Genomic DNA, 57671 nt, shown 5'->3' with positions numbered 1-57671 from the left:
CGCGGCCTCAAATTGCGTGTCACCAGCTACCAGAGCGGCGAAAACATGCTCCCCCGCATCTTGTCGACCGCCATCATCCTGCTGGCCGGCGGCGTTTTCTGGAGCCTCTGGCTGGTCCGCGACCTGATGCGCAAACGGACGCGCGCTGAAGAGGCCCTGCGCGGCGAACATGCCTTCCGGACCGCCATGGAAGACTCGCTGACCGTCGGCATGCGCGCCCGCGACCTCGACGGCAAGGTCATCTACGTCAACCCGGCCTTCTGCCGGATGACCGGTTTCGACAGCGACGAACTGGTCGGCACCACGCCACCGATGCCCTACTGGATTCCTGAGCAAATTGACGAAACATTCGCCATGCATCAGGCGGTCCTGGCCGGCATGGCGCCGCCCGACGGCTTTGAAATGACCTTCCAGCGCAAAAGCGGGGAACACTTTCACGCCCTCGTCTACGAAGCCAAGCTGATCGACGGCAACGGCAAACACACCGGCTGGATGGCCTCCGTGCTCGACATCACCGAACGCAAGCACGCCGAAGAGCTTGCCCGGCAGCAACAGGCCCAGCTGCAGTTCACCTCCCGTCTCGTCACCATGGGGGAAATGGCATCAACCCTGGCGCACGAAATCAACCAGCCACTGGCTGCAATCGCCAGCTACAACGCTGGCTGCCTCAATCTTCTGGCACGCCCCGGATGTGCCACCGACGACATCAAACCAGCCCTCGAGAAAATAGGCGCCCAAGCCCAGCGTGCCGGCAAGATCATCCGGCGGGTACATGACTTCGTCCGCAAGAGCGAACCCAAACGCGCGCCATGCTCACTGAAGGACGTGGTCGACGACTGCCTGGGATTCATCGAGGCCGACGCCCGCAAACATCGCATCCGGATCGAAACCCACATCCCCGACCTGCCGCCGATCCTCGCCGACCGACTGATGCTGGAGCAAGTGCTGCTCAATCTGATGCGTAACGGAATGGAGGCGATGTCGGGCAATGAAGAAGCCGACCGCCTGCTATCCGTGCGCGTTGAACAGGGCGCGCACGAACTGTCGGTCTGCGTTGTCGACCAAGGATGCGGCATTGCCCCCGAAAATCGCGACAAACTCTTTACCGCGTTTTTCACAACCAAACAGGACGGCATGGGAATCGGCTTGTCGATTTGTCGATCAATCGTCGAGTTTCACCGTGGCCGATTGTGGGCAGACAACAACACCAATTCGTACACCGGGCGAGGTACGATATTCACCTTTACCCTACCTCTGGAAACGTCATGAGTCATGCCCCCGCCCACTTGGTGGACGACGACGAAGCCATTCGCGACGCGCTCGCCTGGCTGCTCAAGTCGCGCGGCCTGCACAGCATCAGCTACTCATCCGCGGAGGAATTCCTCGACCAGTGGACGCCCGAGATGGCCGGCTGCATCGTCCTTGACATGCGCCTCGGCGGCATGACCGGCCTCGACTGCTTCGACCGGCTATGCGAACGCAATTCGACACTCCCGGTGATCTTCCTGACCGGCCACGGCGATGTGCCGATGGCCGTAGGCGCGCTGAAGAAAGGCGCATTCGACTTTTTCGAAAAGCCGGTCAACGACAACGACCTCGCCGACCGTATCGAACAGGCTCTGGCGCTGAACGCACAACAACGTGAGGCCACGGCAGCCGTCGACTCGGTTCGCTCGCGTGTGGCGCGACTGACGACCCGCGAAAAACAGATCATGGAACTAATTCTGGCCGGCAAGTTCAACAAGGTCATCGCCGACGAACTCAATATCAGCATGCGCACCGTCGAAGTTCACCGTGCCAACATCTTCGACAAGATGCAGGTCAAGACCGCCGTTGAACTGGCCAACCTGCTCAAGACCGGCGCCTAGACTAAACCACCCTCGAAAGAAGCGTACCGCATCGTCACGAATATTCCAGGACAACTCTCTTCCAGGCAGACTGCCAACGCTTCCCTAAGGCATTTTTTTTCGCTAGCATCACGCCAACTTTCCCGTCGCCCTTCGCTGGCGCCCCCCATCCCTACATTCCATCCCATGAGGAAACCATGAGCGAGCACATCCATTACGTCACCGACGACACCTTTGAAACCGAAGTGCTGCAGTCGCAGCAGCCGGTTCTCGTCGACTATTGGGCAGAATGGTGCGGCCCCTGCAAGATGATCGCTCCGATCCTCGACGAAGTCGCCAACGAATATGCCGGCAAGCTGAAGGTCGCCAAGGTCAACATCGACGACAACCAGGCTACCCCGGCCAAGTACGGCATCCGCGGCATCCCGACCCTGATGATCTTCAAGAACGGCAATATCGAGGCTACCAAGGTTGGCGCACTATCCAAGTCGCAACTCGCGGCCTTTATTGACAGCAACCTGTAATCTCCGTAGTCTCCCGCCCTGAAGGTGCGCCCTGCACCTTCAGGCAGACGCGACAGGCAAGCTGTCCGGCGTCATTCCCCTCTCCCAAGCTTCTGCAATCTGCGCCCCGACCTCGGGCTCTCGCCCGTTCCTTAACCGGCGCCACACACTCCCACATGCAACTTTCCGAACTCAAGACATTACACGTCAGCAAACTGCTGGATATGGCCACCGAACTCGGCATCGAAAATGCCAACCGGATGCGCAAGCAGGAGCTGATCTACGCCATCCTCAAGGCAAAAGCCAAGAACGGCGACACCATCTACGGTGATGGCACCCTTGAAGTCCTGCCCGATGGCTACGGCTTCCTCCGCTCGGCCGACACATCCTATCTGGCCAACCCGGATGACATTTACGTCTCTCCGTCACAAGTCCGCCGCTTCAACCTGCGGACCGGCGACACGGTCGAGGGCGAAATCCGCACACCGAAGGATGGTGAGCGCTACGTCGCGCTGACCAAGCTTGACCGCATCAACGGCTTCTCGCCCGAAGCCAACAAGAACAAGATCATGTTCGAGAACCTGACGCCGCTGCACCCGACGCGTCACCTCAAACTCGAACGCGACATCAAGTCAGAGGAAAACATCACCAGCCGCGTCATCGACATGATCGCCCCGATCGGCTGCGGGCAGCGCGGCCTGCTCGTCGCCCCGCCGAAGACCGGCAAGACCGTGATGCTGCAGAACATCGCCCACGCCATCACCGCCAACCATCCGGAAGTCGTACTCATCGTGCTGCTCATCGACGAGCGTCCGGAAGAAGTCACCGAAATGACCCGCACCGTCAAGGGCGAGGTCGTCGCCTCGACCTTCGACGAACCGGCCACCCGCCACGTCGCGGTCGCCGAAATGGTCATCGAGAAGGCCAAGCGCCTGGTAGAGCACAAAAAGGATGTGGTCATCCTGCTCGACTCGATCACCCGCCTCGCCCGCGCCTACAACACCGTACAGCCGGCCTCCGGCAAGGTGCTGACCGGCGGCGTCGACGCCAACGCGCTGCAGAAGCCGAAGCGCTTCTTCGGCGCCGCGCGCAACATCGAGGAAGGCGGCTCTCTGACCATCCTCGCCACTGCGCTGATCGACACCGGCTCGCGAATGGACGAAGTGATCTACGAAGAATTCAAGGGTACCGGCAACTCGGAAATCCACCTCGACCGCCGCATGGCCGAGAAGCGGATGTACCCGGCGGTCAACGTCAATCGCTCCGGCACCCGCCGTGAGGAACTGCTGCTCAAGCCGGACGTGCTGCAGAAGATGTGGGTGCTGCGCAAGCTGTGCTACCCGATGGACGACCTCGAGGCGATGGAATTCCTGCTCGACAAGGTCAAATCGACCAAGGGCAACGCGGAGTTTTTTGACGCCATGCGTCGCGGTTAAGCCGAATACTGAAGCCCACACCACGCAGCTTGCAAGCCCGCGATTTTTCGAGGATAATCGCGGGCTTCCCAGATCGGCCACATCCGCCGGTCGCTTGTTTAAAGGATAAGAGATGAAAGCCGATACCCACCCGAATTACAAAGAAGTCGCCGTGACCTGCTCCTGCGGCCACACCTTCACGACCAAGTCGACCATGGCCAAGGATGCCTTCCATGTTGAAGTCTGCTCCCTGTGCCACCCGTTCTACACCGGAAAGCAAAAGATCGTCGACACCGCCGGCCGCGTTGAGAAGTTCAACCAGAAGTTCGGCGCCATGCGCGGCAAGGCTGCCGCCTGATCGGCTTGATTTTCGCCGTCTCGAAAGGCAGCCTGTGGGCTGCCTTTTTCATTTCCGGACACCATGCCTGACTTCCTCGCCCTGATCCGTCGCGGCATCCGCTTGCCCCCATCGGGCTGGATGCTCGCCGGCATGCTGGCCTTCTACGTGCTGGCCGGCCTGTTCGGTCGCGACCCGTGGAAGGGCGAGGACGCTATCCATATCGGTGCCGCCTGGCACATGCTGCACTACAGCGATTGGCTGTCGCCCGACCTGGCCAACCGTGCCTTCAACGAGCCGCCGCTCTATTACTGGAGCGCTGCGCTGACCGGCAAGGCCCTCGGTTGGCTGCTACCCCTGCACGAGGCGATGCGGGTGGCCAGCGGCATCTGGGTCACGCTGGCCCTGATGGGCCTGTACTATGCCGGCCGTGAGCTGTACGGCCCGGAATCAGCGGCGGCCAGCCCGATGCTGCTTGCCGGTTGCGCCGGCCTGCTTTTCCACGCTCACGATGCGCAGCCGATGTTGATTGCACTGGCAGCCTACGGCGGCGGTCTCGGTGCCTTGGCCGCCATCGGCCGCAAACCCAGGCTCACCGGTATTTTCTACGGCCTCGCCGTCGCCGCCAGCCTGCTCGGTACCGGGATCGCCCCCACATTACCGCTGCTAGCCATCGCACCGGTTGCCTGGTGGCTATCGCCGGATCGCCCAAAAGCGCTACACACCCTGCTTATCGGCCTGGCTATCGCAACCATGCTGATCCTGCCCTGGCCACTACTTCTGCTCAGCCTGGAAGCAACCCGTTTCCACGGCTGGCTAGCCACCGAACTGGCACCTTTCAAGACACCGTTCTCGCTCGTCGGCCTTGGCCGCTTCTTCGGCATGCTCCCTTGGTTCGCTTTCCCGGCCATGCCGCTGGCGGCCTGGACACTGTGGATACGGCGCAAGAACCTGCAGTCCCCCAATCTATTGCTACCGCTGGCCTTTTTCGCCATCACCCTGTTGCTGCTCGCCTGGGCCTTCCGACCGCGAGAAATTCCGGCGCTACTCCTGCTGCCGCCACTCGCCCTGCTCGCCACGCCCGGCGCACTGGCCTTGCGCCGGGGCGCTGCCAGCGCCTTCGACTGGTTCGCAATGTCCACGTTCAGCCTGTTCGCCGTCGCCGTCTGGATCGGCTGGTCGGCGATGGCGCTGGGCTGGCCGACCAAACTGGCCGAGCGCGCCATCATCCTGCGCCCCGGCTTCGTCGGTCAGGTTCACTGGCTGGCGCTGCTTATCGGCATTGGCGCGACCGCTTGGTGGCTGTGGTTGATCGTCACCGCCCCGCGCTCGCCTTACCGCAGCCTGACGCACTGGACACTGGGTTTCACGACGCTATGGCTGCTGGCGACCAGTCTGATCCTGCCCTGGTTCGACTATGGCAAGACCTATCGCCCGGTCGCCCAGGCGATCGCCCAGGCGCTGCCCGACAATCATGGCTGCCTGGCCGAGCGCAACCTGAGCGACACGCAGTTGGCGTCAATGTCCTACTTCGTCGAGATCGAACCGGTAGCCGAAGACTCGAAGGCAGGAAAGGCCTGCGACTGGCTATTGGTCGTCGGCGATACGCGCCGCGAGCTGGCGCCACCGAATGGTCAATGGACCAAGGTATGGGAGGGCAATCGCCCGGGGGACCGCAAGGAAAAATTCCGCCTCTATCGCCGCTGAGACTGCGACCGCCGATCGGCGGTCGCAGTCGGCCCGAAAGGATCACCCTTTCAGGAAATGCTCCCGGTAGTACTTGAGTTCGTCGATGGACTCGTAGATATCAGCCAGCGCGGTGTGCTTGCTCTTCTTCTTGAAGCCCTTGTACACTTCCGGCTGCCAGCGCTTGCACAGCTCCTTCAGGGTGCTGACATCGAGGTTGCGGTAATGGAAGAAGGCTTCCAGGGTCGGCATGTAACGCGCCATGAAACGGCGATCCTGACCGATGGAGTTGCCGCACATCGGCGAATGGTTGGCCAGGGAATACTTCTTCAGGAACTCCAGCGCCGCCGCCTCAACGGCCGCCTCGTCCATGGTCGAGGCCTTGACCTTGTCGATCAGGCCGGAACGACCGTGGGTTTTCTGGTTCCAATCATCCATGGCAGCCAGCGTTTCGTCAGACTGGTGCACGACCCATGACGGGGACTCGGCGACCATTTCCAGTTCCGAATTGGTCACGACCATCGCCATCTCGATGATGCGATCACCATCCGGATTCAAACCCGTCATTTCCATGTCCAGCCAGACGAGGTTGTTTGCATTGCCTGCCATATAATTGCCCGACTCCTTGAAAAACCCGATTTTCGCACAGCTTGGCCTGACCTTCGTGACCCAGAATTTCACCCTGATCTTTCTTCTCTTCTTCGCGCTTACCCTGGCCATCCGCCTGTGGCTGAAGCTTCGCCATATAGGCTTCGTGACAGCCCATCGCGAGACGGTGCCCGCCGAATTCACCGAACGCGTGACGCTGGAAACACACCGCAAGGCGGCCGACTACACCGTCGACCGCAGCAAGGCAGCAGTGATCGGCACTTTCGTCGATGCCGGGCTGTTGCTGGCGCTGACGCTGGGCGGCGGACTGGCCACAGTGCACGGTTTCTGGGCTCCGCGTGTCGACGGCCTGCCTTACGGCCTGGCGATGATTTTCAGCGTGATGCTCATCTCCGGACTGGTCGACCTGCCGCTTTCCCTGTACAGCCAGTTCGTCGTCGAGGCCCGCCACGGCTTCAACCGTATGACCGTCGGCCTGTTCTTCGCCGACCTGGCCAAGCAAACTGCGCTCGGCGCCCTGATCGGCGCCCCGGTCATCCTTGCCGTACTGTGGCTGATGGGCGCCATGGGCGAACACTGGTGGCTCTACGTCTGGCTGTTCTGGTCGGCCTTCAACCTGCTGCTGATGTTCATCTACCCAACCTGGATTGCGCCACTGTTCAACAAGTTCTCACCGCTTGAAGACGGCGAGATGAAAGCGCGCGTCGAAGCCCTCCTCGCCCGCTGCGGCTTCCGCACCTCCGGCCTATTCGTCATGGACGGCTCGAAGCGCTCCAGCCATGGCAATGCCTACTTCACCGGTTTCGGCAACAACAAGCGCATCGTCTTTTTCGACACCCTGCTCACCCGCCTCGACCCACCCGAGGTCGAAGCCGTGCTCGCCCATGAACTGGGTCATTTCCGCAAGAAGCACGTGCTCAAACGGCTGGTGATGATGTTTGCCGGCTCGCTCGCCTTCCTGTGGCTGCTTGGCCAGCTGATTGATGCGCCGTGGTTCTACGCCGGCCTCGGGGTCGATACCGGCAACACGGCACTGGCACTGATCCTCTTCTTCCTGGTCATGCCGGTGTTCACCTTCCCGGTGACGCCGCTGATGAGCTGGCTGTCGCGCCGGCACGAATTCGAGGCCGATGCCTATGCAGCCGAGCACGCCGCCGCCGACGATCTCATCCATGCGCTGGTCAAGCTCTACCGCGACAACGCGTCCACACTGACCCCCGACCCGCTGCACTCGCTGTTCTACGACTCGCACCCCCCCGCCGCGCAACGCATCGCGCACCTGCAACTGCAGCCGGGCAAGGCTTGATGGACGGCCGTGTCATCGCTGCCCATGGCCGGCAATACGTGGTCGAACTGGCCGACGGAAGCCGACTGCCCTGCTTCCCGCGGGGCAAGAAAAGCGAGATCGCCTGCGGCGACCGCGTGGACATCCAGCGCACCTCCGATGATCAGGGAGTGGTCAAAGCAATACAGCCACGCAGCAGCCTGCTTTACCGCTCCAATGAAATCCGCCAGAAGCTGATCGCCGCCAATGTCGACCAGATCGTCATCGTCGTCGCCACCGAACCGGCCTTTTCGGACGAACTGGTCGCCCGCGCCCTGCTCGCCGCCGAGAGCGAGGAAATCGCCCCGCTCATCGTGCTCAACAAGTGCGATCTGGCCGACAAGCTGCCCGCCGCACGCGAACGCCTGGCAGTCCTGGCCGGGCTCGGCTACACCATCCTCGAATTGTCTGCTCGCGATCACGCCGAAGATCTGCGCCCCCATCTCGCCGGAAAGACCAGCGTGCTTGTCGGCCAATCCGGCATGGGCAAATCGACGCTGGTCAATGCGCTGATCCCCGAAGCGAAGGCCGCCACGCGCGAGATTTCGCTGGCGCTCGATTCCGGAAAGCACACCACAACACATGCCACGCTCTATCACCTGGATGCCGCCAGCGACCTGATCGACTCGCCCGGCCTGCAGGAATTCGGCCTGGGTCATCTCGACCGCCAGGAAATTGAAGTCGCGTTCCCGGAATTCCGTGAATATCTCGGCCAGTGTCGATTCCGTGATTGCCGGCATGACCGCGAACCCGGCTGCGCGCTGAACCTTGCAGTGGACAGCGGCAAGATCGACAGGAATCGTTTCGCAATCTATCACCGCATTGTTGGCAATTGATGCGACACCCCACCTGGGCAACTCTGGCGTTTAATAAAGATTAAAGCTGGCAATACCACTATAGTGATGTGATAATTCTTGCAAACTCGCCACCCACGGGCGATTGGACTTGCGCATGGATATCCGCCCACCAACCATACTGATCGTCGACGACACGCCCGAGAATCTTAGTGTTCTGGGCGAACTCCTGCAGCCGACTTATCGTGTCCGTGCCGCCAATTCGGGAAAACGCGCCATCCAGATCGCCATGGCCGACCCGACACCCGATCTCATCCTGCTCGATGTCATGATGCCGGAAATGGATGGCTTCGAAGTGCTTCAGGAACTGAAGGCATCCGGAACCACGCGCAATATTCCGGTGATCTTTGTCACGGCCATGGACGGCACCTCTGACGAAGAGCGCGGCCTCGATTTGGGCGCTGTCGACTACATTACCAAGCCAATCCGCCCGAGCATTGTCCTAGCCCGGGTACGAACCCAGCTCGAACTCAAGGCGGCCCGGGATTTTCTGAGCAACCAGAACGCCTTTCTCGAAAACGAGGTGTCTCGCCGAATGCATGAAAACCAGCTGATCCAGGAAGTCAGCATTCATGCCTTGGCCCGCCTGGCCGAGACCCGCGACCCGGAAACCGGCAAGCACCTGCGCCGGACGCAGGAATATATCCTGACCCTGGCCCGGCGTCTGTGCAAGCACCCACGTTTTGCCCATTACCTCGACCAGCGGACTATTGATGCCCTGGTCCAGTCGCCCCCCCTGCACGATATCGGCAAGGTAGGCATTCCCGATCACGTCCTGCTCAAACCCGGAAAGCTGACCCCGGACGAGTGGGAAATCATGAAGACTCATGCCGAGCTCGGCAGCAACGCCATTGCCCAGGCCGAAGCGGACGCCGAAAAACCGGTTGAATTTCTCGCCATCGCCAAGATGATTGCCCGCTCGCACCACGAAAAGTGGAACGGCAGCGGCTACCCGGATGGTCTGGCCGGTGACGACATCCCGATCGCCGCGCGTCTGATGGCCCTCGCCGACGTATTCGATGCCCTGACCTGCAAGCGTGTCTACAAACCGGCATTCTCCTTCGAGGATGCCTACCGGATCATATTGGACGGCAAGGGAATCCACTTTGACCCGGATATCGTCGAAGCCTTTGTCTGCGACTTCGAAACCTTCATCGCCATTGCCAAGGCCTACGCGGAGTAAGAGATGCCGCTTCGCTACCGTGCCTGGTCCCAAGCCACGGAAAACACGAGAGCATCGGTGAGAGTGTGGTTTTTCGGTCGAAACATCCACGCATTCCGGCATCCTGCAAGCTGACCAACCCATGCCCATCGCCCCCACATCGACCCTGGGCTCGATCATGAGCCTCGAAGTCCACACCTTGCCGCCAGAGGCCACGCTGCGACAAGCCGTGTGCAAGATGTCCGACGAGCAGATATCGTGCGTCATCGTCGTTGCCGAAGGGACCCCAGTCGGCATTCTGACCGAAAGCAACATCGTTCACGCCTTTCACGTTCATACGCCAAGCGACATGCGTATCGGCGCCATCATGTCCCAACCGCTGATCAGCGCACCAGTCGACCTCGATCTGGTCAGCGCCAGACGGCTGGCCGAGGAAAAGCGGATCCGCCACCTGGCCGTCCTCGACGAAACCGGCACCATAGCCGGGATCGTCAGCGACACCGACTTCCGCATGTACCTCGGCAGCGCGGCTTTCCGGCACGTGCGTACGCTGGAAGGGATCATGGATCACGAAGTGCCGCATCTACAGCCGGAAGCCCCGCTCGACGAGGCCATCGCCCGAATGATCGACAGGGGTGCCGACTATCTGATCGTCAACGAAGGTGACATGCCGATCGGCATCCTGACCGAGCGAGACATCCCGCGCTTGCTCGCGCAACACGATGCGCCCCATGCCTTGACCTTGCGCGAAACGATGAGCGCACCGTTGCGCAGCGTGCCGGTCGACATGTCGGTAACGGGCGCCATGGAAGCGATGACCCGCTTCCGGCTACGACACATGGTCGTGCTAAACGAGTCCGGTCAAATAGCCGGCGTGGTCAACCAGCGCCGCCTGCTTGAACAACTGGCGCTGGAGCGGATGGAGCATGCCCTGCAGCAGGCACAACAGGAACGCGATCGCCTTCGTCTCGAAGCCCACCTGCAGATGGCCCTCGATGGTGGAGGCGCCGGAAGCTGGGAATACCAGCACGATATCGACCGCTATCAGCTGAGCAGAGGCGTACTGCGCATCCTGGGGTGTACCGACAGCCCTGCCCCGAGGACACTCGCCGCCTGGATGGAGCGTGTTCATCCGGACGACAGGCCGTTGCTGGACGAGGCTTTCAGCTCAGCTGAACAAGGCGTGACCGAGGCCCAATACCTCGAATACCGCGTACGGCACGAAGATGGTCGGTGGCTGTGGATCGAGGACCGGCGTTGCGTCACCGAACGCCTGTCGGACGGTAGCCCGCGCCTGACAGCCGGGGTGATCAACGACATCACGGCCCGCCAGAACGACAAGAACAAGATCGAACGCCAGAATCGCGCCTTGCGCCTGATGAACGCCGTCTCCCAGGCGCTCGTCCGCCACCACGATCAGCCCGGGATGCTGGTCGACGTATGTACCATCATTGTCGAAACCGGCGGCTACAAGCTGGTCTGGGTTGGCGAAGCGATGCACGACCCGGACAAACGCATCCTTCCCCTCGCCTACTCTGGCAACAACGAAAGCTATCCGCTCAATCTGAACATCACCTGGGCCGACGCATGGAATGGGCAGGGAACCGCCAGCCGGGCCATCCGCCACGGCCGCCCCTTTGTCGCCCGCGACATCGACTCCGACCCGACTCTGACACGCTGGCGGGAGGTAGCCCGCGCGAATGGCTTCCGCTCATCGATCAGTCTGCCACTATGGATCGACGGCAAAGTATTCGGGAGCCTGAACCTCAATTCACCGGATACCGACACCTTCGATGACGATGAGGTTGCGCTGCTGGCGCACATTGCCAGCGAAGTCGAACTCGGCATCGCCATGCAGCGTTCGCGCCGCACCCTGGCGCACAGCGAAGCGATGCTGCAGGAAGCCCAGCGCTTGGCCCGGATCGGCCACTTTACCTTCGAGGCGGATCGGGATTTGTTGATCGGATCGCCAACGCACAACGAAATTCTCGGCATCACCCCGGGAGAAGCACTGGACACCCGCGGCTGGCTTGCGCTGATCCACCCGGATGACCGCGAACGCGTCGCCGAGTATTCGCGCGACCACGTCTTCCGCAATCGCCAGCCCTTCGACTCGGAATATCGAATCATCCGGCGCGACAGCGGCGAAGAGCGCTGGATACACACGGCCGGACAACTGCTGATCGGCACCGACGACCGAGTCAGCCGACTCTTCGGCACCAGCCAGGAGATCACCGAACGCAAGCAGTTCGAGCAACGACTGAGCCAGAACGAGGCGGCACTGCGCGAAGCGCAAGCCATCGCCCATCTCGGCAGCTGGACACTGGATATCGCAAATGACCGGCTGAGCTGGAGCGACGAGGTGTACCGGATATTCGGACTGACACAGGGTGCCTCGCTGAAGCTGGCAGATTTCCTCGATTGCATCCATGCCGACGACCGCGAACGCGTCCTCTCCGACTGGCAAAAAGCGCTGCGTGGAGAACTCTACGACAGTGAACACCGCATACTGGCGGGCAATTCAATCCGCTGGGTTCGCGAGCGCGCGCATATCCGATTTGATGAATCCGGAGCGGCCCAGTCGGCTGTCGGCACCGTTCAGGACATCACCGAACGGCACGAAGCGGAGGAGCAACTGCGCAAGCTCTCCCTGGCGATGGAGCAAAGCCCGCACAGCATCATCATCACCAATACGCAGGCCGAGATCGAATACGTCAACGAAGCGTTTGTCAGGAATACCGGCTACACGCGGGACGAAGTCGCCGGCAAAAACCCCAGCCTGCTGAATCCCGGCACGCCGGAGGCAGCACCGCCAGCCGACCTATGGACAACGCTACAGCGCGGCGAGGTGTGGCATGGCGAATTCATCAACCGGCGGAAAGACGGGTCTATTTTCGAGGAAATGGCGATCATTTCGCCGGTTCGTCAGCCAGATGGCCGGATAACGCACTACCTCGCCATCAAGGAAGACATCACCGAGAAAAAACGCATCCAGTCCGAACTGGAAACCTATCGCCAACACCTGGAGCAGTTGGTCGACGAACGAACAGAGGAGCTGGTGCGTGCCAAGAACGAGGCCGAGTCGGCCAGCCGCGCCAAGAGTACCTTCCTGGCCAACATGAGTCATGAAATCCGCACCCCGATGAACGCCATCATCGGCCTGACCTATCTTGCACAGCGCAACACCCATGACAAGGAGCAATACGAACGCCTGAGCAAGGTGGGCGATGCGGCCCAACACCTGTTGGCGATCATCAACGACATCCTCGACCTGTCGAAGATTGAAGCCGACAAGCTGATTCTCGAAGACACCGATTTCGCGCTCGACGATGTCTGCAACCGCACCTGCGAACTGGTGTCGACGCGTGCGGAAGCCAAGCACCTGGCTGTGATCCGCCACTTTGACCCGGCCATTCCCGCCGTCGTACGGGGTGACTCGATGCGGGTTCAGCAAATCCTGATCAACTTCCTGTCGAATGCCATCAAATTCACTGAGCGGGGAAGGATAGCGCTGCGTACCAGCCTTCTTGAGGAAGACACGGACGAAGTGTTGATCCGCTGCGAAGTCAGCGATACCGGCATCGGCATCGCAGCGGATCATTTAACCCGACTTTTTCAGCCCTTCGAACAAGGCGACACTTCAACCACCCGCCGCTACGGAGGAACGGGACTGGGCCTGGCCATCAGCAAACGGCTGGCGGCGGCCATGCACGGCGACATCGGCGTGGAGAGCGAACAAGGAAGCGGCAGCACCTTCTGGTTCACTGCGCGGCTGAAACGCGGCACAGAAGCCCGGCAAAGACAGCATATCGCAACGATGCCCCCTGCTCACCACCGGCAGGGTGCCCGGGTACTCCTGGCCGAAGACAACGTCATCAACGCTGAAGTGGCGTGCGACATGCTGAAAAGCGCCGGACTTGTCGTCGACCTGGCCCGCGACGGTGCCGAAGCCGTCGACTGTGCACTGCGTTGCACCTACGACCTGGTACTGATGGACATGCAAATGCCCGTCATGGATGGCCTCGAAGCCACCCGGCAGATACGCCTGCTCCCCGGCTGGCAACGGGTACCCATTCTGGCCATGACGGCCAACGCTTTCGATGAAGACCGCGACGTCTGCATGGCGGCCGGCATGAACGACCATATCGCCAAACCGGTCGCTCCCGACGTCCTTTACGCTACACTGGCCCGCTGGCTACCCATCCGCAAGCCAGCCTCTGCCGTTCAAGGAACGCCCGAACAGATTGCCGCCCTCGCCAGTATTCCCGGGCTGGACAGCAAGCTCGGCTTGCAGTCAGTGCGCGGCCGCGTGGACTCCTACATTCGCCTGCTCGGCAAATTCACCGAAACCCATGGCCAAGACTTCACCCGCATTCGCCAGCAACTGGCCGAAGGCAACCTCGACGAGGCAAGACGACTCGCCCACTCGCTGAAGGGGGTTTCCGCAACCCTCGGGGCGGTTCAGGTCAACCACGCCGCGCTGACACTCGAAATCGCCATCCGCGAAAGTCGCGACACACTTGAACTGCTATCCCTCGTCGAACGTACCGAAACTGCTTACCAGGCTCTGCAGGGGCAACTGTCGGCCCTGCACGACAATACTGGCATCACGGGACCGACGGTGGACGACGAGGCCATCCGCAAAGTGCTGGAACTCATCCGCCATGAACTTCAACAAGGTGAAATGAGCGTTCAGGACCGAGTGAGGCAAGAAGCGAATGTCCTCAAGCAAGCCTTCGGTGCCCACCATGCGCAATTCGAGAATCTGGTCTCGTCCTTCGATTTCGAGGCTGCGCTCGACTACCTTGATACGCACGGGCCGGCAGGCAAAGCGCCTTAAGAATCGCTAGCGCCCATGCCGCGAAGCCTCCTAGTAGCCAAGTGGACTGGCGAAGGCAGCACACCCAAAGTCCCAAAACGCTCAAGGCGTTTTGCTGGTGGTTTCAAATCCTGTCCTGCAACCAAGCCAGGATACCCCGGGCGGCAACCTGCCCGCTGGCGAAACAGGCGGTCAGCAGATAACCGCCGGTCGGCGCCTCCCAGTCGAGCATCTCGCCAGCGCAAAACACCCCGGGTATCCCGCGCAACATCAGGCCGGGGTCGAGCGCATCGAAGCTGACGCCGCCCGCGGTGCTGATCGCCTCGTCGAGAGGTCGCGTCGCCGTCACCGGCAACGGCAGCCCCTTGATTGCCGCCGCCAGTGCCGACGGTGACGCCAAGGCTTCGGGGGCACACAACTCGCGCAGCAGTGCCGCCTTGACGCCCTCGATCCCGGCCCGGCGGCGCAGATGGTTGGCCAGCGAATCACGACCACGCGGCCGGGCCAGGTCAGCTGTCAGCCGCTCCAGGTCACGCCCCGGTGCAAGATCGAGATGCAGCGCCGCCCGCCCGTCGCGCGCCAGCGCATCGCGCAAGTCGGCCGCCAGCGCATAGATCAAGCCGCCTTCGATGCCGCTGTCAGTGATATTGAACTCACCCTGCCGGGTGTGCTTGCCCACCGTCGCCACCACCGGCTTGACCGCTTGCCCGGCATGGCGCTCGCGGAAATACGGCGACCAATCGACATCGAAGCCACAGTTGGCCGGCTTGAGCGCCTCCACCGCAACCCCGGCCTCGCGCAGCACAGGTACCCAGGCACCATCCGAACCGAGCTTCGCCCAACTGCCGCCGCCGACGGCGAGGAGCACCGCATCCGCCGCCACCGCCAACTCGCCGGTCGGTGTGTCGAAGCGCAGTTGCCCATCGTGCCAGCCCAGCCAGCGATGACGCACATGAAACTGCACCCCCTGCCCGCGCAAGCGGTGCAGCCAGGCGCGCAGCAGCGGCGCCGCCTTCATCTCGGTGGGGAAGACCCGGCCGGAAGTACCGACAAAGGTAGCGATACCCAGGCCATGTATCCAGTCGCGCAAGGCCTGCGGACCGAAGGTATCGAGCCAGGAGGCGACCTGTCCGGCCCGTGCGCCGTAGCGACCGACGAAATCGGCCAGCGGTTCGGAATGGGTGATATTCATCCCCCCCTTGCCCGCCATCAGGAACTTGCGGCCGACCGAGGGCATGGCATCGTAGATATCGACCCGCAGGCCGCTGCCGGCCGACAGCACTTCGGCCGCCATCAGGCCGGCCGGCCCGCCGCCGACGATGGCGATGCGCCACGTCGTCATGCCCCGGCTCCCCGAGCCTCGACCGCTGCCGAGAGCACCTCGGGAATTTCCTTCTCGTCGGCAGGAAAAACGGTGACCGCGACCTCGGGCTCGGCGCCGCCGCCCCCCAGGATGATGCCGCGCAGCGGGGAAATGTCGGAAAAGTCCCGCCCGAAGGAGAGTGTGATGTACTCAGTGTCGGGCAGCAGGTTGTTCGTCGGATCGAAATCAACCCAGCCGTGCTCACTACCCGGCGCATAGACTGACACCCAGGCATGCGAAGCGTCGGCACCGATCAGGCGCGGCTTGCCGGGCGGTGGGCGAGTCAGCAGGTAGCCGCTGACGTAGCGGGCGGCCAGGCCCATCGCCCGCAGGCAGCCGATCATCAAGTGGGCGAAGTCCTGGCAGACGCCGCGCTTGTTTGCCAGCACTTCGAGCACCGGGGTGGATACCGTGGTTGCTTCCGGATCGAAGGTAAATTCACGGAAGATCTTATCCATCAAGGCCTGTACCGCGAGCAACAGTGGTCGTTCCGGCGGAAAGCAGTCGGCGGCGTAGGTGGCCAGTTCGTGCTTGACGCGAACGTGCGGGCTCTCGAACAGGAAACGCGCGGCATCCAGTGCCGCCGGCGCTGGCGCACTCGAATCGTAGGCAAGTTGATCGCGCACGGCTTCCCACGGCAGCGAGTCCGCCAGGTCCTGCGGCAGATGCGGCTCGACTGCAACGCTCATCACCGAACGGATGAGCAGGCTGTCGTGCGGCGCGTGGAAGGCGACCCAGGTCACCGGGTTGCCGAAAGCATCCAGGCCGTCGCGTCGCCAGCTCGGCTTCGGATCAATGTCGACGCATTGCTCCACGACCTGCTGCCAGGCGAGAATGCGCGGCGACAGATGCAATTGCTGTTGCGACAGCGACACCTGGCTACCGTAGTCGTAGCGGGTTTCGTGCAGGACGTGATAGCGGACGGCTGGCATGATTACAGTGCCATGATCTGCCGGCTGACATCGCCGACATGGGTGAAATAGCGCATGGCCAACCAATCCGAGAGCTGACCGGCGGCCGCATCAAGTTCGTGCAGCAGACCGGCGAGTTCGACACAGGCGACGCTGCGATGACTACGATTGAACGGCTGGTGCTCCAGCCTTCCGAGATCGAAGGCGCGCAGCCGTTCAAGCGCCCCGGCCAGCTCGCCGTCGAAATCAGCGGCCAGTTCGCGCCCCATCCGCTCAAGGTAGCGCATCAGCACGTTGGCCTGGAAGAGCACGCCGTGCGGGTTGCTGTCGTCGAAGACCAGTAGGTCGACAACCGGCAGCAATTCGGGAGCGCGGGAATAACGCGAACGATAGGTGATGATCGAATCCATCAGGTCGAGCAGCCACTCCATCGACTCCGGGCCTGCTGCGGATTCGAGCGTCAGGAAATGGGCGATAGACTGCGCCAGGAAGGAGAGACGCTCCAGGCGACGGCCGATAATCAGGAAGCGCCAGCCGTCGTCGCGCGTCATGTTGTCCATGGCGAACCCGGTCAACGACGACGAAACGCCAAGCACGCGGTCGAGGAAGGCGATGGCCTCGGTCAGCGTCGGATGCTTCTTCAGCACCGCCTGCTGGTCGCGCTGCAGACGGTTCAGCGAATGCCAGTGGTCGAGCGACAAGCGTTCGCGAACATGGGTCGCCGCCCACATCAGGCTGCGGATGTTACCGGCCAGACTGCCCGGCTGCTCCGGATCGTAGATCGCTTCGAGCAGCACGTGCTCGCTGCCATCCCTGACCGGACCATCCTTCTCCGGCTCGGGCAGGATGCCGACCCGACGGGCCAGCTCCATCGCGGCAACCACGGCCGGCGTCTTGCCGCCGTCGGCGATGACGACGCGTCCGAGGGCGACGCGCAACATGCGGGCGCTGTCATCGAAACGCTCGGAATAGCGGCCAAGCCAGAAGAGGTTCTCGACCACCCGCGACGACAGGTTGGCGCCGGCGCGAACCAGGTCGCGCACACCGACCGACGGCTTGAGTAGCGAAAAGTCGCTGACCGGCCCGTTGGTCTGCACCCAGGTATCCTTCGAAGCACCGCCGCGCTGCATCGAGAGGATGCGCGTGTCGCCGGCTGTGCCAACCCGCGTCAACCCGCCGGGCATCACCGAGTAGCCGTCCGGCGTCGTCACGGCGTAGGCCCGCAGTCCGACCGGCCGGGCCAGCAGGCGGCGCTCGTGGGTACGGCTCCAGGTTGGCGCCTGCGACAACTGAACCATTTCCTGCGCCACATAGGCATGCGGTCGGGCCTCGATGCGGAGCAGCATCTCGGCGCGTGCCTCGGCCTTCAACTCGTGGCCGAACACCGGCTCCATGCGCTGCGAGGGGTAGGCCGGCTTGATGACCAGATCGTCGAAATGCTCCCTGACGTACGCCAACGCGGTTTTTTCGCCACACCACCAAGTCGCCACCGAGGGCATCATCAGCTTCTCGCCCAACAAGCGCTCGCAAATAGCCGGCAGAAAGCCCATCAGGGCACCGGAACCGAGCAGGCCGCTGCCCAGCGCATTGGCGATGACTACCCGACCGGCGCGTGCCACGTTGAGCAAGCCGGGCACGCCAAGAGCCGATTCGCCGCGCAGCTCGAGCGGATCGCAATAGCTGTCGTCCTGCCGGCGCAGGATGACATGCACCCGCTTCAGGCCGCGCAGGGTTTTGAGGTAAACCGTATCGCCGCGCACCGTCAGATCCTGGCCTTCGACCAGCGGATAGCCGAGGTAGCGGGCCAGATAGGCGTGCTCGAAATAGGTTTCGTTGTATGGCCCCGGCGTCAACAGCACGATATGCGGCTGCTCGTCGCCCTCGACCGGGGCCAGCGCGGTCAGGCCCTCCTGTTGGTCGCGGAAGAAATCGGCAACGTGCTGGACACGCAAGTCGCGGAACATTTCCGGAAAAACCCGCGACACGACCAGGCGGTTTTCCAGCGCGTAGCCAGCGCCCGAGGGCGCCTGGGTACGGTCGGCGATAACCCACCAGCGGCCATTGGGCGAACGTGCCAGATCGACGGCGTAGTTGTGCAGCCAGACACCGCCCGCCGGCTTGATACCCTGGCAGGGCCACAGATAGCCGTGCTGACCATAGACCAGGGCCGGTGGCAGCAGGCCCTCGGCGAGCAAAGTCTGTTCGCCGTAAAGATCGGCCAGGATCGCATTGAGCAGTGCGGCGCGCTGCGCCACTGCCCCCGACACCTCGGCCCACTCTTCAGGCGGAATGATCAGCGGTAGCGGGTCGAGCGCCCACGGTCGGTCGGCGCCGTCCGGTGCAGCGTAGACGTTGTAGGTGACGCCGTTTTCGAGAATGCGGCGATCGGCGAATGCCAGGCGCTGGCGCATTTCGTCCGGCGCCACCGAATCGAGGTGGGTGAAAAACTGCCGCCAATGCGGACGCACGGCTCCGTCCGCCGCCAACATTTCGTCGTAGCGGTGGGTACTATGGGGGTAGATGGCGAGAAGCGTGCGGGCCATTGAGCCTTCTCCGGCACGATCGGGCCGGAAAAGTCGCTCCTCCGGCTCGAAAGTACGCCAGGGGCGATTCTTCCGGGTAAAAACGCCGCAAGTCTAGCGTAAACGGGGGTTCGGCGCAGGTCTCCGCCAGCTTCGCCCACACCGCTCCCGACGCACACCAAAAGCGGAAGATACTAATCAGGCGGCGGCATTCGGCCTCATGAGCATTGACCGCCAGTATTCTGAAACAGTGCCCCCGGATGGGCTGCATGGTACGGGCAAACCAGGAGAACGCGCGCCCCTCGGCACCGGGCTAGCAGTCGGTTTTGCGACATCCGGCCTTGTCGCCCCAAAGCAATTTTGTTGCAGTGCACAATTCTTCGGAAAAGTGCTCTATACTGGCGTCGATTTCATTCATTACTTATTCAGAGGATACCGTCATGACCATCAACGCCGAACAGTTCGCCGCTGCCAACAAAGCCACCGTGGACTCCCTGCTGGCCGTCGCCAACACTGCCCTCGCCTCCGCCGAGCGCATCGCCGCCTTGAACCTGAACACCGCCCGCAGCACTCTGGAAGACACCGCCGCCGGCGTGCAGACCGTGCTCGCCGCCAAGGATCCGCAAGCCGCTTTCGCCGCCCAGAAGTCGCTGGCCCAGCCGGCTGTCGACAAGGCTGTCGCCTACGGCAAGTCGGTTTACGAAATCACCACCGAGGCCCAACAGGAACTGGCCAAGATGGTCGAAGCCCAATTCGGCGAATTCCAGAAGTCGGTCACCAAGATGGTCGACCTGGCTGCCAAGTCCGCTCCGGCCGGCTCCGAAGGTGCCGTTGCCGCCATCCAGAGCGCCGTTGCAGCCGCCAACTCGGCTTTCGGCAACATGAACGCCGTGGCCAAGCAGTTCGCCGACGCCACCCAGGCCAACATCGCCGCCCTGTCCAAGCGCTAAGACCCGGTTCTTCAGCCGAAATAAAGGCCCTGCGTCACCCGCAGGGCTTTTTTTCTGGTAAAAAGCCGAGCCATTGAAATCCAGGGAGAGCAATGCATGTCTGACCGGGACATCGACCAAGAAGCCGAACGCATGCTGGAAGCCGCACTGGGCGGCATGACGCCGCACGAGGCCTTGCTGGAAGCATCGCGGGCTGAGAGCGCCAACGTCGATGCGCGCGCCGCCGCCGTCGCGAAGAACCGCGAGCGCGCGCTCAAATTGCTGGAAGCAATCGAGAAATCGCTGACCTGATCAACCCTCTGAAGTCAGGGCGACGAACCGTCGTCGTTTCCATCCCGCCGCTGTAGGTAGCGGCGGCAGGCCAGACGCAGAAAATCCATCTGCTCGCGAAAATTGCGGCAACCTCGGCACATCGCCAGGTGCATTTCAAGTTGCAGCTTCTCACCCACGCTCAATGGGCGATCCTGCGCTTCCGACATCAGCCGCGTTGCATCCTTGCAATTCAACATGCGCGCTCTCCGGGTGCGAACCAGCTTCCCTCCAGACAACGACGCAAGCCGTTGCGGGCACGATGCAGGATCACGTTGCAGTTGCTGACGGTGAGGCTCAACTCACGACAGACTTCGTCGGTATCGAATTCCAGAAACTCGCGCATCATGAACACACGGGCGGTTTTCTCCGGCAAGTGGTTGAGACAGGTTTCGAAGACTTCCCAGAAACGTTCCTCGCGCAGGGTCTCGGCAGGGTCGCCCCAGCCAAACGGACGCGCCTCCGGTCGCCAGTGCGCATTGTCCTTGAATAGCGCTTCAAAGGTGGCATCCATGCCAGCCTCGTCGTCCCCCAACGCAGATACGTTGGTCGTCCTGGACTGCGTACGGATCAAATCCACGATCTTGTTGCGCAGGATCGAGAATACCCAGGTTTTCAAGGCGGAGCGCCCGGAAAAGCGGCTTGCCCCGGCCAGGGCAGCGACCAGCGCCTCCTGCACGGCATCTTCCGCCAGCGCCGCATCGCGGAGCTGCAACTGGGCAAACTTCAGCATGTCGCGGCGCACTTCCGCGACGAATTCATCGTCGATAAGGGGTTTGTTGGACAAGACAGGTCGATGTATTCAGGGTGGTAGACGGTTTTTTCACTGCAATGCCGCCGAATCCAGACATCGATCGACAAGCCCCCGGAGCCGAGCAGGCGCAGTGGCAACAGCATACCAACGAACGGCGCCGGAAGCTTGAAATTACCCACATCGCCATTGGCAAAGCGCTCGTGCTGCGTCAGATCGCCGCAACGCCTCCCAGCCTCCGGCAGACGAATGCCCCGGACGATCTGCCAAATTGAATCAGGGTGGCAGGCCGGTCCATGGCAAACAACGTGATGACGCTCGTTGAAATGGCGCAAATTGGCTCCTTGTTGTCTCTCTTCCCGGGCCGCGCTCTACGGGCAGAACCGGCCGTCCTGTCAGCGCCTGCATCCCATCGCCCCGCCCGCATGCGCAACGCAGCCGAAGGCTGCGGCGCTTGGGGAAAGAGCGTGACGAGAAACCAGACTTTGCTTTTCCATGGCTTGCTCCGTGGTGCCGTTAAGATCGCGAGCGCCTTGCTCGCTCGCTTAAAGGATTGGTCGGCACAAGTCGGATTTTGTTACACCCTGGCGGTTTTTTTGAACGATTAAAAATCGATACCCCACCTTAGTAGGATTGACGTAGATCACGGCCAAGCCTAGCCTGACAAGAGTGACGCAAGCGAAAAAACCGGTTCGGCGGCACCATTTTTGGTCGCCCGCCAGGAGGAGCCAGCGTGAGCGGAAAACCGAAGGCAGAAGGACGGCACGACAGCAATGAGAAGGCTACGGCAGCGTGCGCTGCGGCGCATGTCCATGCCGCCGTTCAGCCGCGCCACGTCTCGCTGCGTACCAGCCTGCTCGTCCTTGTCCTCATCTGCGTGCTGCCCGGCGCCGCGCTCTGCGCCTATCTGGTATTGGCCAACTACCAACTGGAAAAGCGCCGCGTCGCCAGCGAGACGGAGCGCCTGGCCGGCCAGATTCTCGTCGAGCTCGACCGCGAACTGGCCGCGATGGAATCCGGCTTGCGCGTGCTGGCTACCGCCGAGCCGCTGAAAAGTGGCGAACTGTACCGTTTTCATGAAATCGCCCGTGCCGCCATCAAATCACAGACTGCCTACGCCTACGTCCTGATCGATCCGCAGGGAAGGCAGATTCTCAACACCCTGCGCCCCTACGGTGCATCGCTGCCGACCAGCGGAAACCCGACGCAACTGGCCGAGATTTTCGAATCCGGCAAGACTATTCTCACCGATCTGTTCGTCACCCCCCTTGCGGGAAAACAGGTCATTGCCCTGGGTGTGCCGGTCTATGGGCGGGACGGCACGATCATTTACACCTTGGTCCTCGGGCTCTTGCCCGAGCAATTGAACCAATTGCTCAACCGCCAGCCGATTCCGAACGGCTGGCTGGCCGCCATCATCGATGGTTCGGGAACAGTGGTCGCCTTCTCTCGCGATGGCGAACAATTCGTCGGCCGGAAAGCGCTACCCGATTTGCGCAAGCGCCTGCAGGACGAAATGCACGGCTCCATGTCGACGACGACCGAGGATGGCACAACGGTGACCACTGCATACGCCCGTTCGGCACGCTGGAACTGGAGTGTTGCCACCGGTGCCCCGAAGGCGCTGATCGAGACCGGGATGTTCCGCCTGTTCACCGGCATCGGCCTCATCGCGCTGTTCTTCATCATCGCCGGCAGCTGGCTGGCTGCCGTGATCACCCGCCGCGTGCTGTCGTCCGTCGCCTATCTCAACGATGCCGCGCTTGCCCTGCGCGAAGGCAAGCCGCTCGCCCCGCCCCGCATACAGCTCTACGAAGCCGAAGCGGTCGGCGAGGCCATCGTGCAAGCTTCGCACCTGATGGCGGAAGTGCATCACCGCGCCTACCACGACCCATTGACCGAACTGGCCAACCGCGCCCTTTTCTACGAACTGCTCCAGCACCAGCTGGCCGTGGCCGAGCGCGAAAATGGCCAGCTGGCCGAGCTCGCCATCGACCTGGACAATTTCAAGGTGGTCAATGACGAGGAAGGGCACCCGGCTGGCGACCATCTTCTCGAAGCTGTTGCCCGCCGCATCGAGTCGACCATCCGGGCCTCGGATGCAGCGGCCCGCATGGGTGGCGATGAGTTTTCCATCCTCCTCGTCGATGCCGACCGCGACAGCGCCGAGGAAACCGCCCAACGCCTCGTCACGCGACTGGCCGAACCCTACGACGGCATACGCAGCCCGGTCAGCGCCAGCATCGGTATTGCCATCTACCCGACGAACGGCAAAGATATCTGCGAATTGCTGGAAAACGCCGACCGCGCCTTGTACGTCGCCAAGCATGGCGGTCGCAACGCCTTTCGATTGGCAATCGAGCGCGCACCTGCATCGGACGAGTGAGCGGCGCGGCGTCTGCCGATTGTTCGATCGGCGCGCCTCCGCTATTCTGCTGCCCGCAGCCCATCCCGAGGAAGAGTCGTGTTCTATATCGTCGAAAGCAGCAAGTCCTTCTACGAAGCCAACCTCGACCTGGGGCCGGTGATCGAGCGCCTGGGTTTCGTCATCCTGCATCGCCAGGACATCGGCGAACTCCTGCAGCGGCGAGGAATCGATTTTGACGAAGACTGCCAGGTGCATGAAGTCATCAACTACCGCCACGCAGCCGACCTGCTCAATATCGACATGCGCCTGAGCCTGGCGCTACCGTGGCGCATCTCGGTCTTCACTGAAAACGGCACCACCCGCATCGGCCTCGTCCGCCCGCCGGCACTGGCCGAAGCCTGCAGCAGCGACAGCGAAGCGGCACGCATCGTCGCCGACATCGAGGCCCGGCTGATCATGGTCGTGGACGAAACACGCTGACCCGCGCTCGCACCTCCTTTCATCCTTCCCCTTGTCCGCCCGATGATCGTTCGCCCCCACCTCCACTGGTTTCGCCTGCTGTTCGTCTGGCGCGGTTCGGTACTCCCGTATATTGCTACCCGCCTCTTGCTCGTCCTGGCGGTATCCGTCGCCAGCGTCCTCAGCCTGGACTGGTGGATGAGCGCCCATGCAGCCTCGGCGCTCTCCATCCCGCCCTTCACGCTGATGGGGGTCGCGCTGGCCATCTTCCTCGGCTTTCGCAACTCGGTCAGCTATGAGCGCTACTGGGAAGCCCGCAAGCAGTGGGGCGCCCTGCTCATCGCCGCCCGCTCGCTGACCCGCGAAATCGTCAGCTTCGCCCCCCATGAAATCGAGCTGCACCAGCGCGTCGCACGCACGCTGGCCGCCTTTGCCTACGCCCTCAAGCACCAGTTGCGGCGCACCGACCCGCGTGCCGACCTGGCCAACCGGCTCGATCCGGCGCTGGTCGAGCACGTTTGCGCTGCCCGCATTCCGCCTGCCGCCCTGCTCCTCATGCTGGGACGCGAACTCGCCGCCGCGCAACGCAATGGCGTGATCAGCGACTTGCAGTTGCTGGCCATGGACCGCAACCTCAACCTACTCACCGAGGCCTCCGGCGCCTGCGAGCGCATCGCCAACACGCCGATCCCCTATACCTACCGCGTGCTGATGAACCGGACGGTAATGGTCTATTGCCTGCTGCTGCCGATCGGCCTCAGTACCTCGATTGGCTGGCTGACCGCCGTCGTGGCGCCGTTCATCGCCTACACCTTCCTCGCCCTCGACGTCATCGGCGAACAGATCGAAGAGCCCTTCGGCACCGAACCGAACGACCTGGCCCTGGCCTCGATGTGCCACGGCATCGAAACATCGGTCTGTGAACTGGTCGGCGAAACGCCGCGTAGCGCGGCGCCGGAAGTAATCGACTACGTCGTGACCTGACGCCTCATCCGCGCGGCGCACAAAATGCAGCGAAGCCCCCCTGACTGGATGGGCTGACACCCGACAAGCTCAGGGACATTGGGTTGCGCGCATCTCAGCGCATCAATTTGCCGCCGGCACCAATGATCGTCAGTTCGACGAACTGGCTGCCCTCGTGATTCTGTGGCGAGAAATCGATGACATACCCGCCCAGTTCGAAGGGGGCGCCCTCCAGGGCCTTCACTAGTGCCTCGCGCGTCGCTTGCGGGCCGGCCCGCCTGAGCGCCTCGAGCAGCACCTTGCCGTAGATGTAGCCCTCGATGCCGGTCACCGTCGGCGGCACCCCGGGATGCTGCTTGCTCTGTGCCTTCTGGTATTCGCGCGCCAATGGCATCACCCCGGAAAACGGAAACGGGACGACCTGCACGATGCCAAGGCCGCGCGCCCGCTGGGCACCGATTCGTTCGACGATCTCACGATCGTTGTTGACCGACATCGCATAAAGTTGTGCAACGCCGCCACGTGCCCGGTATGCCTGGACAAAAGCGGCCGTAGCCTGCGTGTTCGAGGCCATGACGATCGCCTGCACGCCGGCAGCCTTGATCAGGGTATCGACCGCCGCCTCGACCTGCGTCGTATTCTTGGCATAGCCGCCACTCGCCACCAACGTCAGCTTGCGCTTGCCCAGCGCCTTGCGCGCCGACTCCAAGCCGTCGTGGCCGAAGGGATCATCCTGATAGAAGACTCCAAATTGGCGACTACCGATGGCGGAAGCCATTTCCACCAGCTTGTCCATCTCAGACTCATAGCTGGCGCGCAAGTGGAATACCAGGGGATGCCCCGGCTGGCGCAGATTGACGGCACCGGTGCGCACGCCGACGATGGGTACCCCCACCTCGTCTACGACGCCTTGCTTGAGCAACGCTGCCATGTTTCCGGTGCCGACCAGGCCGAGCAGCGCCACCGGCTTGTCCGGATGCTTTGCCAGTTCGCGCGCCAGGCGTACCGTTTCCTCCACCTTATAGCCGTCGTCCAACGATTCGAGCACAACCTTCTGGCCGTGCACGCCACCCCGCTCATTGGCTTCGCGGAACGCCAATTCGGCTCCCTGGCGCAGCAATTTGCCGGTATCGGCCAAGGGGCCGCTGAGCGGCGCGATCTGCACTACTTTGAAATCGGCCAGAGCTGCGCCCGACGAAAACAAAACCGCCAGTGCAACCAAGGCGGCACGCACACCAGCTGCCTGAAAATGACGCATTGCAACCCTTTCCGGAAAGATATTCAATGGCACCGCTCATTTCCATGCCAGCACCATATCTCATATGGCGGAATCTATCCGCGCATAATGAAACAGAGAATTGTGGCTAGTACGTAACGCCGCCAAGGCCGACGGCGCCGGGCGTTTCGTGCCGGTCGCGGGCAGCACGTATAATCGGCGCCTCCCGATTTCACTCGCCCCAACGCTCATGCCCGCTGTATTACGCGCCGTCCTCATCTTGTCCGTCACCTTGCTGGCCGCCTGCGGCGAGCCCGAGGACACCCGCCCCGGCCAGCCGGTCAAGCAACGCCAGCAGGCCTTCAAGGACATCATCAAGTCCTTCGAGCCCATGGGCGTGATGCTGCGCAAGGGGTCGTACGACGCCGAGCGTTTCGAAAAATTCACCGCCGAACTGGTTGCCAAGCGCGACTTGCCGTGGAGCCACTTCGGCCCCGACACCAATTACCCGCCGACCAAGGCGACGGCCGAAGTGTGGAGCCAGCCGGAAGCCTTTGCAAAGGAAAAGCAGGGCTTCCTGATAGCCACCGACAAGCTGCAGGCCGCCGTGGCCGGCAAGGACAAGGGGCAGATCAGCGCTGCGTACGAGACCGTGCACGACAGCTGCAAGTCCTGCCACAAGCAGTTCAAGGCGCGCTAAGGACTGCCCATGTTGCGTCTCACCGAACTGAAGCTGCCGCTCGACCATGCCACCGACGCCCTGCACCCGGCGATCTGCCAGCGCCTGGGCATTGCCGACGGCGATTTGCTGGACTTCAGCATCTTTCGGCGCGGCTACGACGCCCGCAAGAAATCGGCGATCTCGCTGATCTACACGCTCGACTGCACCCTGCGCGACGAAGCCGCCGTGTTCAAGCGCCTGAGCGGCGACCGCAACATCGGCCCGACGCCGGACATGGCCTACAAGGTCGTCGCCCGGGCGCCGGCCGGACTCAGCGAGCGCCCCATCGTCATCGGCATGGGCCCCTGCGGCTTCATGGCCGCGCTGCTGCTGGCCCAGATGGGCTTTCGCCCCATCGTGCTGGAGCGCGGCAAGATCGTCCGTGAGCGCACCAAGGACACCTGGGGCCTGTGGCGCAAGAACACGCTGAACCCCGAATCGAACGTCCAGTTCGGCGAAGGCGGCGCCGGCACCTTCTCGGACGGCAAGCTGTATAGCCAGATCAAGGACCCCAACTTCTACGGCCGCAAGGTACTGGAGGAGTTCGTCAAGGCCGGCGCCCCAGAGGAAATCATCTACGTCAGCAAGCCGCACGTCGGCACCTTCCGGCTGGTCAAGATGGTCGAGAATATCCGCCAGAACATCGTCGATCTGGACGGCGAAATCCGTTTCGAGGCGAAGGTGGACAAACTGCTGCGCGAGGACGGCCAGGTCGTCGGCGTCGAACTCGCCGGTGGCGAACGCCTGATGAGCCGCCACGTCGTGCTGGCCGTCGGCCACAGCGCCCGCGACACCTTCCAGATGCTCCACGACTGTGGCGTCTATGTCGAAGCCAAGCCCTTCGCCATCGGCTTCCGCGTCGAGCATCCGCAAACGCTGATCGACCACGCCCGGTTTGGTCCCAATGCCGGCAACGAAATCCTCGGTGCTGCCGACTACAAGCTGGTGCACCACTGCAAAAACGGCCGTGCCGCCTACAGTTTCTGCATGTGCCCCGGCGGCCAGGTGGTCGCCGCCACCTCGGAACCCGGGCGCGTCGTGACCAATGGCATGAGCCAGTATTCACGCGCCGAACGCAACGCCAACTCGGCTCTGGTCGTGAATATCGACCCCGAGGATTTCCCCGGCGACTTCAGGAAGAACCCGCTGCTCGGCATGGACTTCCAGCGCCATTGGGAATCGGCCGCCTTCGTCGCCGGCGGCGGCGACTACAGCGCCCCGGCGCAAAAGATCGGCGACTTCCTCGCCGGCCGGCCGTCCAAGGCCCAGGGCAATGTCGAACCGTCCTACCAACCAGGGGTACATTGGACCGACCTCGCCAGCTGCGTACCGTCCTACGTCACCGAGGCCCTGCGCGAGGCCATCCCGGCCTTCGACCGCCAGATCAAAGGCTTCGCCATGGCCGACGCGGTGCTCACCGGTGTCGAGACGCGCACCTCGTCGCCGATCCGCATCAAGCGCGGCCCCGACTTCCAGAGCATCAACACGCGCGGCCTCTACCCGGCCGGCGAAGGCGCCGGCTACGCGGGCGGCATCCTGTCGGCAGGCGTGGATGGCATCAAGGTCGCCGAAGCCGTCGCGCTCTCCATGCTCGACACCGCGATGAAGACTGCATGAGCATCGACCTCAACATTCCGCTCAACAACACCCTCTACGAACAAGCCCAGAAAAGCGCCGCCGAAACGCACCAGCCGGTCGAACAGGTTATCGCCTTCTGGGCCGAAATCGGCCGCCACGCCCTGGGCTCCCCCGACCTGACCGTACAGATACTCGAACTCATCCTGCGCAACGAACCCGAAATCGACAACGACACTCCGCCCCGCGAGGCAGTCGATCGGCTGTGGAAGGCGCTGCGGGACAGGGCGCGGGCGGGCGGTTAGCAGCCGCGCCACCGAGGCGCTTATTGACACACTTGCCCGAGGTAGATTGCTACGGGCTCTAAACACCGCATTGGGTAGACCACACCTCATGGTCCACCAGACCAGAATGATGTTCCCGCCAGACTCCCTCAATCCAGGAAAACAAAGACTCCAAGGAAGGGGGTAGCAGCACGAACTGATTTCGAGTAAACGACCGCCAAGCATCGTATTGCTCGGGTCGAATGGTCGTTAGCAGCGGGATTCCTGATGTCATCAGCAAAAAAAGTTCTGCGGCCACCCCTTTTCCTGCTGCCTCCGAGGACGAAAAACGATGGAAGATTGCCAGATCGGCACCATCGCGCACGATCTCCCGCATGTGGCCCGCTAACTCGGATTTTGCATCGAGCAATTCGGAAGCGCTTGAATCGGATTGGTAATTGATCTGTGTGTAGCTCTTGCATGAATCCAAGTCAATGAATGCAGGACATACATTCCCACTCGGTCTCCACGCCGTTGTTGACAAGATTCCACGCACCCACCACCCCCGCTCCCTGAGCGATAGCGCAAAGCTGGCCATGACATCCTCCACCGCTGGAACGCTGTGAGCAGCAATTGCGGCAACTGAGCAAGGCGACGAATTCGTTATATTCATATGTATACAGAAACCATGGTGGCATCCTAATTTTCAATCAGTTAAAACCAATTCAACTTAGATAACGCCCAAGTCGAAATATACTGATGTATATAGCGAACCAAAATACTCCTTTTGCCCTAGATCAAAGTGACTGAAGCTTGCTATCCTGACTTGGTCGTGGCGCCGCCCCAATACCCGACAGCTAAATCGAGAGAATTGGCACCGCTATCGCCAGCCGGCTACTCCAATACAAGCCCAGCCAACCACCGAGAAGCCGGGCTTTTCCCCCGGGAAAATCCGATAATAGCGGCCGTTTCGTTTTGAACCCTATTGGGAATCCCGCATGGAAATCAAGGTCAATTTTCTCGACAAGCTCCGCCAGGAAGCCAAGTTCGACGACTTCACCGTCATCGCCGATCAGTCGATCCGCTACAAGGGCGACGGCTCGGCGCCGGGGCCGTTCGATTACTTCCTGGCCTCGTCGGCCTTGTGCGCGGCCTATTTCGTCAAGCTCTACTGCGACACGCGCAACATCCCGACCGAGCACATCCGCCTGTCGCAGAACAACATCGTCGATCCGGAGAACCGCTACAAGCAGACCTTCAAGATCCAGGTCGAGCTGCCGCCGGATATTTCGGCCAAGGACCGACTGGGCATCCTGCGTTCCATCGACCGGTGTACCGTCAAGAAGGTGGTACAGACCGGGCCGGAGTTCATCATCGAGGAAGTCGAGAACCTCGATGCCGACGCACAGGCGCTGTTGACCACCAACCCCGATGCCGACACGCAAACCTACATCGCCGGCAAGGATCTGCCGCTGGAGCAGACCATCGCCAACATGTCCGGTTTTCTGGCCAGTCTGGGCATCAAGATCGAGATCGCCTCGTGGCGCAATCTGGTGCCCAACGTCTGGTCGCTGCACATCCGCGACGCGCATTCACCGATGTGCTTCACCAACGGCAAGGGTTCGACCAAGGAGAGCGCGCTCGCCTCGGCGCTGGGCGAATATATCGAGCGCCTGAACTGCAACCATTTCTACAACGACCAGTACTGGGGCGAGGAATTCGCCAACGCGGATTTCGTGCATTACCCGGAAGAACGCTGGTTCAAACCGGGCAAGAAAGATGCGCTGCCCAAGGGCCTGCTCGACGACTACACGCTCGAAATCTACAACCCGGACGGCGAACTGCGCGCCTCGCATCTGTTCGACACCAATTCCGGCAACACCGAGCGCGGCATCTGCGCCCTGCCCTACGTGCGCCAGTCGGACGGCGAAACGGTGTATTTCCCGACCAACCTGATCGACAACCTCTACCTCAGCAACGGCATGAGCGCCGGCAACACGCTGGCCGAAGCGCAGGTGCAGTGCCTGTCGGAAATCTTCGAGCGTGCCGTCAAGCGCGAAATCATCGAAGGCGAACTCGCCTTGCCCGATGTGCCGCCGGAAGTACTCGCGAAGTACCCCGGCATCCTGGCCGGCATCGCAGAACTGGAAAACCAGGGCTTCCCGGTGCTGGTCAAGGATGCGTCGCTGGGCGGCGAATTCCCGGTCATGTGCGTCACCTTGATGAACCCGCGCACCGGCGGCGTCTTCGCCTCCTTCGGCGCCCACCCGAGCATGGAAATCGCCATCGAACGCAGCCTGACCGAACTGCTCCAGGGCCGCAGTTTCGAAGGCCTGAACGACCTGCCGCGCCCGACCTTCGAGAGCAACGCCGTCACCGAGCCGAACAATTTCGTCGAACACTTCATCGACTCCAGCGGCGTCGTCTCCTGGCGCTTCTTCAGCGCCAAGGCGGATTACGACTTCGTCGAGTGGGATTTCTCCGGCCACGGCGAGAACTCCAACGCCGACGAAGCCGCCACGCTGTTCGGCATCCTCGCCGACCTCGGCAAGGAGGTCTACGTGGCCGTCTACGACCAGCTCGGCGCCACCGCCTGCCGCATCCTCGTACCCGGTTACTCGGAAATCTACCCGGTCGACGACCTGATTTGGGACAACACCAACAAGGCGCTGGCCTTCCGCAAAGACATCCTCAACCTGCACAGCCTCGATGATGCGGCGCTGGAAGCCCTGCTGGAACGCCTTGAAGACAGCGAACTCGACGACTACACCGACATCATCACGCTGATCGGCGTCGAATTCGACGAGAACACGGACTGGGGCCAACTGACCATTCTCGAACTGAAGCTGCTGATCAACCTTGCGTTGAAGGATTTCGAAGCGGCCAAGGAACAGGTCGAGGCCTACCTGCAGTACAACGAGAACACCGTCGAGCGCGGCCTGTTCTATCAGGCCGTGAACGCGGTGCTGGAAGTGCTGCTCGACGACGAGCTGGAACTAGCCGACTACGAGGCCAATTTCCGTCGCATGTTCGGTAATCCGCGCATGGATGCGGTGATCGGCTCGGTCGACGGCAGCGTGCGCTTCCACGGCTTGACGCCGACCAGCATGCAGCTGGAAGGGCTGGACCGGCACCAGCGCCTGATCGACAGCTACCGGAAAGTGCACGCGGCGCGGGCCAGGGCAGCGCAGCATACGCGCTCCTGAAGGCAAGCCGCGCCGCCCTGCTGCAGAACCGGCCCATCTGCATTCGGGCATGCCCCCGGCGGTGGCCGGTTGCTTGGCAAGCCCAGCCCCCCGTCAAACCGGATAGGCGGGTCCGGAAAACACCCGGGGTTCGCGCCCCAAGCTACTCAGCGAACATCCGGAGCAGATCGGACAGCGGCTTCAAGCACGGGCTTTTTGCGCCTGCACCGCCATGTGCGTATGCGCCATGCGCATGAGCGGCATGCCCAGCCCTTGCGCCTCTCCCCGGCGCGCCATGGCGCCGAGAATATGCTCGTGCTCCGTGCGCTGCCCGGATAGCAGGTCGCGCAACATGGAGGCGGTAAAAGGCGATCCCTCGGCCGTCAGCATGCCGAGCGCCTTGTCTCTTGCGGCCTGGGCAACCGGATGACCGAAAGCGCCGGCGACATCGCCGCACTCCCGGTACATTTCCTCGGTGATTCTCTTTCCGTAAGGCGTCGCCATGATCTCGCCCACCGAGCCCCGGCACAGCGTGGTCATTCCGGCAAGGGCGGCGAGAAACACCCATTTGTCCCAGAGCACCTGCTCGATATCATCGGCCAGCACGCTATCGAAAGGCGCCTGCCCGCACAACTCCATGAAGGTGCGCGCCAGTTTTTCATGCGCCTCGTGGCGGGCACCCACGGTCAGGCTGTGCATGTCGGTCAGCTGCCGGATCGCGCCTTCGTCGGTCAAGGTCGCCGCGATGTGGGCGACACCGCCCATCACCCGCTGACGCCCAAAACGGGCATCCAAGACATCCAGATGATCCAGGCCGTTGAGGAAAGGCAGGATGACGGCCTGGCCCAGGCCATTTTCCAGCGATTGGATGGCATCGTCCAAATCGTAGGACTTCGGCGCCAATACGATCAAATCGTAATCGGGGGTCAGCGCCTCCGCAGTCACCGTCTTGGCGGGTACCGCGAAATTTCCGCGCGGCGTTTCGACACATAGGCCTTTCGCATCGATCAAAGCCTTGCGCTTAGGGCGCACCAGAAAGGTCACATCCGCGCCGACACGAATCAAATGCGCGCCAAAGTAACCGCCAACACCGCCCGCACCCAGAATCAGTATTTTCATGCTTTGCTTTTCCTTGAATTGGTTTCCACAAAACCGCTTGAGCGACGCCTGTAACCTGCTTTCCCGTTCCACGAAGGAAAAATCGCAACGGCTATCCGGCGTTATACGGCAGGCAGGAGGAAGTTGCCAGTGCTCGAACAACGTAGCCCCCCCACCGGCGCGATCGCAATGCACAGTGGCCGCCCCTGCTCCCGAGTATCAGCCAGCCGATCCGGGTCGCCAGCCGTCGGGCTCCGGCCCCGGCAGCACCTTGCGGCAGCTGAGCCTGCACGACGCGCCGGCTGAAATCTGCTTGTAAGGCCCGCTTAACCGTCCTGAAATACCGGGCACCTACGCTGTCCCCCTTTCAACCCGACAGCCCATGCCATGAAAAGAAAACAGCTCGCCCTGGCCATCCTGGCCTCATTCACCATGACCAGCGCAATGGCCGATCAGGCTTTTCCCGCCACCCTGGCCGGCCACGCCGTACTACCGGCCAAGACCTTCATCGCGCCACCGAAGGATGCGCCGGATAGCCTCAAGGTTTCCGGCAAGTACACCGGCCCGGAGAGCAAGCGGGTCGATGCGGTGGATAGCCTGCCGGGCAACTCCTATCTGTCCGACAAGGCCGTGCCGCGCCCGACCAATGTCTCGCTGCCGTTCAAGGGCCAGCCGGTGCAAGGCTTTTCGGGCATCCAGAGCAACGGCGACGGCAGCTTCTGGGTGCTGCAGGACAACGGCTACGGCGCCAAGAACAACAGCGCCGATGCCATGCTGATTTTCCACCGCGTCCAGCCGGATTGGCACAAGGGTGGCGTCAAGCTGCAAAAAACCGCCTTCCTGCACGACCCGGACCGCAAGGTGCCTTTCCTGATCGTCAATGAAGGTACGAAGCAGCGCTACCTGACCGGTGCCGATTTCGATATCGAGTCGATCCAGGTGATCGGCGATACCGTGTGGTTCGGCGATGAACTCGGCCCCTACCTGATCAAGACCAATCACCACGGCAAGGTTCTGGCCGTCTTCGAAACCAAGGTCGACGGCAAGACGCTGAAATCGCCCGATCATTTCTCGGTGACCACCCCGTCCACCTCCGGCGCGTTCACCACGGTCGCCCGCCGCTCGCGGGGCTACGAGGGCATGGCGGCCTCGAAGGATGGCCAGTTCCTCTACCCGCTGCTCGAAGGCCCGCTGTGGAATGCCGACGACAAGAAGTGGGAGCAGAAGGATGGCCGCGAATACCTGCGCATCCTGGAATTCAGCGTCGCCAAGGGCGAATGGACCGGCCGCTCGTGGAAGTACCTGCTTGAGCAGAATGGCAACAACATCGGCGACTTCAACATGATCGACGCCGACACCGGCCTGATCATCGAGCGCGACAATGGCGAAGGCCTGCCCGAACACGCCTGCAACGGCCCGGCCCGCCCGGATTGCCAGAACGTGCCGGCGAAGTTCAAGCGCGTCTACAAGGTCAGCCTGAAGGACGCCGACAGCGAAGGCTTCGTCAGGAAGATCGGCCACATCGACCTGCTCGACATCGCCGATCCGAAGCACGTTGCCCGACGCGGCGGCAAGGACGGCAAATTCACCTTCCCCTTTGTCACCATCGAGGACGTGGATGTCGTCGATGCCGAGCACATCGTCGTCGCCAACGACAACAACCTGCCCTACTCGGCCGCTCGCCAGCCCAACCTGCAGGACGACAACGAATTCATCCTGCTGCACGTCCCCGAACTCCTGAAGGCCCGCTAAATGAAGCTCAACGCCCAAACCTTCAAGCACCTCTGGCTGGTGCTGGCCCTCGCCGCCGGCAGTGCGCTGGCCGATACGCCGGTGCTCGACATCTACCTCGCCCGCCACGGCCAGACCGACTGGAACCTGGAAAAGCGCCTGCAAGGCGGTACCGACAACCCGCTCAACGAAACGGGTCGCCAGCAGGCCAAACAGCTCGGCGACAAGCTGGCCGGCGTGCCGATCACCGCCGTCTATAGCAGCGGCCTGGTGCGCGCCAAGGAAACCGCCGCGCTGGCCCTGCCCGCCGTCAAGGCGACGCCGCTTGCTGCCCTCTCCGAGCGCAGCTTCGGCAAGTTCGAAGACATGTACGAGGACGGTCGCGATGCCGCGATGACCGCCGAGTTCAAGGCGCGCGGCAGCCAGCCGGACGATGCGCTGGATGGTGGCGAGTCACTGAACAGCCAGGCGCAGCGCGTCGCCAAGGCCATCGACCAAATCCGCAAAGCGCACGCCAAGGGCAGCGTGCTGGTCGTCAGCCACGGCGGCGTCACCCCGCTAATCCTCGGCCACCTGCTGAAATTGCCGGTAGCGGAGGCGGTCGCCCGCATCAAGCAATCGAACGACGAGGTCTATCTGGTGCGCCTGATCGGCCAGCAGCCGCCGCAAGTGTTCAAGCTGATCACCCGCGAAACGCTGGAGCAACTGTAAGCAGCACGCGCTGGTGAAATGGCATTCCTCCCGGGAGTCAGGCGCTCGGGAAGAATGCCCTGCAGTCTGATGCGTCGCATGAGGAAGATGCCTCGGCCTATTACTGGCGGCGGGTGCCAGTCGCTGCTTGAGCAGCGACAAGCGCCTGCACCGCCTGTCGGATGGCACGCCGATGGTGCTGACAGCGGCCCGACGCCGACCGGATTGGTCAGTATCAGCCCAAATACGTCTCCAGCTGGAGCAGCCTGAAAAACGCCACGGGGATATCCGTATCTCTTATGCCAAGCCGTTGGATGCCAGCATCGAAAACTAGCCCTGTAGAGATACGACCGTATTCCGGCACACCTCTGTCTTTACGTTCAACCCTGTCGGAAATCTATCCTTGTGGACTTTCTGGCGGCGTCCTATTCTTGGCCACGTTTTCCAACATTTATACAGGAGCAGAGGATGGCTGAGGTGCCCCCGGTTTTAGTGCCAAGGGCGTTTTAGTAAAAGTCCTTGGGTTGTACCGTTAAAGACATTCTTCGGCGGCTGGCTGGGCAGAGGTGGTTGCCCGATGCTCGGCCGCGAACTCTGCCGGGGTTTGATAATTCAATGCGCTGTGCGGCCGATGCTGGTTGTAGTCCCGGCGCCAGGCGGCGATCAGGATACGAGCCTGTGGCAAGCTCGTAAACCAATAGTCATTCAGGCACTCATCTCGGAAGCGTCCGTTGAAGCTCTCGATGAACGCGTTCTGCGTGGGTTTCCCGGCCTGGATCAGTTTGAGCTGAACGCCATGCTGGCAGGCCCACTGGTCGAGCGCTTTGCCGGTAAATTCTGGTCCCTGGTCAGTTCGAATGGCCTTGGGGTAGCCCCGGAAGCGAGCCGCCTGATCAAGAACACGCGTAACGTAATGGCCTGAAATGCCGAAGTCGACCGCGAGATCGATGGCCTCCTTGCTGAAATCATCGACGATGGTCAGCACCTTGATCCGGCGGCCATTGGCCAGCGCGTCACTGACAAAATCCATCGACCAAACTTGGTTGGGCTCGGTAGGGCGTTCCAGTGCCTGCCGCTCAACAGCCACACCATGTCGCTTTTTGCGGCGCCGAACTGACAGACCGGCATCACTGTAGAGCCGATAAATCCGTTTGTGATTGGCTCGAACGCCCTCTCGCCGAACCAGCGCATGCAAGCGGCGATAGCCGAACCGGCGGCGCTCGCCGGCCAGTTCGACCAGCCTGGCTTGCAACTGCTCGTTCTCCGGCTGCGCCTTCGATACGTAATGCAGGACCGTGCGTGACAAACCCACCAGCTGGCAGGCACGGCGTTGGGAAATTGCTGTCGCTTTCCGCATCACCATGACTGACTCACGCTTTTGCTGGGGGCTCAGCGCTTTCGGCCCAAGGCCGCTTTGAGAGCTTCGGCATCAAGGATCGATTCGGCCAGTAGGCGTTTGAGCTTGGCGTTCTCGGCTTCCAGTTCCTTCAGGCGCTTCGCATCCGGAACTGACATGCCGCCGAATTTCGCCCGCCAGTTGTAGAACGAGGCGTCACTGAAGCCGTGTTGCCGGCACAGTTCCTTGATCGCCACGCCGGCTTCCGCCTGCTGCAAAAAACCGATGATCTGCTCTTCTGAAAACCGCTTCTTCAAGTCCATTCTCCTTCTCGAAAACGGACTTTACTAAATTGCCGGTGGCACTGATTACGGGGGGCACCTCAGGACGCCGGCAACGGTGCAATCAATCTCATAGGCTCGCCTTGCCCTGACGACTGACTTCCGCATCGCCTTGGAGAACCCTCGCGGCTCCAGACTGAACAAGCGCCCATCGAGTCGCCGAGGCATGGCTTGTAGCACCGCCAGTGCTTCGCTATTGAGCGGAACGACGCGATCCTCGCCGTTCTTGGTATCGCTCAGGTAGGCAAGGCGCCGGCCCAGATCAATGTCCTGCCAGCGTAGGCGAATGATCTCGCCTCGCAGCATTCCGGTAGCCACCGCCAGATGCAGAAAGTCCGGTAGCTCTCGGGTCTTGCTGTGCTGAATGATGGCCTCAATCTCCGCCTGGCTGATACGTCGCTTGCGCTCTCGTCCAGCAGGAGGGCGCTTGATCTGGCTGACCGGGTTGCTGACCGGGATACCCCATTCACGCGCAGCGACCTTGTAGGCGGCGCTGATAATGTTCAGTTCATGCCTGGCTGTTGCATCGGATACGACCTGCAATCGCCGATCCCGGTAGTCGGCAACCAGCATCGGTGTCAAAGCCACCAAGCTGTATTTGGAGATCCGGTCGCGCAAGATGACGCCGATCTTCCAAAGCTCTTCCCGATGGCCTTTGTGCTGTGGCGACACCTCTTTCCCATATCGCTCCAAAAGCTCAGCAAGCGTCATGCGCTCCGCTTCCGTGCGATGGACATAGCAGCCCATATCCAACTCGCGCTCAATGGCTCTAGCCCACTTCTCGCCGTCTTGCCGGAGCTTGAATGTTTTCACCACATAGGGGTAGCCCTGACGCCGAACCCGAACCTGCCAACCACCTGAACGCTGCGTGAATGTAGCCACCTGATTCTCCCGGAGGAACACAGGAGGGACAAACAGACAAACGCGTCAAAGCTCGAAATTGGAAACCCTTACCGGATCAGCGTCTCCGGGCGGCGTCGTTCCCCTGGCCACCGGGCTGATGGGCTGGTTCCTAACGCGGCCCGCCGTACTCGTCGGCGAGGGCGTCGTAGTGCGCGTGGGCCTCGCTTTCGCGGATGCCGGCCGCGTACCACTCCTGCATGGCGGGATGGGCTCGCATGGCTTCGCTATAGGCAGCGGCAACCGGCGGCAAGGGAACGTTGTAGATGTGCAGGCGCCAGACCACCGGCGCGAACATGGCATCGGCCACCGAAAAGTCACCGAACAGGTAGGGGCCGTCGCCCGAGGCGAACTGCGCCCGCGCCTCCTGCCAGATTTCGATGACCCGGTCGATGTCGCGTTGAACCGCGGGCGTCGGCGTCTTGCCCTTGAGCTTGAGCTTGAGGTTCATCGGCATGGCGGTGCGCAGGCTGACGAAACCGGCATGCATTTCGGCTGAAATGCTGCGCGCCCTCGCCCGCGCTTTCGGATCGGCCGGCCACATCTGCGGATGCCGCTCGGCGAGGTATTCGGCGATGGCGATGCTATCCCATACCTGGAAACCGTCGTCGTGCAGGCAGGGGACGCGGGCGTTTCCGGCCAGCGGCTTGAGCGCGGCGTTGTAGTCGCGCCCGGCCACCGAGACCATGTGCTCGGCGAAAGGCAGCCCGAAATGCTTCATCAGCAGCCAGGGGCGCAGCGACCACGACGAGTAGTTCTTGTTGCCGATATAGAGATCGAACATCTGGGGCTCCTTGGTCAGTTCAGGCCGGTAAGGTGCTTGGCCGCTTCGCGGCGGCTCAGGGATGACAGTACGCGCCCCGGAGCGTTCAGAAAATCGAGCACCGCCTGTGGTTCGCAGCGCGCGAAGTCGCGCAGCGCCCAGCCGATGGCCTTGCGGATGAAGAAATCCTCTTCACCGGCCAGCGCTTCGGCATAGGCGAACAGGCGCCGGCGGTCGGTTTCGCCGCGCCAGCCGAGCTGGTGCAGCATGGCGACGCGGCGCACCCACAGGTTGCCGTCAGCCAGTGCAGAATCCATGCTCCGCTGCGCATCCGGATCGGTTCGCCGCGCCGCGCGGACGACATCGCCGACGACGCCGGCCAGGCCATCGACGCTATCCCACCACGAGCGCAAGCGGACCAGTTCGAGCAGGGTCGCCAGATCGCCCTCGCCCAACTGACGAACCTGACGGGCCAGCAGATCGACGGCGACGTACTGGCACTCCCGCTCCGGCATGGCCCACAGGGCGCGCGCGTTGGCCAGGAGTTCGGCCGCCGTCTGGCGCGGCTTGATCAGGCTGGACACGGCCTGTCGGCGCAGCGGCGTGGGAATGCCGAAAAACGGGAATTGGCCGCGCAGGTAGGCCTGCATGGCCGGTGCCCGCTGCGCATCGGCCACGGCAAGCAGCGCCTGACGCACCCGGTCGGGCCAGGAAACAGGGTTTCCGTCGCTCATTCCGACCGGTAGCTGTCGGCGACGATGCCATGGCGCGTCAGCTTGTCGTAGAGGGTTTTCTTCGGCGTCTGCAGGCATTCGGCGGTGCGCGCCACGTTGCCGGCACACTGGCGCAGTGCGGCCTCGATGATGCTCCGCTCCGCCCTATCGACCTGTTCGGCCAGCGAGATGGCTGTAGCCGCCGGCGTCGCGGCAGTTCCCAGCGCATCGGGCATGCCCAGCGCCCAGCGCTCGGCCACGTTCTTCAGTTCACGGACATTGCCGGGCCAGTCATGTGCCGACCAGCGCGCCAGGTCGGCCGGCGTCCACGTGGCGACTGGACGCTTGAAACGTTCCGCCGCCTCGTGCAGGAACTGCGCCATGAGCAGGGCAATATCCTCGCGGCGCTGGCGCAGCGGCGGCAGGTCAAGGCTGACGACGTTGAGACGGTAATAAAGATCGGCGCGGAACTGGCCGGCATCGGACAGCGCCTTGAGATCGGCCTTGCTGGCGGCAACCAGCCGGCAATCGACGGGAATAGCCGAATTGCTGCCCAGGCGCTCGACGCTGCGTTCCTGCAGCACGCGCAGCAGCTTGACCTGCAGATTGAGCGGCATCGATTCGATTTCGTCGAGAAACAGCGTGCCGCCTCCGGCATGCTCGATACGACCGATGCGCCGCTTGCCGGCGCCGGTGAAGGCGCCCGCCTCGTGGCCGAACAACTCGCTTTCGAACACCGTCTCCGGCAAGGCCCCGCAGTTGATCGCCACGAAGGCGCCGCGCCGGCCGCTGGCCTCGTGGATGGCACGGGCGACGACCTCCTTGCCGCTGCCGGTCTCGCCGTTGATCAGGATGTCGACGCCGGTCGGCGCCAGGGTGCCGACCAGTTGGCGCAGGCGCTGCATGGCCGGCGACTGGCCGACAATGCGCCCGGCGCCGCCCTCGCCCTGGCCGGCGATGCGCTCCTTGAGCAGCCGGTTCTCGACGATCAGCGCCCGTTTTTCCAGCCCGCTGCGGACAGCGGCAATCAGGCGCTCGGAGGGAAAGGGCTTTTCGATGAAGTCGTGCGCCCCTTCGCGCATGGCCTCGACAGCCATCGCCACGTCGCCATGACCGGTCATCAGCAGCACCGGCAGTTCGCGGTCGAAACGGCGGACCTCGCGCAGCACTTCCAGGCCATCCTTGCCTGGCAGGCGCACGTCGCTGACAACCAGCGCCGGGTGAGCGGCGGCCAGCGCGACGAGCATGGCTTCGCCGTTGGTAAAGCCGCGCACGGCAATGTCGGCGAGCGACAAGGCCTGCTCACACCCCTTGCGGACGGCCACGTCATCCTCGACCAGGAAGACGAGCGGCTCAGCCATGCAGCACCGCCTTGGCGTAGCTCGGCCGATGCAGTTCTGCCGTCTCGACGCTGAGCTGCACTTCACCGACCTTCTGGCCAGCGACGAGCGGCGTCAGCGCAGCGAGCAGGCTGTCGGCCAGCGCCTTGCGCTCCTCGTCGGTGCGACCGGACAGCATGGCCACCCGGACATGGACGAAGGCGCGTGGCGTATCGTGGACACCTACCTGAAAATCGTCCAGGCCCAGGGCGCGACTCTTGATGTCGGATTCGCCGAACAGGCCTGAATCGAACATCGCTTCATTGAGCGCCGCGAGGGCTTGCACCGGGTCGAAGTCGGCCAGGTTGCGGGTGTATTCAAGCGTTAGATGCGGCATGGTTTTCTCCTGCGGCGGGCAGACGGAGCACGAAAATGGCGCCGCCGTCCGGGGCGTTGTGCGCGCTCAGCGTGCCGCCGTAACTCTCGGCAATGGTAAGCGAAATGGCCAGCCCCAGCCCGAGTCCTTCACCGGCCGGCTTGGTGGTGTAGAAGGCCTCGAACAGGTGCGAGCGCGCCTCGTCGCTGAGGCCCGGCCCGTGGTCATGCACGGCGATGCAGACCTGGCTTCCCTCGATACTGGCGGATACGTCCAGCGTCGGTTCGTTCAGCCCGGCCATGGCATCCAGCCCGTTGCGCAGCAGGTTGACCAGGATCTGTTCGAGGCGCCCGGCTTCGGCCACGCAGCACAGATCGGTCGGCGGCGGGACGATGGCGATGCGCGCACCGATCTCGCGCCGGCGGGGCTCGACGATCAGTAAGGCATGTTCGATGGCGGCGGCAACACCGACCGCCTGCGGCGTCGCCGCCTCCTTGCGGGCGAAAGTCTTGAGCTGGCGGACGATGCGTCCGGTACGCCCGACCAAATCGGAAATCATCCGCAGGTTTTCGGCGACTTCCTCGGTACGGCCGCGCGCCAGCAAGGCGGAGGCATTGTCGGCAAAAGTCTGCAGTGCGGCGAGCGGCTGGTTGAGTTCGTGACTGATGCCGGCCGACATCTGGCCCAGGGTTGCCAGCTTGCCGGCCTGTACGGCAGCATCGCGGGTTTCGCGCAGGATGGCCTTGGTGCGCTCCAGCGCGGCCACCTGCTCCGTCAGGTCGGCCGTGCGCTCGGCGATACGTTGTTCCAGCTCCGCGTAGACACGCCGCAACTCCTCCCGGCGCTGGCGGCGATGCCGGAAGTGGGCGGCCAGGCCGATCAGGAAGGCGGCGGCGAAGGCGACGGCAATCCCGCCGCCGAGCGCCACGGCACGCGCCTCGCCGGTATCGACGAACTGGACGATCTGCCAACCCAGGCTGCCGACCGGCCGGGCGTGGATCATCCGCTCGCGCGCCATCTCGCCCGGCAAAGCGATGCGGCGCAGTTCGCCGCCGTCGATTTCGATGGCTCTGTCGGCAAGCAGTTGCACCGGCTGGCTGCCGTATTGCTGCGTTTCCGCGAGCCGCGCCTTGACTGCCTCGTTCAGCGGCGCGAGGGCACGGTAACGCCACATGCGCTCGGATGCCAGGAAGACGACACCATCGCTGTCAGCCAGCAGCCGGGTGTCACCAACGCCGGACAGCGCCTGCTCCATGCTCTCCAGGCCGACCTTAAGGACGATGACGCCGAGCACCCGGCCCTGCTCGCGCACCGATGCCGCCAGGAAATACCCCGGCTCGCCGGTGGTGACACCGACACCATAGAAACGGCCGAATCCGCCTTCCAGCGCATCGCGAAAATAGGGGCGGAAGGCGTAGTTGTGGCCGACAAAGCTGCGCGGAAGGCGCCAGTTGCTGGCGGCCAGCGTCTTGCCCCGTGCGTCGATCAGGAAGGCCACGGCAACCGACGCCCCCTGCTGCGCAGCCTCGAGATAGGCATTGGCGGCAGCTTGCCGCCGGGGATCGTTCGGCTCGCGGAGCAGCGCGGCCAATGCGGGATCGAGCGCGAGCAGGCCGGGCAGCGACTCGTGCCGGGCCAGCGTAGCTTCGATCGACAAGGCGAAGGCATCGAGGCGCTGCGCCGCCAGATGCCGCTCGCTGTCCAGATGACTGTTCAGCAGCAGGCGGTAGGCCAGCCAGCCGAGCAGCACGCAGACAAGCAAGGCGGCCAGGGATAGCCACAGGGTACGGTGGGGGCGAATGACGGCGTCCGAGTTATTCACGCCGCCATCCTACCGGTTTGCGTACCGCTCAGTCGACGGCCTCCCGCGTCATCCCGGCGGCGGCACATGGCGCCGATCACGCTTGCCCCTGCCGGCCGTGTCGTGGACAACTCGGAGACCCGCATCAACAGCGAACCGCCGGCCTGTTCGTTGTGCGACTCAGGCCTCGGCACGAAAGAGCCAACAGGACGGGGAAATTTCGATCCTTTCGTTTCGATCCCTTTCGTCATGCCCTCCGGGTTTTCCGGAGGGCATGACGCCCCGGTTAAGACAGGGCGCCTGGAGCACGAATTACGGGCGTCGAGCCGTTCCGGCATCTTTGTCGAAACGATCCAGTTCCATGACCTTGGCCCAAACCTTGACGAAGTCCTTGGCAAACTTCTCCTTGGCGTCGTCGCCGGCGTAGTATTCGGCCACTGCCCGCAGTTCCGAGTTGGAGCCGAATACCAGATCGACCGGGGTCGCGGTCCACTTGACCTTGCCGCTCTTGCGGTCATGCCCTTCGTACAGACCTTCTGACGACGCCTTGGACCAGACGGTGGACATGTCCAGCAGATTGACGAAGAAGTCGTTAGTCAGCGTTCCGGGATTAGCGGTAAAGACCCCGTGCTTGACCCCGCCGGCGTTGGCGTCGAGGGCACGCAATCCGCCGACCAGGACGGTCATTTCCGGGACACTGAGCTTGAGCAGGTTGGCCTTTTCGACCAGCATCTCCGCCGGAGACAGGCGCGCTTCCTTGCTGTAGTAATTGCGGAAGCCATCGGCCTTGGGTTCAAGCACTGCAAACGAATTGACATCGGTGCTTTCCTGCGAGGCGTCCATACGTCCCGGCGAGAACGGCACCTTGACGTTGTGACCGGACTTCTTGGCCGCCGATTCGATTGCCGCCGATCCACCCAACACGATGACGTCGGCCAGCGAAACCTTCTTGCCGCCCTTGAGACCCGCATTGAAGTCTTTCTGGATGCTTTCCAGCTTGCCTAGTACCTTGCTCAACTCTTCAGGCGTGTTGGCCGCCCAGTCTTTTTGGGGCGACAGGCGAACGCGCGCGCCATTCGCTCCGCCACGCATATCCGAACCGCGGAAGGAAGCGGCCGATGCCCAGGCAGTACGGATCAGTTCCGCGTTGCCGAGCCCCGAGGCAAGAATGCGCGACTTCAGGGTCTCCGCATCTCGCCCATCGATCAGTTTGTGGTTAAGCGCTGGAACCGGGTCTTGCCAGGAGAGCGCCTCCTTGGGCACATCGGCACCAAGATAACGGGAACGCGGGCCGAGGTCACGGTGCGTCAGCTTGAACCAGGCCTTGGCAAATGCCAGTTCGAACTCTTTCGGATTCTCCATGAAGCGTCGCGAAATCTTCTCGTAGGCCGGGTCGAAACGCAGCGACATGTCTGTGGTAAACATGATCGGCGCGTGACGCTTGTCCTTGATATGCGCGTCGGGAACCAGCGCTGCCGCCGCGGGGTCGGACGGAATCCATTGGATGGCGCCCGCCGGGCTCTTTGAACGAACCCAGTTCCATGAAAAGAGATTGGACAGGTACTGGGTCGTGAATGCCGTCGGACTGGAGGTCCAGGCCCCTTCCAGACCGCTAGTGATCGTATCCTCGGCATTCCCCTTGCCGCATCTGTTCTTCCAACCCAAGCCCTGATCTTCGAGCGGGGCACCTGTCGGGTCCGCGCCAAGGCACTTCTCCGGGTCATGCGCCCCGTGCGCCTTGCCAAACGTGTGGCCACCAGCGATCAGGGCCACCGTTTCCTCGTCGTTCATCCCCATGCGACCGAAGGTATCGCGAATGTCCTTGGCGGCGGCAAGCGGATCTGGGTTTCCGTTGGGGCCTTCCGGATTGACATAAATCAGGCCCATCTGCACGGCGGCAAGCGGTGTTTCGAGCTTGCGGTCGCCGTGATAGCGTTCGTCGCCAAGCCACTTCGATTCCGGCCCCCAATAGACGAGGTCTGGCTCCCAGTCGTCGGCCCGGCCACCCGCAAAGCCGTAGGTTTTCATGCCCATCGACTCCATGGCTACGGTACTCGCCAGCACCATCAGGTCTCCCCAGGAAATCTTCGCTCCGTATTTTTGCTTGACCGGCCACAACAGGCGCCGCGCCTTGTCGAGACTGACGTTGTCCGGCCAGTTATTGAGCGGATCGAAACGCTGCTGGCCGCCATCCGAACCGCCGCGACCATCCAGCGTGCGATAGGTGCCGGCACTGTGCCAGGCCATGCGAATGAAGAACGGGCCGTAGTTGCCATAGTCAGCCGGCCACCAGTCCTGCGAAGTGGTCAGGGTCGCCTTGATGTCGTTCTTTACCGCATTCAGATCCAGCGTCTTGAACGCCTTGGCATAGTCAAAACCCTCTTCCATCGGATTTGAAGAGGCGTTGTGCTGGCGCAGCGGCGAAAGATCGAGTCGATTGGGCCACCAATCCTTGTTGGTCAATGGCGCCTTGTTCGCCATGGTATTGGCTGCTTGTAGCGGCGGCGTAGCGACAAGCAATACGGCGGACAGCCCGGCACAACTGAGCAAACGCCGTGTGAAAAAGGGAATATGTTCCATGAATCGCTCCTTTGGGATTGTTGTGAGGTGTTGCCCATTCAGGCTAGCGACCATGGGTATGACAGGGAAATTGAAAACTGCAATTTTCGCGATAGCCAATTTTCATGACAGGAAGATTCAGATTTTTCGTCACGGCGACCGCGGTACTCCGGTATTCGCTGGAAAGAGCGCCTCCGGGATAGGCTGCCCAGCTGCGCAGGCCGGACGAAGGTCGCCCCCCCAAGCGCGCCGTCACAAGCGAAAGACATCAATCAAAACGACAAAGGCCGGAGCCCGTCAAAAACCTTGCTTTGACAGGCTCCGGCAAACGGGCTTGGGCTTCTCGTTGGTCTGGGCGAAACAGCCCCCACTTCGTTTTACCCACAGCCCGCCGTCATCCGGCTTGCTTGTGCTGGACTCAGTCGACGGCCGCCATTTTCATTTCATCATTGGCATGACGCTGCTGCTCCTCCATGACCAGCCTGCCGAGTTCGCGCTTGAGGTCGTTGAAGGCGGCCGACGACGGGTCGCGCGGTCGTGGCATGGCCACCCGCTGGTCGCGCTTGACCGTGCCCGGCCGGTAGGTCATGACCACGATGCGGTCGGCCAGGTAGATCGATTCCTCGATCGAGTGCGTCACGAACAGGATGGTCTTGCCCAGCTTTTCCCAGATGCGCAGCAGTTCGTCCTGCAGGTTGCGCCGGGTCAGCGCATCGAGCGCGCCGAAGGGTTCGTCCATCAGCATGATCGGTGAGTCGAGGGCGAGTACGCGGGCAATGGCGACGCGCTGGCGCATGCCGCCGGAGAGGTCTTTCGGGAAGCGGTCGCGGAAGTCCTTGAGGTGCAGCAGGTCGAGTAGTTGGTTTACGACCAGGTCGATTTCGGCTTTGTCCTTTTTCTGGACTTCCAGTCCGAAGGCGATGTTCTGGCCGACGGTCATCCACGGGAAGAGCGCGTATTCCTGGAAGACCATGCCGCGGTCCGGGCCGGGTGACAGGATTTTCCGGCCGTCGATGGTGATCTCGCCGGCCGAGGGGGGCTGGAAGCCGGCGACGGCGTTGAGCAGGGTGGATTTGCCGCAGCCCGAGGGGCCGAGCAGGCAGACGAATTCGCCGGGCTGGATGGTGAGGTTGATGTCTTTTAGCGCGACGACGTCCTTGCCCGGGGTCTTGAAGATTTTCTGTACGTTGTTGATCAGGATGGGGCTGCTCATGCTTAGTGCTCCAGGCCGCGGTGCCAGCGCAGCAGGTGGTTGTTGAGGCGGCTGACGGCGGTGTCGATGAAGAGGCCGAGCAGGCCGATGGTGATCATGCCGGCGATGATCTTGTCGGACCACATGAATTCGCGGGCTTCGAGGATGCGGAAGCCGAGTCCGTCGTTGACGGCGATCATTTCGGAGACGATGACGACGATGAAGGCGGTGCCGATGCCGATGCGTACGCCAGCCAGGATGTAGGGGGTGGCGGCGGGCAGGATGACGCGGGTGAACATGGTCCATTGGCCAACGCCGAGGTTGCGTGCCGCGCGCAGGTAGATGCCGTCGACCTGACGCACGCCGGCGATGGTGTTCATCAGGACCGGGAAGAAGGCGCCGATGGCGATCAGGAAGAAGGAGGGCGGGTTGCCCAGGCCGAACCACAGGATGGCGAGCGGGATGTAGGCGATGGGCGGGATCGGCCGCAGGATTTGCATCAGCGGGTTGAACAGGGCGTAGATGCGGTTGCTGGCGCCCATCAGGAGACCGATCGGCAGGGCCAGACCGGCGCCGATGAGGAAGCCGGCGATGACGCGGTAGAGGCTGGAGTAGGCGTCGTGCAGCAGTTCGCCGGAGAACAGCCAGGCGAGCCAGGATTGGCCGATTTCCTGTTCTTGCGCCGGGAGCAGGTAGGCCCACCATTTGGCGGCGACCGCCGTGGGGGCCGGCATCACGACGGCCGAGAACAGGCCGGCTCGCGAGCAAGCTTCCCACAGGATGAGTACCAGTACCGGAACCAGCGCGCCTTGGGCGAAGTCTTTCAGTTTCTGCATCGCCGTCTCACTTCACTTTCAGGTCGGCCTTGGCCTTTTGCAGCAGGTCAAGCTTCACCCATTCCGACGCCTTGGGCGGTTTGCCCATCTTGCCGGCACCGTACTTCGCCATGTAACCGGTAATCACGTCGACATGGTCCAAGGTCACATCGTAGGTGTATTGCGCATTCTCCATCGCATCCTTGAAGTCCTGCGACGTCAGCTGCCCCTTGAACAGTTGTTCGCGCACGTACTTTTCGGCCAATCCCATGTCCTTGTTGAACTGGACCGTCGCATCGACAAAGCAGCTAATGACGCGCTGCGCCACGTCGGGCTTTTCCTTGTACATCTTCTCGGTCATGACCAGCAGGCGCGACGGGCTGCCCATCGGCGAGTTGTAGGGTTTGGTGATCTCGATGCCGATTTTCTTGCTGAGCGCCTGGGTCGCCTGCGGTTCGGCCTGGTTCATCGCATCGATCTGCTTGGTCAGCAAGGCGTTGTTGAGATCGGCGAAGGCGAGGAAGACGATCTGCACATCCTTGCCAGGCTTCTCCGACCAGGTCAGACCTGCCTTTTCCAGTTCGCCGTAGAGCATCAGTTCCAGGGCCGTGCCGCGCGTCACGGCGACTTTTTTGCCTTTCAGGTCCTTCATGCTTTTGATGCCGCTGTCCGCACCGGCAATGATCCGCGCGCCACCGGTCGAAAAACCGGCCAGGGCATAAATCGGCACGCCGTTGGAGCGCCCGGAAACAGCCGCTTCGGAACCGAATGCGGCGAGATCGAGATCGCCGGAAATGATCGCCGGCAGCATGTCGGTCCCCTTGAGGAAGATGCGCTCATCAACCTTCAAGCCGTATTTGCCGCAATAGTCCTTCATGTACGACACGGCGCCGTAGTGCGCCAGCTTGAGATTACCCAGGCGAACGACATCCTGGGCCTGCGCGGGGGAAGCAAGCAGCAAGCATGCCGCGCCGGCAAGGCCGAACGCGGTGCGCGATATTTGATTTTTCATTTTTGTCTCCATAGAACTTGAGGGAAATTGCCAGACTGGATAACACGGATCAGCAGGAAGCCGGACTATTCGTATAGCCGGCAGGGTGAATCGGCAGCGAACGATCAAGCCGTTCTACGCCGCTCCCAGACCTCGGGATTGAGAAGATTCATCGGTTCGCCACGCTCCCAGGCCAAGGCCTGTTCGATGGCGAAATTGAAATACGCCTCGTAGGTATCGCGCTCGACATAGCCGATATGCGGGGTGCACAAGGCATTGGGCAACTTGAGCAAGGGGTGGTCGGCCCCATGAATGGGTTCGCGCTCATAGACATCGATTGCCGCGAACCCGGGGCGGCCGGCCTGGAGCGCGGACGCCAAGGCGCCTTCCGCGATCACTTCGGCGCGCGAGGTGTTGACCAGAATGGCCGTCGGCTTCATCAAGTCCAGGTCGCTGGCCGAGATCATCCCGCACGACGACGGCGTGAGGCGCAGATGAATGCTGAGCGCATCGCAACGGGAAAAGAATTCCCGCCGATCGGCGACCACCTCGAACCCATCTTCCCGAGCGCGCCGGCTTGAGTCGGGGCGCTCGCCCCAGACCATGACCTTCATGCCGAAAGCCTTGCCGAAGCCGGCTACCGTGGAACCGATCTTGCCGTAGCCGGCGATGCCCAGGGTGCGGCCACGCAGCGAAACGCCCAGTGTCGTCTGCCATTGACCGGACTTGAACCGTTCAGCCTCGACAACGATATTCCGCGCACTGGCCAGCAGCAGGCCAAAGGCGAGTTCGGCGGCGGCATGGGTGGCGCTACCTTCGGCGGCGACGGGAATGCCGCGTGCCGTGCATGCCGCCAGATCGACATGATTCGCGGCCCGCCCGGTCTGGCTGATGAATTTCAGATTGGGCAAACGCTCCAGAAGACTGGCTGTGATGCGGGTGCGCTCACGCACCAGGAGGGCGACATCGGCCTGCGCAAAACGTTCGGCGATCGCCGCCTCGTCCGTCAGCGTATCGCGATGGATGCTCACTTGATGTCCATCCAGTTTGCTGAAGCAGGAAAGATTGCGGATGCAGTCCTGATAGTCGTCTGAAATAACGATATTCATGTTGTGCCTTAAGAGAGCGGTTGGTGAAGCGCCACCGCACCGTGCTTTCCGGCGCGACGAATGCGGTCCAGCGACAGCGTCCCGCCGCCGAGCACCACGAATACCGCGACCATGACCGCCCAGAAAATCCCGAATTCCCATCCGCCATTGGGCAGAATCCAGATATAGCCGATGGGAAAGTGCTCGCCCCACAGCATCGAGAAGAACAGAAAGGACGCACCGATCAAGGCGGCAAAGCGCGTAAATAGCCCCAGACACAAACCGATCCCTGCGACCACTTCGGAGATTCCGCCGAGCACGACCATGGCCGCAGCCGGTTGCAGGCCAATACTGCCGAAATAACTTTCGAAAATGGCGAACTGGGCCGGCCCCGCAAAGATATGACCGCTGAAGTGTGCGATGAACATCATGCCGACATAGTTCCGTATGAAAAACAGGCCCCATGTTTCATCGCTTACTGGCCCCCAGGGGGTATTTTTCCGGTTGCTGCGGATGAAATCGGCGATCCATAGGACCAGCACCAAGGCCAACGCGGTCGCGGCCCACATCACGCCGGGCACGCCAGGCCCCGTTTCAGCAAGCAACAACGGGTCGTTGGTCATATTGGCACCACCCTCAGGACGGAAGGTGCCGTAGAGACGGCCAAGCACCAAGGCGGCGAACAGCGCGCCGACAATGGCAAACAAGCCATGGCGACGTGCCAGCACGAGGGCGACGCCCAGCGCGACAAGCCAGCCGACGGCCGAGGCCGAGAACCAGGCAGTCACCGTTTCACTGGCAATGAATTGAAGGGCAAGCACGGCGGTGCAAGCTGCAAGCGCCACGCCTATCCAGTAGAGCGATTTTCCGATTGAAGTCACATCTTGCTCCTTGTCGCCGGAAATTCCCCGGACGGCATGCACGCCGTCCCGGGGAGCGGCCATTCGATCAGTAAGACTTGCTTGGTACGCCGGACATGGACAGCGCCCATTTCGCGATCTGATCCTTGCGCACGAAGACGACGCCCGGATGCTTCTTAGCGTAAGCGAGGAAATCGCCCAGTACCTTGACCCGTGCCGGTGTTCCGCCGATCCGGTCATGTGTCGAGATCGACATCATCCGGCGCCGCACGCCGGCTTCGGCGTACAGTTGGTCGAATTCGTCCTTCAACTCCTGGCCGAATGCCGATGCGTTCATCGGGCCTTCCGCCCCAAAGCGGGCGATATCGTTATTGCGCAAGGTGTAAGGAACAATTGCAAACGGTTTGCCATTGACCTGGGTAAGCATCGGTTCGTCGGCCGACACGTCGTCGATGTGGTAAGTAAATCCGAGTTCCTGCAAAATCCCCAGCGTGCGCGGCGTACCCCGCATCCAGAATGCGTTGTAACCAACGGGACGGGTTCCGGTAGCCTTGACCAAGGCATCGATGTTGGCTCGATACGACTCGCGCTCCTGCGCCGGCGTCATGTTCCAGTGCGGCGTCCAGGTATGCCCGTGAGCCGCCGCCTCGTGGCCGCGATCGACGATTTCCTTTGCCAGTTTCGGATTCAATTCGACTGCGCGACCGACCATGTGCGAGGTCACCTTGACGCCATGCTTGTCCCACAGATCGAGCAGGCGCGGCACGCCTTCGCGGGCGCCGTATTCGAACCATGTCCGGGCCGGCAGATCGGGGACATCGTCGGTCAGGTTGGGGAAAGGCGAACCATTGTCTCGTTCGCTCTGCGCGCCTGCTTCGAATTGCATCGAAACCGAAATGACCAGGCGGATGCCATCCGGCCAAAATTTACCTTTGCCACCCGGCATGGCGGCTGTGCCGCTGGCGGCGGAGGCATTGCCGGATACGGCGGCGACGCCGGCAGCCGCGATGGCCGCAGCCGAACCGCGCAGGATTCGGCGACGGGAACCGTCGACGGTGGCGATGAGCGGAGTATTTGCGTTTTTCATGGTGATTTTCCTTCGAGGGTTGCGGGAAAACTAGGGCTATCCAGGATGAGCGGTCCGCCTTGTCATTTCGCGGATCTGAAGTGGCGAATCACGCCGCTTCCGGAGCGTTCCAGTGTCGTTTCAGGTAATCCTGTTTGGGGAAGGGTTGCAGGAACACGCAGCACTGGACCCACTGCGCCGGGCCGGCAGCATCGATTGCCCGCCCGAGGTGATCGAGAACCATTTGGCTCATTGCCTGCTGCATTTCTGCCGGTCGCGGATTGGTCAGCACCAGGGTTGCCACGACTTGCTGGGCGCTCGGGGCGTCCGCCGATACCGAGACGGCGCAGGGATGAATACGCGACTTGAGATCGCTCAGTTTGGCCCAGCCTTGCCCGGCCAACTCTCTGTGCAGCTGGTTCAAGACATGGGGCCAGTCGATTAAATCGATAATTCCTGAGCTAGCTTCTATACGGATATGGGGCATGTTCGTTCTCGGACAGTCGAATGAGAAGAAATTCAAATCGGAAACTCATGACGGGTCATGCATTGACAGGGCTCAGTATCAACAATAGGATTTACCTAGGTCAATTCGCTTTTTTATCTAATTGAAATCGGAAATTCCTATGGAGAAAATTAAGTATCGCGACCCGCTCGAATTGATCTCGCTCCGCCAATTGCGCTATTTCAGCGCCGCGATGGAATGCGCCACCTTCAACGAAGCCGCGAAGTCATGCTCGATTTCGCAGCCAGCCTTGTCGGAGCAAATCGCCGGGCTTGAGCAAACGATGGGGTTGAAGTTGTTTGATCGAAGCGGTGGGCGCGCCAAACCGACGCAGCCGGCCATCAAACTTCACCAGCAGATATCGGCTTGCCTTGGCGATCTCCAGGCGGTGCTGCGAGGCAGTAATGATCGGGCCGAAAAACTTGGCGGCCTGGTACGTATCGGCCTGGTTCAATCCTATGGCGAATGCTGGGTTTTGCCGGTTGTCAGGAAGGCACAGGATCGCTTTCCGGAATTGTCGGTATCCCTAAGACGACGCAGCGCGCAAGCCCTGATTGACGGTGTTCTGCGGGGCGACTTCGAGCTGGCGGTGACATTCGATCCCGAACCCTATCCCGAGCTGGATATTGCAAAGTGCTTTGTCGAGCCGTTCGTGGCCATCGGCAATACGCCACACAACGGTGACAGCATCGATCTGGCAAGCTTGGCTCAAGGGAAATTGGCATTGCTGCCAAGTGATTACAAGATGCGACGGCAAATAGATTCCGCCTTTGCCAAGGCCGGCATCAAACCCTGCATTCATCTTGAATCGGATGTCCTGTCGGATCTAGGCGACGCAGCCCGACACGGCGCACTGACCGCTATTTTGAATGCCATGGCAGCCGTCAGCCTGGGCATGGTCGACCTGGCCAAACCGATTGCAGCACCAGGTTTACAACGTTCGGCCTATCTGATCCGTTCACGCAAGCGCTATCACACCATCGCGTCTCTGTACCTCTGGGATGCCTTGCAACAGGGCATCCCGACGTTGCCAGCATCGCTGCTACCGGGCAATGCTCAACCCCACGGTGAGGTAGGCTGAAGGAAACAGAGCCCAATGTTTTTGACTATTCGGAACAAAGGACAAGGGCGTAACAATCACGGAGGGAGTCATCGCCAAAATTTCTGGCGGAATGCGCTCAGCTTTGCACGACCTCCAAGGAATCGCCAACGTGCAAGATACCGCTGTTACGGGCACGCAAATTTACGCCAAAGCAGACACCCTCTGGCAAACGGCGATACTGCATCAGGGTTGTTAGTGGCTGCCTATCGGGGTGAGGCAATGCACTATCGGGATCGATAGTGATGAAAATACAGCGTGTACAGCGATTGATTTTTTCAAACACGACCTCGCCGATGCGGATTTGATGCCATTCGTCTTCCTCAAAGGGAAAGGCATCGTCCACTACCAGATTGGGCCGGAACTGACGGATGGAGATGGGAGTGCTCAGGCGCTGGTTCAGGTCGGCGAGCGACGCCTCGCTGATCAGTAAAAACGGCGCACCATCGGCAAATGACAAAGGCGTTGAACCGTCTTGCAATCGGCGGGTACTCTGTCCCAACCACAGCAGGTGAACCGGCTCGCCGAGCAAGGTACTAAACCAGGCATCCGCAGCAACATCGCCGGTTTGCGCGGTGAATTCACTCTTCCATACTTGGGCGCGGTGTGGGATTGCAAATCGGTGGGTGTCGGTATACAGCGTTGCCTGCCCCGGCGCACTAAAGCGCCACTCACCTTCCCCGCTGCCTTGCGCCTGTACCAACACCAGACGGTGATGAGTGCGGGCTGTAATTTGGCTGCCGTTAGGACGCACCACGAGCCAGATGCGGTCATTAAACAGTCCCTGTTCCGTTACTGTCGCACTTTGGAGATCATGGCCACGGCCTGATTTCAAGGGGTGAACAAATAGTTGTGTCAAAGCCATGAAACAACTCCTATCTGAGGATCCATGGGGAAGAGTAGGCCCCACGCGGTTGGACAGAGAATCGGGATTCTCAAGCAATTTCCCTACGAATTATGTAACTGTCGGTAGCAGCCGATGCTTGAAGCTGTTCCAGCCTTGGTATCGCAAAGATTTGAAAAAGCTCTGTGCTGACACAAAGGTTAAAGATCGAGTCGATTGGTCCACCTGTCCTTGTTGTTCAACGACGCCGTGGTGATCATGGTATCGACGTTGCCAGCAGCGCTTGCAGCAGCAGGGAGACGCCCCCAGTGCAATTCAGCAAACGCTGCGCCTGGAAAGGCATACCTCCACGAATCGTTCCTCTAGCGTTATCGCGAGATGCAGCTCAAAGTGCGCAAAGGTAGCAACTGCTGGAATGACAAGGAAATTGGAAATATCAATCCTCACGATAGGCAGTTCTCCTACTACTCGAATGGAGGAGTTTTCTTCACACCACCGATTGGTTCTACAAACCGTGGATACAACGCACGTTACCCCCGCCACGAGGCGCAGAGCACTAAACCAGTGCTTGGTCGCGAATGCATGTGAGGATCGGGCATCGACACCAGAGCGCTGCCCGCCCCCAGTGAGGAGAGCCTGTCAGCAATAATTGCTGGCAGGCTCCACCAAGGAGGATTGTGGCTCGCGCTTCCGGACAATTTGCAGGTGGGCTGCCGACTGTCCTAAAGGAGCACCCTCTTCCTACCGCTTTGGTCGCCGCTCAGTCGACGGCCGCCATTTTCATTTCATCATTGGCATGACGCTGCTGCTCCTCCATGACCAGCCTGCCGAGTTCGCGCTTGAGGTCGTTGAAGGCGGCCGACGACGGGTCGCGCGGTCGTGGCATGGCCACCTGTTGACGCTCGTTGAAAACTGACCAGAAAAGTGGGGGTGTGCGCGCTGAAAATTGACCAGGGTGATTAACTCGTCCGCTCATTTTTTGAGCAGGATTTTAGGAGATGATCACCATGAAGGATCTGGGAAGGATTCGGCGGTTGTTTTATCGGGATGGCCTATCGCTGTCCGAGATTTCGCGGAAGACGGGGTATAGCCGGAACACCGTCAAACGTTGGTTACGGACACCGGAAGGGGCGGAGCCGAAGTACGAACGGCAGAACCCGAACATCAAGATTGCCCCGTATGCGGCGCGCCTGATCAAGGCACTGGAGGCGGATGCCCGCCGTCCGAAACGGGATCGGCGCACAGCACTGAAACTGTTTGGCGAATTGCAGGCCGCCGGATTCACCGGTACCTACTGCCGGGTCACCGAATTCATCCGGCGCTGGCGGGCCGATGGCGGTGCAGCCGTCAGTAAAGCCTTCGTTCCGCTCCACTTCGAGTTGGGCGAAGCCTTCCAGTTCGACTGGAGCGAAGAGCATCTGGTCATTGGCGGGGTCTGGCGCAAGATTCTCGCCTCACATCTGAAACTCTGCGCCAGTCGGGCCTTTGTCGTTCAAGCCTATCCGACGCAAGGTCACGAGATGCTGTTCGATGCCCATACCCGCTCGTTTGCGGCGCTGGGTGGCATTCCCCGGCGCGGCATCTACGACAATATGAAGACGGCCGTGGATAAGGTGCAGAAAGGCAAATCCCGCATCGTCAATTCGCGCTTCTCGGCGATGGCCTCCCACTACCTGTTTGATCCGGATTTCTGCAATGTCGCCAGCGGCTGGGAGAAAGGCGTCGTCGAGAAGAACGTCCAGGATAGTCGGCTCCGTCTCTGGCAGGATGCCGGCAAGGAGCGATTCAGTTCATTCACCGAACTGAACGTCTGGCTGCTCGAGCGCTGCCGGGGGCTGTGGCAGGAATTGCGTCATCCCGAGTACGCTGACCTGACAGTGGCCGAGATGCTCGAACACGAACAACCGAGCCTGATGCCGATGGTCGCATCCTTCGATGGCTACGTCGAAACCTTGGGCAAGGTATCGAGCACCTGCCTGGTGACGCTGGATCGCAACCGCTACTCGGTACCGTGCGAACTGGTGGGCCAAGCCGTCAGCCTGCGTCTTTATCCGGAACGGATCGACATTGTGGCGCACGATACTCGGGTGGCCAGTCATCCCCGCAACTTCAGTCGGCAGCAAACCCTCTACGACTGGCAGCACTACATCCCGCTGATCGAACGCAAGCCAGGGGCCTTGAGAAATGGCGCGCCGTTTGCCGACATGCCGGAGCCATTGCAACGATTACGCAGCTTGCTCCTGCGCCGGGAAGGTGGTGATCGGGTGATGGCCAAAGTGCTATCGGCAATTTCGCAGTTTGATCTGGAAGCGGTGCTGGTTGCCGTCGATCTGGTGCTGGAGTCCGGCCTACCCAGTGCCGAGCACATCGAGAACATGCTCAACCGCCTGAAGTCGGGTCCCATGCCGCCACCGGTGGAAACGCCACTCACCCTCAGCGAAGTACCGATTGCCGATACCGGCCGCTATGACCGCTTGCGTACCGAGGTGACTGATCATGCGTGAGCTGATGAGCGAGTTCAAGGAACTGCGTTTGCACGGCATGGCCGGTGCCTGGGAGGAGCTGACAGCCAACGGTAGCAGCCGTGTCGAAGCCTCACGTTGGCTGATCGAACATCTACTGCAAGCCGAGCATACTGATCGAGTGATGCGTTCGATTGGCTATCAGATGCATGCGGCCCGCTTCCCGGTACATCGTGATCTGGCCGGATTCGACTTCGAACAATCGAAGGTGGATCAGAAGCTGATCCGGCAACTGGCCGACCTCTCCTTTGCCGAGGAAGCCCAGAACGTCGTGTTCATTGGTGGCACGGGCACTGGCAAGACCCACCTCGCGACGGCGCTGGGTGTCTCGGGCATTACCCATCACAGCAAGCGGGTGCGTTTCTTCTCGACGGTTGATCTGGTCAATGCGCTGGAACAGGAGAAGGCTGCTGGCAAAGCCGGGCGGATTGCCTTGGGGCTGCTGCGCATGGATCTGGTCATCCTCGATGAGTTGGGCTATTTGCCGTTCAGTCAGGCCGGTGGCGCCTTGCTGTTCCACTTGCTGTCGAAACTCTACGAGCACACCAGTGTGATGATCACGACCAATCTGACCTTCGCCGAATGGCCGAGCGTCTTTGGCGATGCCAAGATGACCACTGCCTTGCTCGACCGGCTGACGCATCACTGCCATATCGTCGAGACCGGGAATGAGTCGTTTCGCTTCCGGCACAGCACGGCAACGGCCAAGTCGAGGATCAAGGCGCGGGAGCAGAGCAAGCGGGGAAATCCACCCGAAGCAGATCCGTTCTGATCGAGGCCGCGTTGGGAAATCCGTTCCGGACTCCGTCCTCCACGGCTTTCCCAACGCATTCGTCGTGGCTCGGAAATCAGTTGTTCTGAGCTACACTTATCCACAAGCCCACCTATGTCAGGTGGCTATCACACCTGGTCAAAATTCAACGCGCACAGGTGGTCAAATTTAAACGCGC

The 57671-nt window shown here is 61.8% G+C and carries 53 protein-coding genes (2 of these 53 cut by a window edge); 25 read left to right on the top strand and 28 right to left on the bottom strand.

Annotation, left to right across the window (positions count from 1 at the left end; genetic code table 11):
- The 6 genes from AB6Q56_RS03310 to AB6Q56_RS03285 form a co-directional block, all read left to right on the top strand.
- On the top strand, positions 1–1269 hold the 3' portion of the coding sequence (locus AB6Q56_RS03310; protein ID WP_434515766.1) for a sensor histidine kinase. Its footprint begins 717 nt before the window's first position; only the last 1269 of its 1986 coding nucleotides appear in the window; its start codon lies beyond the left edge, outside the window; it ends in the stop codon at positions 1267–1269.
- The gene (locus AB6Q56_RS03305) at positions 1266–1868 is read left to right on the top strand and encodes a response regulator transcription factor (RefSeq protein WP_434515765.1); all 603 of its coding nucleotides are present in this window, start codon (positions 1266–1268) and stop codon (positions 1866–1868) included. The genes AB6Q56_RS03310 and AB6Q56_RS03305 overlap by 4 nt, the downstream gene beginning before the upstream one ends.
- A 176-nt stretch (positions 1869–2044) precedes the next feature.
- On the top strand, positions 2045–2371 hold the full coding sequence (trxA, locus tag AB6Q56_RS03300; RefSeq protein WP_434515764.1) for a thioredoxin TrxA: 327 nt from the start codon (positions 2045–2047) through the stop codon (positions 2369–2371).
- A 155-nt stretch (positions 2372–2526) separates the two neighbouring features.
- Positions 2527–3786, top strand: coding sequence for a transcription termination factor Rho (gene rho / locus AB6Q56_RS03295; RefSeq protein ID WP_434515763.1), 1260 nt, complete (start codon positions 2527–2529; stop codon positions 3784–3786).
- A 112-nt stretch (positions 3787–3898) separates the two neighbouring features.
- On the top strand, positions 3899–4123 hold the full coding sequence (rpmE, locus tag AB6Q56_RS03290; RefSeq protein WP_275711594.1) for a 50S ribosomal protein L31: 225 nt from the start codon (positions 3899–3901) through the stop codon (positions 4121–4123).
- A gap of 63 nt (positions 4124–4186) precedes the next feature.
- A complete protein-coding gene (locus AB6Q56_RS03285; RefSeq protein ID WP_434515762.1) occupies positions 4187–5809 on the top strand; it encodes an ArnT family glycosyltransferase in 1623 nt (540 codons plus the stop codon).
- A 42-nt stretch (positions 5810–5851) separates the two neighbouring features.
- Here the strand turns inward: AB6Q56_RS03285 and orn are convergent, their stop codons facing one another.
- The gene (gene orn / locus AB6Q56_RS03280; RefSeq protein WP_434515761.1) at positions 5852–6397 is read right to left on the bottom strand and encodes an oligoribonuclease; all 546 of its coding nucleotides are present in this window, start codon (positions 6395–6397) and stop codon (positions 5852–5854) included.
- 16 nt (positions 6398–6413) lie between these two features.
- Between orn and AB6Q56_RS03275 the strand changes: the two genes are divergently transcribed.
- The 4 genes from AB6Q56_RS03275 (at position 6414) to AB6Q56_RS03260 (ending at position 14577) form a co-directional block, all read left to right on the top strand.
- Positions 6414–7703, top strand: a complete 1290-nt coding sequence (locus tag AB6Q56_RS03275) for a M48 family metallopeptidase (RefSeq protein WP_434515760.1) — start codon at positions 6414–6416, stop codon at positions 7701–7703.
- On the top strand, positions 7703–8557 hold the full coding sequence (gene rsgA / locus AB6Q56_RS03270) for a ribosome small subunit-dependent GTPase A (RefSeq protein ID WP_434515759.1): 855 nt from the start codon (positions 7703–7705) through the stop codon (positions 8555–8557). Before AB6Q56_RS03275 ends, rsgA begins: the two co-directional genes overlap by 1 nt.
- A gap of 115 nt (positions 8558–8672) precedes the next feature.
- On the top strand, positions 8673–9758 hold the full coding sequence (locus AB6Q56_RS03265) for a response regulator (RefSeq protein ID WP_434515758.1): 1086 nt from the start codon (positions 8673–8675) through the stop codon (positions 9756–9758).
- Positions 9759–9879: 121 nt separating this feature from the next.
- The gene (locus AB6Q56_RS03260) at positions 9880–14577 is read left to right on the top strand and encodes a PAS domain-containing protein (RefSeq protein ID WP_434515757.1); all 4698 of its coding nucleotides are present in this window, start codon (positions 9880–9882) and stop codon (positions 14575–14577) included.
- Between the two features lie 103 nt (positions 14578–14680).
- On the opposite strand, the gene AB6Q56_RS03255 is transcribed toward AB6Q56_RS03260, so the two are convergent.
- The 3 genes from AB6Q56_RS03255 to AB6Q56_RS03245 are packed head-to-tail and all read right to left on the bottom strand — an operon-like array spanning position 14681 to position 19373.
- Positions 14681–15898, bottom strand: a complete 1218-nt coding sequence (locus AB6Q56_RS03255) for a TIGR03862 family flavoprotein (RefSeq protein WP_434515756.1) — start codon at positions 15896–15898, stop codon at positions 14681–14683.
- On the bottom strand, positions 15895–16851 hold the full coding sequence (locus AB6Q56_RS03250) for a transglutaminase family protein (RefSeq protein WP_434515755.1): 957 nt from the start codon (positions 16849–16851) through the stop codon (positions 15895–15897). The genes AB6Q56_RS03255 and AB6Q56_RS03250 overlap by 4 nt, the downstream gene beginning before the upstream one ends.
- A 2-nt stretch (positions 16852–16853) precedes the next feature.
- A complete protein-coding gene (locus tag AB6Q56_RS03245; protein WP_434515754.1) occupies positions 16854–19373 on the bottom strand; it encodes a circularly permuted type 2 ATP-grasp protein in 2520 nt (839 codons plus the stop codon).
- A 419-nt stretch (positions 19374–19792) separates the two neighbouring features.
- On the opposite strand from AB6Q56_RS03245, the gene AB6Q56_RS03240 reads away from it, so the two are divergent.
- Together AB6Q56_RS03240 and AB6Q56_RS03235 are read left to right on the top strand one after the other, a co-directional pair.
- A complete protein-coding gene (locus tag AB6Q56_RS03240) occupies positions 19793–20302 on the top strand; it encodes a phasin family protein (protein ID WP_434515753.1) in 510 nt (169 codons plus the stop codon).
- A 96-nt stretch (positions 20303–20398) separates the two neighbouring features.
- Positions 20399–20593: a hypothetical protein gene (locus tag AB6Q56_RS03235; protein ID WP_434515752.1), complete on the top strand. Its 195-nt coding sequence runs from the start codon at positions 20399–20401 to the stop codon at positions 20591–20593.
- A 14-nt stretch (positions 20594–20607) separates the two neighbouring features.
- Here AB6Q56_RS03235 and AB6Q56_RS03230 read toward each other — a convergent pair whose 3' ends face one another.
- The 3 genes from AB6Q56_RS03230 to AB6Q56_RS03220 are packed head-to-tail and all read right to left on the bottom strand — an operon-like array spanning position 20608 to position 21697.
- Entirely contained in the window at positions 20608–20811 is a 204-nt protein-coding gene (locus tag AB6Q56_RS03230) for a zf-HC2 domain-containing protein (RefSeq protein ID WP_434515751.1), read from the bottom strand.
- On the bottom strand, positions 20805–21398 hold the full coding sequence (locus tag AB6Q56_RS03225) for a sigma-70 family RNA polymerase sigma factor (protein ID WP_434515750.1): 594 nt from the start codon (positions 21396–21398) through the stop codon (positions 20805–20807). Before AB6Q56_RS03225 ends, AB6Q56_RS03230 begins: the two co-directional genes overlap by 7 nt.
- Positions 21338–21697: a hypothetical protein gene (locus tag AB6Q56_RS03220; protein WP_434515749.1), complete on the bottom strand. Its 360-nt coding sequence runs from the start codon at positions 21695–21697 to the stop codon at positions 21338–21340. The genes AB6Q56_RS03225 and AB6Q56_RS03220 overlap by 61 nt, the downstream gene beginning before the upstream one ends.
- A 398-nt stretch (positions 21698–22095) precedes the next feature.
- Between AB6Q56_RS03220 and AB6Q56_RS03215 the strand changes: the two genes are divergently transcribed.
- The 3 genes from AB6Q56_RS03215 (at position 22096) to AB6Q56_RS03205 (ending at position 25173) form a co-directional block, all read left to right on the top strand.
- Positions 22096–23748 carry a diguanylate cyclase domain-containing protein gene (locus AB6Q56_RS03215; protein WP_434515748.1) on the top strand — a complete coding sequence of 551 codons (1653 nt, stop codon included), beginning with the start codon at positions 22096–22098 and terminating at the stop codon, positions 23746–23748.
- Between the two features lie 78 nt (positions 23749–23826).
- Positions 23827–24210: a DUF302 domain-containing protein gene (locus AB6Q56_RS03210; protein ID WP_434515747.1), complete on the top strand. Its 384-nt coding sequence runs from the start codon at positions 23827–23829 to the stop codon at positions 24208–24210.
- A gap of 42 nt (positions 24211–24252) precedes the next feature.
- A complete protein-coding gene (locus AB6Q56_RS03205; RefSeq protein WP_434515746.1) occupies positions 24253–25173 on the top strand; it encodes a bestrophin family protein in 921 nt (306 codons plus the stop codon).
- A 94-nt stretch (positions 25174–25267) separates the two neighbouring features.
- Here AB6Q56_RS03205 and AB6Q56_RS03200 read toward each other — a convergent pair whose 3' ends face one another.
- Complete coding sequence (locus tag AB6Q56_RS03200; protein WP_434515745.1) at positions 25268–26410, bottom strand: ABC transporter substrate-binding protein; 1143 nt, start codon at positions 26408–26410, stop codon at positions 25268–25270.
- Between the two features lie 208 nt (positions 26411–26618).
- On the opposite strand from AB6Q56_RS03200, the gene AB6Q56_RS03195 reads away from it, so the two are divergent.
- Genes AB6Q56_RS03195 through AB6Q56_RS03185 form a run of 3 tightly spaced genes read left to right on the top strand, consistent with a single transcriptional unit; the run spans position 26619 to position 28969 of the window.
- Positions 26619–27068 (top strand): c-type cytochrome, encoded by a 450-nt coding sequence (locus tag AB6Q56_RS03195; protein WP_434515744.1) that lies wholly within the window; start codon positions 26619–26621, stop codon positions 27066–27068.
- Between the two features lie 9 nt (positions 27069–27077).
- On the top strand, positions 27078–28706 hold the full coding sequence (locus AB6Q56_RS03190) for an NAD(P)/FAD-dependent oxidoreductase (RefSeq protein WP_434515743.1): 1629 nt from the start codon (positions 27078–27080) through the stop codon (positions 28704–28706).
- On the top strand, positions 28703–28969 hold the full coding sequence (locus AB6Q56_RS03185; RefSeq protein WP_434515742.1) for a TA system antitoxin ParD family protein: 267 nt from the start codon (positions 28703–28705) through the stop codon (positions 28967–28969). Before AB6Q56_RS03190 ends, AB6Q56_RS03185 begins: the two co-directional genes overlap by 4 nt.
- A 58-nt stretch (positions 28970–29027) precedes the next feature.
- Here AB6Q56_RS03185 and AB6Q56_RS03180 read toward each other — a convergent pair whose 3' ends face one another.
- The gene (locus AB6Q56_RS03180) at positions 29028–29525 is read right to left on the bottom strand and encodes a DUF2478 domain-containing protein (protein ID WP_434515741.1); all 498 of its coding nucleotides are present in this window, start codon (positions 29523–29525) and stop codon (positions 29028–29030) included.
- A gap of 400 nt (positions 29526–29925) precedes the next feature.
- Between AB6Q56_RS03180 and AB6Q56_RS03175 the strand changes: the two genes are divergently transcribed.
- Positions 29926–32133: an OsmC domain/YcaO domain-containing protein gene (locus AB6Q56_RS03175; protein WP_434515740.1), complete on the top strand. Its 2208-nt coding sequence runs from the start codon at positions 29926–29928 to the stop codon at positions 32131–32133.
- A 180-nt stretch (positions 32134–32313) separates the two neighbouring features.
- Here the strand turns inward: AB6Q56_RS03175 and AB6Q56_RS03170 are convergent, their stop codons facing one another.
- Positions 32314–33231: a ketopantoate reductase family protein gene (locus AB6Q56_RS03170; protein ID WP_434515739.1), complete on the bottom strand. Its 918-nt coding sequence runs from the start codon at positions 33229–33231 to the stop codon at positions 32314–32316.
- A gap of 366 nt (positions 33232–33597) precedes the next feature.
- Between AB6Q56_RS03170 and AB6Q56_RS03165 the strand changes: the two genes are divergently transcribed.
- From AB6Q56_RS03165 to AB6Q56_RS03155, 3 genes are all read left to right on the top strand, one after another.
- Positions 33598–34962 carry an esterase-like activity of phytase family protein gene (locus AB6Q56_RS03165; RefSeq protein ID WP_434515738.1) on the top strand — a complete coding sequence of 455 codons (1365 nt, stop codon included), beginning with the start codon at positions 33598–33600 and terminating at the stop codon, positions 34960–34962.
- Entirely contained in the window at positions 34963–35652 is a 690-nt protein-coding gene (locus tag AB6Q56_RS03160; protein WP_434515737.1) for a histidine phosphatase family protein, read from the top strand.
- A 127-nt stretch (positions 35653–35779) separates the two neighbouring features.
- Complete coding sequence (locus tag AB6Q56_RS03155) at positions 35780–35965, top strand: hypothetical protein (protein WP_434515736.1); 186 nt, start codon at positions 35780–35782, stop codon at positions 35963–35965.
- Between the two features lie 198 nt (positions 35966–36163).
- Here the strand turns inward: AB6Q56_RS03155 and AB6Q56_RS03150 are convergent.
- From AB6Q56_RS03150 to AB6Q56_RS03080, 15 genes are all read right to left on the bottom strand, one after another.
- A protein-coding gene (locus AB6Q56_RS03150) for an IS3 family transposase (protein WP_434517116.1) occupies positions 36164–37284 on the bottom strand; the annotation gives its coding sequence in 2 pieces (ribosomal slippage) (positions 36164–37035 and positions 37035–37284; 1122 coding nt in all).
- Positions 37285–37335: 51 nt separating this feature from the next.
- Complete coding sequence (locus AB6Q56_RS03145) at positions 37336–38190, bottom strand: tyrosine-type recombinase/integrase (protein WP_434515735.1); 855 nt, start codon at positions 38188–38190, stop codon at positions 37336–37338.
- Between the two features lie 130 nt (positions 38191–38320).
- On the bottom strand, positions 38321–38992 hold the full coding sequence (locus AB6Q56_RS03140; RefSeq protein WP_434515734.1) for a glutathione S-transferase family protein: 672 nt from the start codon (positions 38990–38992) through the stop codon (positions 38321–38323).
- A 14-nt stretch (positions 38993–39006) separates the two neighbouring features.
- Entirely contained in the window at positions 39007–39705 is a 699-nt protein-coding gene (locus AB6Q56_RS03135) for a DNA alkylation repair protein (RefSeq protein ID WP_434515733.1), read from the bottom strand.
- Positions 39702–41045: a sigma-54-dependent transcriptional regulator gene (locus AB6Q56_RS03130; protein ID WP_434515732.1), complete on the bottom strand. Its 1344-nt coding sequence runs from the start codon at positions 41043–41045 to the stop codon at positions 39702–39704. Before AB6Q56_RS03130 ends, AB6Q56_RS03135 begins: the two co-directional genes overlap by 4 nt.
- Positions 41038–41400 carry a 5-carboxymethyl-2-hydroxymuconate Delta-isomerase gene (locus tag AB6Q56_RS03125; protein ID WP_434515731.1) on the bottom strand — a complete coding sequence of 121 codons (363 nt, stop codon included), beginning with the start codon at positions 41398–41400 and terminating at the stop codon, positions 41038–41040. The genes AB6Q56_RS03130 and AB6Q56_RS03125 overlap by 8 nt, the downstream gene beginning before the upstream one ends.
- A complete protein-coding gene (locus tag AB6Q56_RS03120) occupies positions 41381–43201 on the bottom strand; it encodes a sensor histidine kinase (RefSeq protein ID WP_434515730.1) in 1821 nt (606 codons plus the stop codon). The genes AB6Q56_RS03125 and AB6Q56_RS03120 overlap by 20 nt, the downstream gene beginning before the upstream one ends.
- A gap of 291 nt (positions 43202–43492) precedes the next feature.
- The gene (katG, locus tag AB6Q56_RS03115) at positions 43493–45661 is read right to left on the bottom strand and encodes a catalase/peroxidase HPI (RefSeq protein ID WP_434517122.1); all 2169 of its coding nucleotides are present in this window, start codon (positions 45659–45661) and stop codon (positions 43493–43495) included.
- A gap of 496 nt (positions 45662–46157) precedes the next feature.
- Complete coding sequence (locus tag AB6Q56_RS03110) at positions 46158–46952, bottom strand: ABC transporter ATP-binding protein (protein WP_434515729.1); 795 nt, start codon at positions 46950–46952, stop codon at positions 46158–46160.
- Between the two features lie 2 nt (positions 46953–46954).
- A complete protein-coding gene (locus AB6Q56_RS03105; protein ID WP_434515728.1) occupies positions 46955–47767 on the bottom strand; it encodes an ABC transporter permease in 813 nt (270 codons plus the stop codon).
- 7 nt (positions 47768–47774) lie between these two features.
- The gene (locus tag AB6Q56_RS03100) at positions 47775–48758 is read right to left on the bottom strand and encodes an ABC transporter substrate-binding protein (RefSeq protein ID WP_434515727.1); all 984 of its coding nucleotides are present in this window, start codon (positions 48756–48758) and stop codon (positions 47775–47777) included.
- 104 nt (positions 48759–48862) lie between these two features.
- On the bottom strand, positions 48863–49846 hold the full coding sequence (locus AB6Q56_RS03095; protein ID WP_434515726.1) for a D-2-hydroxyacid dehydrogenase family protein: 984 nt from the start codon (positions 49844–49846) through the stop codon (positions 48863–48865).
- Positions 49847–49854: 8 nt separating this feature from the next.
- On the bottom strand, positions 49855–50706 hold the full coding sequence (locus AB6Q56_RS03090) for a DoxX family protein (protein WP_434515725.1): 852 nt from the start codon (positions 50704–50706) through the stop codon (positions 49855–49857).
- A 67-nt stretch (positions 50707–50773) separates the two neighbouring features.
- A complete protein-coding gene (locus AB6Q56_RS03085) occupies positions 50774–51772 on the bottom strand; it encodes a polysaccharide deacetylase family protein (RefSeq protein ID WP_434515724.1) in 999 nt (332 codons plus the stop codon).
- An 88-nt stretch (positions 51773–51860) separates the two neighbouring features.
- A complete protein-coding gene (locus AB6Q56_RS03080) occupies positions 51861–52175 on the bottom strand; it encodes a hypothetical protein (RefSeq protein WP_434515723.1) in 315 nt (104 codons plus the stop codon).
- A 202-nt stretch (positions 52176–52377) separates the two neighbouring features.
- Between AB6Q56_RS03080 and AB6Q56_RS03075 the strand changes: the two genes are divergently transcribed.
- Positions 52378–53337 (top strand): LysR family transcriptional regulator, encoded by a 960-nt coding sequence (locus tag AB6Q56_RS03075; RefSeq protein ID WP_434515722.1) that lies wholly within the window; start codon positions 52378–52380, stop codon positions 53335–53337.
- Positions 53338–53434: 97 nt separating this feature from the next.
- Here the strand turns inward: AB6Q56_RS03075 and AB6Q56_RS03070 are convergent, their stop codons facing one another.
- A complete protein-coding gene (locus tag AB6Q56_RS03070) occupies positions 53435–54220 on the bottom strand; it encodes an MOSC domain-containing protein (RefSeq protein WP_434515721.1) in 786 nt (261 codons plus the stop codon).
- Between the two features lie 739 nt (positions 54221–54959).
- Positions 54960–55085, bottom strand: coding sequence for a hypothetical protein (locus AB6Q56_RS03065; RefSeq protein ID WP_434515720.1), 126 nt, complete (start codon positions 55083–55085; stop codon positions 54960–54962).
- 121 nt (positions 55086–55206) lie between these two features.
- Between AB6Q56_RS03065 and istA the strand changes: the two genes are divergently transcribed.
- Together istA and istB are read left to right on the top strand one after the other, a co-directional pair.
- Positions 55207–56703, top strand: coding sequence for an IS21 family transposase (gene istA, locus AB6Q56_RS03060; RefSeq protein ID WP_434517118.1), 1497 nt, complete (start codon positions 55207–55209; stop codon positions 56701–56703).
- A complete protein-coding gene (istB, locus tag AB6Q56_RS03055) occupies positions 56693–57493 on the top strand; it encodes an IS21-like element helper ATPase IstB (RefSeq protein ID WP_434517117.1) in 801 nt (266 codons plus the stop codon). Before istA ends, istB begins: the two co-directional genes overlap by 11 nt.
- A gap of 145 nt (positions 57494–57638) precedes the next feature.
- On the opposite strand, the gene AB6Q56_RS03050 is transcribed toward istB, so the two are convergent.
- On the bottom strand, positions 57639–57671 hold the final stretch of the coding sequence (locus AB6Q56_RS03050; RefSeq protein WP_434515719.1) for a VF530 family DNA-binding protein. Its footprint extends 132 nt past the window's final position; only the last 33 of its 165 coding nucleotides appear in the window; its start codon lies off the right edge, out of view; its stop codon occupies positions 57639–57641.

The sequence above is a fragment of the Dechloromonas sp. ARDL1 genome (genome assembly GCF_051122455.1).
In the GTDB taxonomy this organism is placed as follows: Bacteria; Pseudomonadota; Gammaproteobacteria; order Burkholderiales; family Rhodocyclaceae; genus Azonexus.
Note: the sequence above shows the minus strand (reverse complement) of the source record. Positions and strands in the feature narration are given on the sequence as shown.

Excerpts from the sequence above, each read along its gene's own strand:
- AB6Q56_RS03100 (WP_434515727.1), bottom strand. The coding sequence starts at position 48,758 with ATGAAAAATCAAATATCGCGCACCGCGTTCGGCCTTGCCGGCGCGGCA.
- katG (WP_434517122.1), bottom strand. The coding sequence starts at position 45,661 with ATGGCGAACAAGGCGCCATTGACCAACAAGGATTGGTGGCCCAATCGA.
- AB6Q56_RS03190 (WP_434515743.1), top strand. The coding sequence starts at position 27,078 with ATGTTGCGTCTCACCGAACTGAAGCTGCCGCTCGACCATGCCACCGAC.
- AB6Q56_RS03305 (WP_434515765.1), top strand. The coding sequence starts at position 1,266 with ATGAGTCATGCCCCCGCCCACTTGGTGGACGACGACGAAGCCATTCGC.
- AB6Q56_RS03180 (WP_434515741.1), bottom strand. The coding sequence starts at position 29,525 with ATGGCCAGCTTTGCGCTATCGCTCAGGGAGCGGGGGTGGTGGGTGCGT.
- AB6Q56_RS03195 (WP_434515744.1), top strand. The coding sequence starts at position 26,619 with ATGCCCGCTGTATTACGCGCCGTCCTCATCTTGTCCGTCACCTTGCTG.
- AB6Q56_RS03285 (WP_434515762.1), top strand. The coding sequence starts at position 4,187 with ATGCCTGACTTCCTCGCCCTGATCCGTCGCGGCATCCGCTTGCCCCCA.
- AB6Q56_RS03250 (WP_434515755.1), bottom strand. The coding sequence starts at position 16,851 with ATGCCAGCCGTCCGCTATCACGTCCTGCACGAAACCCGCTACGACTAC.
- AB6Q56_RS03095 (WP_434515726.1), bottom strand. The coding sequence starts at position 49,846 with ATGAATATCGTTATTTCAGACGACTATCAGGACTGCATCCGCAATCTT.
- AB6Q56_RS03260 (WP_434515757.1), top strand. The coding sequence starts at position 9,880 with ATGCCCATCGCCCCCACATCGACCCTGGGCTCGATCATGAGCCTCGAA.
- AB6Q56_RS03160 (WP_434515737.1), top strand. The coding sequence starts at position 34,963 with ATGAAGCTCAACGCCCAAACCTTCAAGCACCTCTGGCTGGTGCTGGCC.
- rpmE (WP_275711594.1), top strand. The coding sequence starts at position 3,899 with ATGAAAGCCGATACCCACCCGAATTACAAAGAAGTCGCCGTGACCTGC.
- istA (WP_434517118.1), top strand. The coding sequence starts at position 55,207 with ATGAAGGATCTGGGAAGGATTCGGCGGTTGTTTTATCGGGATGGCCTA.
- AB6Q56_RS03245 (WP_434515754.1), bottom strand. The coding sequence starts at position 19,373 with ATGGCCCGCACGCTTCTCGCCATCTACCCCCATAGTACCCACCGCTAC.
- AB6Q56_RS03235 (WP_434515752.1), top strand. The coding sequence starts at position 20,399 with ATGTCTGACCGGGACATCGACCAAGAAGCCGAACGCATGCTGGAAGCC.
- AB6Q56_RS03205 (WP_434515746.1), top strand. The coding sequence starts at position 24,253 with ATGATCGTTCGCCCCCACCTCCACTGGTTTCGCCTGCTGTTCGTCTGG.
- AB6Q56_RS03265 (WP_434515758.1), top strand. The coding sequence starts at position 8,673 with ATGGATATCCGCCCACCAACCATACTGATCGTCGACGACACGCCCGAG.
- AB6Q56_RS03065 (WP_434515720.1), bottom strand. The coding sequence starts at position 55,085 with ATGCCACGACCGCGCGACCCGTCGTCGGCCGCCTTCAACGACCTCAAG.
- AB6Q56_RS03070 (WP_434515721.1), bottom strand. The coding sequence starts at position 54,220 with ATGGCTTTGACACAACTATTTGTTCACCCCTTGAAATCAGGCCGTGGC.
- AB6Q56_RS03175 (WP_434515740.1), top strand. The coding sequence starts at position 29,926 with ATGGAAATCAAGGTCAATTTTCTCGACAAGCTCCGCCAGGAAGCCAAG.
- AB6Q56_RS03130 (WP_434515732.1), bottom strand. The coding sequence starts at position 41,045 with ATGGCTGAGCCGCTCGTCTTCCTGGTCGAGGATGACGTGGCCGTCCGC.
- rho (WP_434515763.1), top strand. The coding sequence starts at position 2,527 with ATGCAACTTTCCGAACTCAAGACATTACACGTCAGCAAACTGCTGGAT.
- AB6Q56_RS03255 (WP_434515756.1), bottom strand. The coding sequence starts at position 15,898 with ATGACGACGTGGCGCATCGCCATCGTCGGCGGCGGGCCGGCCGGCCTG.
- AB6Q56_RS03185 (WP_434515742.1), top strand. The coding sequence starts at position 28,703 with ATGAGCATCGACCTCAACATTCCGCTCAACAACACCCTCTACGAACAA.
- AB6Q56_RS03240 (WP_434515753.1), top strand. The coding sequence starts at position 19,793 with ATGACCATCAACGCCGAACAGTTCGCCGCTGCCAACAAAGCCACCGTG.
- orn (WP_434515761.1), bottom strand. The coding sequence starts at position 6,397 with ATGGCAGGCAATGCAAACAACCTCGTCTGGCTGGACATGGAAATGACG.
- AB6Q56_RS03200 (WP_434515745.1), bottom strand. The coding sequence starts at position 26,410 with ATGCGTCATTTTCAGGCAGCTGGTGTGCGTGCCGCCTTGGTTGCACTG.
- AB6Q56_RS03230 (WP_434515751.1), bottom strand. The coding sequence starts at position 20,811 with ATGTTGAATTGCAAGGATGCAACGCGGCTGATGTCGGAAGCGCAGGAT.
- AB6Q56_RS03140 (WP_434515734.1), bottom strand. The coding sequence starts at position 38,992 with ATGTTCGATCTCTATATCGGCAACAAGAACTACTCGTCGTGGTCGCTG.
- AB6Q56_RS03165 (WP_434515738.1), top strand. The coding sequence starts at position 33,598 with ATGAAAAGAAAACAGCTCGCCCTGGCCATCCTGGCCTCATTCACCATG.
- AB6Q56_RS03105 (WP_434515728.1), bottom strand. The coding sequence starts at position 47,767 with ATGCAGAAACTGAAAGACTTCGCCCAAGGCGCGCTGGTTCCGGTACTG.
- AB6Q56_RS03170 (WP_434515739.1), bottom strand. The coding sequence starts at position 33,231 with ATGAAAATACTGATTCTGGGTGCGGGCGGTGTTGGCGGTTACTTTGGC.
- rsgA (WP_434515759.1), top strand. The coding sequence starts at position 7,703 with ATGGACGGCCGTGTCATCGCTGCCCATGGCCGGCAATACGTGGTCGAA.
- AB6Q56_RS03085 (WP_434515724.1), bottom strand. The coding sequence starts at position 51,772 with ATGAAAAACGCAAATACTCCGCTCATCGCCACCGTCGACGGTTCCCGT.
- AB6Q56_RS03110 (WP_434515729.1), bottom strand. The coding sequence starts at position 46,952 with ATGAGCAGCCCCATCCTGATCAACAACGTACAGAAAATCTTCAAGACC.
- trxA (WP_434515764.1), top strand. The coding sequence starts at position 2,045 with ATGAGCGAGCACATCCATTACGTCACCGACGACACCTTTGAAACCGAA.
- AB6Q56_RS03125 (WP_434515731.1), bottom strand. The coding sequence starts at position 41,400 with ATGCCGCATCTAACGCTTGAATACACCCGCAACCTGGCCGACTTCGAC.
- AB6Q56_RS03075 (WP_434515722.1), top strand. The coding sequence starts at position 52,378 with ATGGAGAAAATTAAGTATCGCGACCCGCTCGAATTGATCTCGCTCCGC.
- AB6Q56_RS03135 (WP_434515733.1), bottom strand. The coding sequence starts at position 39,705 with ATGAGCGACGGAAACCCTGTTTCCTGGCCCGACCGGGTGCGTCAGGCG.